Source organism: Micromonospora sp. NPDC049048, from assembly GCF_043197615.1.
Lineage (GTDB): Bacteria > Actinomycetota > Actinomycetes > Mycobacteriales > Micromonosporaceae > Micromonospora.
On record NZ_JBICTM010000002.1, the window covers coordinates 1,039,462 to 1,097,132 of the forward strand.

Annotated in this window: 50 protein-coding genes, 1 tRNA gene and 1 pseudogene (1 of these 52 running past the window's edge); 29 read left to right on the top strand and 23 right to left on the bottom strand. The window is 68.3% G+C overall.

All coding sequences use genetic code 11. From position 1 onward, the window contains the following. The 5 genes from ACGFIG_RS10345 to ACGFIG_RS10365 all read right to left on the bottom strand — a co-directional run. Positions 1-427: acyl carrier protein (locus ACGFIG_RS10345; protein ID WP_393001212.1), on the bottom strand; the 427-nt coding region annotated here is incomplete at its 3' end. 571 nt (positions 428-998) lie between these two features. Beyond that, positions 999-2,183: a polyketide synthase gene (locus ACGFIG_RS10350; protein WP_393001214.1), complete on the bottom strand. Its 1,185-nt coding sequence runs from the start codon at positions 2,181-2,183 to the stop codon at positions 999-1,001. Positions 2,184-2,243: 60 nt separating this feature from the next. Continuing rightward, complete coding sequence (locus ACGFIG_RS10355) at positions 2,244-3,803, bottom strand: amino acid adenylation domain-containing protein (protein ID WP_393001216.1); 1,560 nt, start codon at positions 3,801-3,803, stop codon at positions 2,244-2,246. Between the two features lie 399 nt (positions 3,804-4,202). Further along, on the bottom strand, positions 4,203-4,499 hold the full coding sequence (locus ACGFIG_RS10360; protein ID WP_393001218.1) for a hypothetical protein: 297 nt from the start codon (positions 4,497-4,499) through the stop codon (positions 4,203-4,205). An 813-nt stretch (positions 4,500-5,312) separates the two neighbouring features. Beyond that, entirely contained in the window at positions 5,313-5,576 is a 264-nt protein-coding gene (locus ACGFIG_RS10365) for a hypothetical protein (RefSeq protein ID WP_393001220.1), read from the bottom strand. Positions 5,577-5,811: 235 nt separating this feature from the next. On the opposite strand from ACGFIG_RS10365, the gene ACGFIG_RS10370 reads away from it, so the two are divergent. Continuing rightward, a complete protein-coding gene (locus ACGFIG_RS10370) occupies positions 5,812-6,315 on the top strand; it encodes a very short patch repair endonuclease (protein ID WP_393001222.1) in 504 nt (167 codons plus the stop codon). Here the strand turns inward: ACGFIG_RS10370 and dcm are convergent. Further along, complete coding sequence (dcm, locus tag ACGFIG_RS10375; protein ID WP_393001223.1) at positions 6,286-8,142, bottom strand: DNA (cytosine-5-)-methyltransferase; 1,857 nt, start codon at positions 8,140-8,142, stop codon at positions 6,286-6,288. The genes ACGFIG_RS10370 and dcm overlap by 30 nt on opposite strands. A 339-nt stretch (positions 8,143-8,481) precedes the next feature. Between dcm and ACGFIG_RS10380 the strand changes: the two genes are divergently transcribed. The 9 genes from ACGFIG_RS10380 to ACGFIG_RS10420 all read left to right on the top strand — a co-directional run bounded on the left by ACGFIG_RS10380 (position 8,482) and on the right by ACGFIG_RS10420 (position 22,383). Beyond that, entirely contained in the window at positions 8,482-9,936 is a 1,455-nt protein-coding gene (locus ACGFIG_RS10380; protein WP_393001225.1) for an ATP-binding protein, read from the top strand. Continuing rightward, a complete protein-coding gene (locus ACGFIG_RS10385) occupies positions 9,926-12,751 on the top strand; it encodes a Z1 domain-containing protein (protein ID WP_393001227.1) in 2,826 nt (941 codons plus the stop codon). The genes ACGFIG_RS10380 and ACGFIG_RS10385 overlap by 11 nt, the downstream gene beginning before the upstream one ends. After that, the gene (locus ACGFIG_RS10390; protein ID WP_393001229.1) at positions 12,748-13,749 is read left to right on the top strand and encodes a PD-(D/E)XK motif protein; all 1,002 of its coding nucleotides are present in this window, start codon (positions 12,748-12,750) and stop codon (positions 13,747-13,749) included. The genes ACGFIG_RS10385 and ACGFIG_RS10390 overlap by 4 nt, the downstream gene beginning before the upstream one ends. Continuing rightward, positions 13,746-15,509, top strand: coding sequence for an AIPR family protein (locus tag ACGFIG_RS10395; RefSeq protein ID WP_393001231.1), 1,764 nt, complete (start codon positions 13,746-13,748; stop codon positions 15,507-15,509). Before ACGFIG_RS10390 ends, ACGFIG_RS10395 begins: the two co-directional genes overlap by 4 nt. Before the next feature lie 76 nt (positions 15,510-15,585). Further along, positions 15,586-17,778, top strand: coding sequence for an ATP-binding protein (locus ACGFIG_RS10400; RefSeq protein WP_393001233.1), 2,193 nt, complete (start codon positions 15,586-15,588; stop codon positions 17,776-17,778). Further along, the gene (locus ACGFIG_RS10405; RefSeq protein ID WP_393001235.1) at positions 17,775-19,025 is read left to right on the top strand and encodes a hypothetical protein; all 1,251 of its coding nucleotides are present in this window, start codon (positions 17,775-17,777) and stop codon (positions 19,023-19,025) included. The genes ACGFIG_RS10400 and ACGFIG_RS10405 overlap by 4 nt, the downstream gene beginning before the upstream one ends. Positions 19,026-19,319: 294 nt before the next feature. Continuing rightward, positions 19,320-20,021, top strand: a complete 702-nt coding sequence (locus ACGFIG_RS10410; protein ID WP_393001237.1) for a hypothetical protein — start codon at positions 19,320-19,322, stop codon at positions 20,019-20,021. Continuing rightward, complete coding sequence (locus tag ACGFIG_RS10415; RefSeq protein ID WP_393001239.1) at positions 20,018-21,136, top strand: XRE family transcriptional regulator; 1,119 nt, start codon at positions 20,018-20,020, stop codon at positions 21,134-21,136. Before ACGFIG_RS10410 ends, ACGFIG_RS10415 begins: the two co-directional genes overlap by 4 nt. A 635-nt stretch (positions 21,137-21,771) precedes the next feature. Next, on the top strand, positions 21,772-22,383 hold the full coding sequence (locus ACGFIG_RS10420; RefSeq protein ID WP_393001241.1) for a hypothetical protein: 612 nt from the start codon (positions 21,772-21,774) through the stop codon (positions 22,381-22,383). Between the two features lie 59 nt (positions 22,384-22,442). On the opposite strand, the gene ACGFIG_RS10425 is transcribed toward ACGFIG_RS10420, so the two are convergent. The 3 genes from ACGFIG_RS10425 to ACGFIG_RS10435 all read right to left on the bottom strand — a co-directional run bounded on the left by ACGFIG_RS10425 (position 22,443) and on the right by ACGFIG_RS10435 (position 24,392). Beyond that, entirely contained in the window at positions 22,443-23,498 is a 1,056-nt protein-coding gene (locus ACGFIG_RS10425; protein WP_393001243.1) for a GlsB/YeaQ/YmgE family stress response membrane protein, read from the bottom strand. Next, on the bottom strand, positions 23,495-23,920 hold the full coding sequence (locus tag ACGFIG_RS10430) for a PadR family transcriptional regulator (RefSeq protein WP_393001245.1): 426 nt from the start codon (positions 23,918-23,920) through the stop codon (positions 23,495-23,497). Before ACGFIG_RS10430 ends, ACGFIG_RS10425 begins: the two co-directional genes overlap by 4 nt. 124 nt (positions 23,921-24,044) lie before the next feature. After that, positions 24,045-24,392: a hypothetical protein gene (locus ACGFIG_RS10435; RefSeq protein WP_393001247.1), complete on the bottom strand. Its 348-nt coding sequence runs from the start codon at positions 24,390-24,392 to the stop codon at positions 24,045-24,047. A 544-nt stretch (positions 24,393-24,936) separates the two neighbouring features. Here ACGFIG_RS10435 and ACGFIG_RS10440 point away from each other — a divergent pair. The 3 genes from ACGFIG_RS10440 to ACGFIG_RS10450 all read left to right on the top strand — a co-directional run bounded on the left by ACGFIG_RS10440 (position 24,937) and on the right by ACGFIG_RS10450 (position 30,008). Further along, complete coding sequence (locus ACGFIG_RS10440; RefSeq protein WP_393001249.1) at positions 24,937-25,485, top strand: hypothetical protein; 549 nt, start codon at positions 24,937-24,939, stop codon at positions 25,483-25,485. 2,643 nt (positions 25,486-28,128) lie between these two features. Next, a complete protein-coding gene (locus ACGFIG_RS10445) occupies positions 28,129-28,473 on the top strand; it encodes a helix-turn-helix domain-containing protein (RefSeq protein WP_393001251.1) in 345 nt (114 codons plus the stop codon). Between the two features lie 53 nt (positions 28,474-28,526). Continuing rightward, a complete protein-coding gene (locus tag ACGFIG_RS10450) occupies positions 28,527-30,008 on the top strand; it encodes a tyrosine-type recombinase/integrase (RefSeq protein WP_393001253.1) in 1,482 nt (493 codons plus the stop codon). Between the two features lie 328 nt (positions 30,009-30,336). Here the strand turns inward: ACGFIG_RS10450 and ACGFIG_RS10455 are convergent. The 12 genes from ACGFIG_RS10455 to ACGFIG_RS10510 form a co-directional block, all read right to left on the bottom strand. Continuing rightward, a tRNA-Lys gene (locus tag ACGFIG_RS10455) sits at positions 30,337-30,411 on the bottom strand. Positions 30,412-30,896: 485 nt separating this feature from the next. Beyond that, the gene (locus tag ACGFIG_RS10460; RefSeq protein ID WP_393001255.1) at positions 30,897-31,691 is read right to left on the bottom strand and encodes a methyltransferase domain-containing protein; all 795 of its coding nucleotides are present in this window, start codon (positions 31,689-31,691) and stop codon (positions 30,897-30,899) included. Beyond that, positions 31,688-32,470, bottom strand: coding sequence for a hypothetical protein (locus tag ACGFIG_RS10465; RefSeq protein ID WP_393001257.1), 783 nt, complete (start codon positions 32,468-32,470; stop codon positions 31,688-31,690). The genes ACGFIG_RS10460 and ACGFIG_RS10465 overlap by 4 nt, the downstream gene beginning before the upstream one ends. Before the next feature lie 242 nt (positions 32,471-32,712). After that, positions 32,713-33,456 (bottom strand): ABC transporter ATP-binding protein, encoded by a 744-nt coding sequence (locus ACGFIG_RS10470; RefSeq protein ID WP_393001259.1) that lies wholly within the window; start codon positions 33,454-33,456, stop codon positions 32,713-32,715. Then, complete coding sequence (locus tag ACGFIG_RS10475) at positions 33,440-34,237, bottom strand: ABC transporter ATP-binding protein (RefSeq protein ID WP_393001261.1); 798 nt, start codon at positions 34,235-34,237, stop codon at positions 33,440-33,442. The genes ACGFIG_RS10470 and ACGFIG_RS10475 overlap by 17 nt, the downstream gene beginning before the upstream one ends. Further along, on the bottom strand, positions 34,234-35,196 hold the full coding sequence (locus tag ACGFIG_RS10480; protein WP_393001263.1) for a branched-chain amino acid ABC transporter permease: 963 nt from the start codon (positions 35,194-35,196) through the stop codon (positions 34,234-34,236). The genes ACGFIG_RS10475 and ACGFIG_RS10480 overlap by 4 nt, the downstream gene beginning before the upstream one ends. 101 nt (positions 35,197-35,297) lie before the next feature. Further along, complete coding sequence (locus ACGFIG_RS10485; protein ID WP_393001265.1) at positions 35,298-36,161, bottom strand: branched-chain amino acid ABC transporter permease; 864 nt, start codon at positions 36,159-36,161, stop codon at positions 35,298-35,300. Positions 36,162-36,197: 36 nt separating this feature from the next. After that, entirely contained in the window at positions 36,198-37,406 is a 1,209-nt protein-coding gene (locus ACGFIG_RS10490) for an ABC transporter substrate-binding protein (RefSeq protein WP_393001267.1), read from the bottom strand. Between the two features lie 45 nt (positions 37,407-37,451). Further along, complete coding sequence (locus ACGFIG_RS10495; protein WP_393001269.1) at positions 37,452-38,048, bottom strand: ATP/GTP-binding protein; 597 nt, start codon at positions 38,046-38,048, stop codon at positions 37,452-37,454. Continuing rightward, a complete protein-coding gene (locus ACGFIG_RS10500; protein ID WP_393001271.1) occupies positions 38,045-38,455 on the bottom strand; it encodes a roadblock/LC7 domain-containing protein in 411 nt (136 codons plus the stop codon). The genes ACGFIG_RS10495 and ACGFIG_RS10500 overlap by 4 nt, the downstream gene beginning before the upstream one ends. Beyond that, a complete protein-coding gene (locus tag ACGFIG_RS10505) occupies positions 38,448-40,940 on the bottom strand; it encodes a nitrate- and nitrite sensing domain-containing protein (protein ID WP_393001273.1) in 2,493 nt (830 codons plus the stop codon). Before ACGFIG_RS10505 ends, ACGFIG_RS10500 begins: the two co-directional genes overlap by 8 nt. Before the next feature lie 238 nt (positions 40,941-41,178). Further along, positions 41,179-41,634, bottom strand: a complete 456-nt coding sequence (locus ACGFIG_RS10510) for a helix-turn-helix domain-containing protein (protein WP_393001275.1) — start codon at positions 41,632-41,634, stop codon at positions 41,179-41,181. A gap of 211 nt (positions 41,635-41,845) precedes the next feature. Here ACGFIG_RS10510 and ACGFIG_RS10515 point away from each other — a divergent pair, with 211 nt between their 5' ends. From ACGFIG_RS10515 to ACGFIG_RS10525, 3 genes are all read left to right on the top strand, one after another. Further along, positions 41,846-42,526, top strand: a complete 681-nt coding sequence (locus ACGFIG_RS10515) for a DUF5919 domain-containing protein (protein WP_393001277.1) — start codon at positions 41,846-41,848, stop codon at positions 42,524-42,526. Between the two features lie 3 nt (positions 42,527-42,529). Further along, entirely contained in the window at positions 42,530-43,000 is a 471-nt protein-coding gene (locus ACGFIG_RS10520) for an NUDIX hydrolase (protein ID WP_393001279.1), read from the top strand. A gap of 90 nt (positions 43,001-43,090) precedes the next feature. Beyond that, on the top strand, positions 43,091-43,657 hold the full coding sequence (locus ACGFIG_RS10525; RefSeq protein ID WP_393001281.1) for an HD domain-containing protein: 567 nt from the start codon (positions 43,091-43,093) through the stop codon (positions 43,655-43,657). Between the two features lie 109 nt (positions 43,658-43,766). Here the strand turns inward: ACGFIG_RS10525 and ACGFIG_RS10530 are convergent, their stop codons facing one another. Both ACGFIG_RS10530 and ACGFIG_RS10535 read right to left on the bottom strand, forming a co-directional pair. Beyond that, complete coding sequence (locus tag ACGFIG_RS10530; protein ID WP_393001283.1) at positions 43,767-44,651, bottom strand: phosphotransferase family protein; 885 nt, start codon at positions 44,649-44,651, stop codon at positions 43,767-43,769. A 7-nt stretch (positions 44,652-44,658) separates the two neighbouring features. Further along, positions 44,659-46,031 (bottom strand): annotated as a pseudogene (locus tag ACGFIG_RS10535) (hypothetical protein). Between the two features lie 640 nt (positions 46,032-46,671). Here ACGFIG_RS10535 and ACGFIG_RS10540 point away from each other — a divergent pair. From ACGFIG_RS10540 to ACGFIG_RS10600, 13 genes are all read left to right on the top strand, one after another. Beyond that, the gene (locus ACGFIG_RS10540) at positions 46,672-47,106 is read left to right on the top strand and encodes an NUDIX domain-containing protein (protein WP_393001285.1); all 435 of its coding nucleotides are present in this window, start codon (positions 46,672-46,674) and stop codon (positions 47,104-47,106) included. A 37-nt stretch (positions 47,107-47,143) separates the two neighbouring features. Then, on the top strand, positions 47,144-49,048 hold the full coding sequence (locus tag ACGFIG_RS10545) for a radical SAM protein (protein ID WP_393001287.1): 1,905 nt from the start codon (positions 47,144-47,146) through the stop codon (positions 49,046-49,048). Beyond that, positions 49,024-49,647, top strand: a complete 624-nt coding sequence (locus tag ACGFIG_RS10550; RefSeq protein ID WP_393001289.1) for a hypothetical protein — start codon at positions 49,024-49,026, stop codon at positions 49,645-49,647. The genes ACGFIG_RS10545 and ACGFIG_RS10550 overlap by 25 nt, the downstream gene beginning before the upstream one ends. Next, on the top strand, positions 49,644-50,372 hold the full coding sequence (locus ACGFIG_RS10555; RefSeq protein ID WP_393001291.1) for a hypothetical protein: 729 nt from the start codon (positions 49,644-49,646) through the stop codon (positions 50,370-50,372). Before ACGFIG_RS10550 ends, ACGFIG_RS10555 begins: the two co-directional genes overlap by 4 nt. 10 nt (positions 50,373-50,382) lie before the next feature. Then, positions 50,383-51,018 (top strand): hypothetical protein, encoded by a 636-nt coding sequence (locus tag ACGFIG_RS10560; RefSeq protein WP_393001293.1) that lies wholly within the window; start codon positions 50,383-50,385, stop codon positions 51,016-51,018. 11 nt (positions 51,019-51,029) lie between these two features. Beyond that, positions 51,030-51,917: a protein kinase gene (locus ACGFIG_RS10565; RefSeq protein WP_393001294.1), complete on the top strand. Its 888-nt coding sequence runs from the start codon at positions 51,030-51,032 to the stop codon at positions 51,915-51,917. A 114-nt stretch (positions 51,918-52,031) separates the two neighbouring features. Then, the gene (locus ACGFIG_RS10570; protein WP_393001296.1) at positions 52,032-52,193 is read left to right on the top strand and encodes a hypothetical protein; all 162 of its coding nucleotides are present in this window, start codon (positions 52,032-52,034) and stop codon (positions 52,191-52,193) included. 100 nt (positions 52,194-52,293) lie between these two features. Then, complete coding sequence (locus tag ACGFIG_RS10575) at positions 52,294-53,217, top strand: aKG-HExxH-type peptide beta-hydroxylase (RefSeq protein WP_393001298.1); 924 nt, start codon at positions 52,294-52,296, stop codon at positions 53,215-53,217. Beyond that, the gene (locus ACGFIG_RS10580; RefSeq protein ID WP_393001300.1) at positions 53,214-54,572 is read left to right on the top strand and encodes a serine hydrolase domain-containing protein; all 1,359 of its coding nucleotides are present in this window, start codon (positions 53,214-53,216) and stop codon (positions 54,570-54,572) included. The genes ACGFIG_RS10575 and ACGFIG_RS10580 overlap by 4 nt, the downstream gene beginning before the upstream one ends. Positions 54,573-54,820: 248 nt before the next feature. Beyond that, a complete protein-coding gene (locus ACGFIG_RS10585) occupies positions 54,821-55,348 on the top strand; it encodes a DUF6244 family protein (protein WP_393001302.1) in 528 nt (175 codons plus the stop codon). Positions 55,349-55,518: 170 nt separating this feature from the next. Beyond that, a complete protein-coding gene (locus ACGFIG_RS10590) occupies positions 55,519-55,941 on the top strand; it encodes a hypothetical protein (protein WP_393001423.1) in 423 nt (140 codons plus the stop codon). Between the two features lie 15 nt (positions 55,942-55,956). Beyond that, the gene (locus ACGFIG_RS10595; RefSeq protein WP_393001304.1) at positions 55,957-56,409 is read left to right on the top strand and encodes a SitI3 family protein; all 453 of its coding nucleotides are present in this window, start codon (positions 55,957-55,959) and stop codon (positions 56,407-56,409) included. A 221-nt stretch (positions 56,410-56,630) separates the two neighbouring features. Beyond that, positions 56,631-57,671, top strand: the 5' portion of a protein-coding gene (locus tag ACGFIG_RS10600) for a hypothetical protein (RefSeq protein WP_393001306.1). Its footprint extends 75 nt past the window's final position; the window shows 1,041 of its 1,116 coding nt (coding positions 1-1,041); the start codon lies at positions 56,631-56,633; its stop codon lies off the right edge, out of view.

The following is a 57,671-nucleotide window of genomic DNA, read 5'->3' on the forward strand; positions in this document are numbered from 1 at the left end:
CCACCAACACCAACGAATCCGCACCCAGATCCAACAACGGCACCGAACGATCAACCGACCCCGGATCCAACTCCAGCAACTGCTCGACAAGACCAGCCACCGCACCCTCGACGTCACCGGCCCCGCAAACAGGCGCCGCCGACAACCCACCACTCACCACAACCGGCTCCGGCGCCACCACGACACCATCACCCCGCGCCACCGACTCCGAAACCCAACGCCCGACAGCACGAACCGTCACCACGTCCTCAAGCAACTGCTGAACCGAAACATCAACCCCGAACCGCGACTTCACCTCACGCGACAACTCCACCAACACCAACGAATCCGCACCCAGATCCAACAACGGCACCGAACGATCAACCGACCCCGGATCCAACTCCAGCAACTGCTCGACAAGACCAGCTACGGCATCCTCAGTCCGCAATCGAACCCCTCCAGTCGCCTACACACGAAAGCGCTAGCCGCCGAAGGCACCTAATGGGCCGCCTCACGCAGAGATTGTTGAGTCACCCGGTGCACCCTCGCAGCGAAACGCGCTCACGGTAGCACCCGCCTCCACACCACGGAACACTTCGCCCGCTGATATCAGGGAACCCTCAGCAACCGTCACGTCCTGTGTGTATCGGGCGATGGACAAGACGTCCAGCTATGTCCGCACAAGGCGCTGAAGATGCGATAGCGGTTATCGCCCGGGTAACTCAGCCAAAAGCGCTGGTCACCGGGCGAATGACCGGCGGCGTACGTTGGCGCTCCCACCCCAATCGACCCCTGTTACCACCTGCACTTCTTGACCGCGACAAGCGTGATCTGATAGACGGCCACCGGCAGCCGCGAGATGCGGTGGCTTTTTCATCCACCCCACTTGCGCCACGCGCACCGTCGCTCGACAACCGCGCGCAGCCGGCCGCTCCGGCACTTTATCGCGATACACATCCGCAGGCCGCATGGTAAGTGCCAGGACGAGAAAGACGCCGCCCCGAATCCTGTGCCGGGACTCACCTTGGCCGGGAGACGATTGCGTGAGCATTGGTCCCGGAAAGGCCGAACGCGCTGACGCCCACGTTGTCGATCCTGTCCGGATGATCGAAGTCGCCGAGTGTCGGCCGAATGTTGTGCTCGGCCCAGGGAATCAGCTCACTGGGTTGGCCCGTGCCCGTCCTGCCGGGTAGATGCTGCCTCTCGAGAATCTCGATAGCGACCATCAGGGAGAGCAGCCCTGATGCCGACTCAAGATGACCGAATCGAGGCTTGTTGGATCCGATGAGCAGAGGAGATTTGCGGTCAGCGGTGCGATAGGCCGCCGCGAGTGCGGCAACCTCGATGGGATCGCCGAGCGGGGTGCCCGTTCCGTGCGCTTCGACATAGTCGATTGCGGTGGCGTCGAGTCCGCTCATCCGCAGTGCGCGCTCGACCACGTCGCGCTGCGCCTTGACATTGGGGACGGTGAGGCCTGCGGTGCGGCCGTCGTGGTTGACCGCGCAATGCACCCGCCCGAGCGAACGCGCCCCGAAACCCTCGGGCGCGAGAACCACCGCCACGACACCCTCACCGATGGTGAATCCGTCAGCTCTCGCGTCGAACGCCCGGCAACTGTCGGACTCCGAGAGCGCCCCGGTCACCGCCCGGATCATCTTCCCGAAGTCGCTCCGCACCAGGTGGCTCGCGATGACGAGCGCGAGATCGGCGTCGCCGCTCACCAGCGCCATGATCCCGTGCCGGAGGGCGACGAGCCCGGAGGAGCACGTCGTGTCGACCTGCCAGCTGGGGCCATGGAGGTCGAACGTGTAGGAGACGCGGCCCGCAGCCGCCCCACGGACATTGCCGATACCGAGATACGACCGGTTCTTGTCGGCGATCTGGTCCACGTCGAGCGTGTGCACGAAGTCCGATTCGCTCATCCCGACGAACACGCCGGTCTGGCTGCCCGCGAGGTCCTTCGGGTGGATACCGGCGTCCTCCAGGGCGCGCTCGGCGCAGTCCAGGACCAGCAGGTGCTGCGGATCGATGACCCGGGCCTGACGTGGAGCGATCCGGAACCGCATGGAGTCGGTCCGGAGTTCGTCGTCAGAGAAGGTCGTGGCCCGGTCACCGTGCTCTTCGTCTCCGAACAGTGCCGCGGCGAAATCCGTCCGGCTGCGCACGCCCCCGGGAAGAAACATCGACGCTCCGACGACGTCCACGTTCATGCTTGCCCTCTCTCCAGCACCCCGAACCGACCAGGAATCCGACGCGGAGGCGTTCTAGTTCTCGCCGCGCCTGATCGGGATCGCGGAACCGGCCCGGTCGCCCGTGAGCGCGAGTTTGGTCGCGTCCAGCTTTCCGCTCAGCGTCAGAGGAATGTGTTCGAGCACGGTGATGACGCGCGGTATCGCCGACACAGGCAGCTCTTGCCGAAGGCGGCTCCGCAGCGACTTCGTGTCGGGTGGGCTGGCCGGATCTGCCGGGACGACGAACGCGCTGAGACCCGTGCCGCTGTCGTGGACGACCACGGCGTTACGCACGTCCGGCCATCGCCGCAGCGCGGCCTCGACCTCGCCGAGTTCGATCCGCTGACCGTTGATCTTGACCTGGCGATCGTTCCGCCCGAGAAACTCGATGTCGCCACTGGCGAGCCGGCGAACCGTGTCGCCGGTTCGATACGCGACCACGGGTCGCGTGCCGTTTTCGGACGACCGGAGCCACGAGGGAAGCGGCACGAAGCGCGCACGGGTAGCTTCCCGTGCCCCCAGATAACCCAGGGCCACGCATTCTCCCCAGACCAGGAGTTCCCCTGTTTCACCCGGGCGCACCGCGCGGAGATTCTCGTCCACGATCTCGACCGACACCCCGTCGATCGGTCTTCCGAGCGGCACGTGAGCACTCGAACGATGCTCCGGTCGGCGTGAATCGACAGGGTAGGTCAGCACTCCGATCGTCGTTTCGGACGGGCCGTAGTGATTCAGAACCGCACAGGTGCGGTTCTGCGCCACCTGGTCGACGAGGTTCCAGCTCAGCGGCTCTCCACCGAAGATCATGAGCTTGCGGGGGAGAACATGGCGGGCACCGTGGTCAAGATGCGCCGACATGTGTGACGCCGTCGACTTGAGCACGTCGACCGAGTGCGTACGCATGTAGCTTCCGAATGCCAGGGGGTCCATCATGGTGGTCTTGGCCACGAGATGCACGGTGTCGCCCGAGACCAACGCGGGAAAGATCGCGGTGTGACCGAGGTCGGTCGCGAAACTGGTCACGCTGGCGCACGACAGCGGAGCGCCTGCCGGTCTGACCTGATCCAGCACCGAGGCCAGGAACCGCGAATAGTTGTCGAGGGCGCGGTGGGGAACGGCCACCGCCTTGGGCGCACCTGTCGTCCCTGAGGTGAAGACGATGTAGGCGACCTCATCGACGCCGGGTGAGGCCAACTCAGGGCCGTGGTCCGCGCCCTCGGCGGTCGAGATGTGCAACGTCGGTACGCCTTCGGCGTACGCCGCATCCGCTCCCTGCTCGGCGACGAGCCACGTCGCGAGGGAAGCGCGGGTCTGTGCGCGACGACGTTCAGGTGCCTCCTCGACGTCGAGGATCGCGAACGGCGACCCGAGCCACATCGCCGCGAGCGCCGTGACGATCTGAGGAGAGCCACGACGGAGCGCGATGGCGGTGATGTCACCATCGAGCACCCCACAACGCCGCATCTCTCCCGCTGCGGACGCCACGCGCCGGACGAGCGCGCTGTAGGTCAGCGTCGTATCCCCCGCCACCAGCGCGGCACGCTGGGGATACAGCTGAGCATTCCGCACCAGCGACCGCATGATCCAACTCATCGCCATGAACCTACCGGTGAATCGGGCGCTCCTGTCAAGGAAGACAGTGGTCGTCGGGCAAGTGCCGGAGGCGGCACCGACAGTTCCGGATTTCCCTGTTTGACCCCGATTAGCGGCAGCGGCAGTACAGCCGTTCGACGAACTGAACCATGCCACCAGATCGGCCTTCGGGCAGGACGTCGAATCAGCAACGAACGGCGGCATCAGGAACGAGGCCGCTGCTCGGCGGGCAGCTCGGCTTCGGTAAATCTGAAGTCCGCACTACAGATGGTGAAGCGATCCGGGCCGCAATTGCGCGCCAATCGGGGCAGGGCGAGTGCGCCCGTCAGGGGCGGGGCGAGTGTGCGCCGTCGGGGGTGGGACGAGTGTGCGCCGTCAGGGGTGGGACGAGGGCGCCTGTCAGGGGCGGGGCGAGTGGCGGGCCCAGTTCTTCTGCCCGCCCCGGCGGCGGCCCTGCGTGGCGGCCAGGCAGCGCGGGCAGATCCGGCCGACCGGATCCGCCTCGGTGAGGACGTCCGTCGAGGCGTACTCGAACCGCACGTGGGGGAAGCGGCGCAGCCGGGTCCGGCTGAGCGGGAGCCCGCAGACGGTCTGGTTCTGCCCGGGCAGCCAGGCGTGCACCTCTCCAGCCGGCTCCCGCACGCCGTCCGGGCCCGTCTCCTCGCTGGAGGCCGCCACGGCCGGGCTGCTGCTCATCCTCATCCACCCACGGTTCCCCACACCGCCCCACGCATGCCCACTGCTCCGAAGGCGCAGCAGCGCCCCTGCTGCCTCCCCTGCCTCCCCTGCCTTCCGCTCTCCGCTCTGTCGATCAAGGAGTTTTGGTGGGCGGAATCGTCCCGTTCACCACTTCTACCGGGCACCACAACCGCATGATCCACGCATGCACGCCCACGTGCACGTCATCCCGGCGGGACCGTTCGCCCTCGCGCGCTCCCGCGCCGGCGGGTGGGTCGGACCTTCTTCCGTACGCCCGGAGGTGCCCGCCCCTGACGCGCAGGCGCCCTCGGCGGCGCTGCTGGCCGATCCGGACCTGGCGGTATCGAGGGCGGCAGGAAAGCCGAAAGTCGCAAGCGGCCGACTTCCGGTAACCTGAGCGCGCGGGCCGCTAGCTCAATGGCAGAGCTGTGGACTTTTAATCCATAGGTGCGGCCGCATTCCATCGGCGCCTATCGAGACCATAGGTGGATTTACCTGCGGCGTTTCGCCCGCTGTCGTGAGGCCGAGGTTCAATGTGGACCCGAGTCGCTCGTGGGGTGCTCGTCTGTTCAGAATGCGGTCGGTGACGAGCGCCTGCCGAGGCGGACCGGGCGGGAGACAGCCGGGGATGCGGGTTCTGGTGATCCAGGCTGTCCCGCTACAGAATGCTGGGCAGAGAGTGGCGGTGAGCAGCGACCGGATCTGGGCAGCCCGGCGGCGGGAGGACCCGGTCAGTGCGGTGATTGAGGACGACGCCGTCCGGCGCGCGGCGACCTCAGCGAGGTTGCCGATCGGGGCGCGGCTGTTCGGCTAGGCGGTGGCCTCGGCGGCGGGTGGCGGCAGGTCCACGTCTCGGTCGACGGCATTCCGCAGGCCCGATTCGCACGAATAGTCGGAAGGCAGGAACGCCTTTCTGATCATCAGAGGCCTATGAAAACCACAGAGGGTAGCCCCAGCAAACCCGAACGTTACGTAGCGGATGTCCGTGGCGTGCGTTGCGAACATGCCGTGAGATGATTGGCCGTGATTCCGCGCTACGACGTGAACCCTGTCATCGATGTCGATCTCCGTCATCCGAGAGTTCCTTCCGCCTACGGGGCGATACACGGATTTCCCGCCGTGCGGAATTACGAACCGCTCGTCGGCGTGACCTGGATGAGGCGCAAAACTGCCTCGATGCCGAGGTGCGTTGGTTGGAACGGGCGTCGCAGGCACGAGACGCGGAGGTGCTCGCCGCACCGGAGCAAAGGGGACGCGTTCTCCTGGCGGGACGATGAGCTCAACTAGGTCAATTTGCCGGGTTCCCGAGATGGGTGTCGAGGAGGGCGGCCGCCGGGGTGGTATCCCCGTGCGCGCCGACAGCGCTGGCTCGGTATGGGTGTCGACCGAGCGAGGGTCCCACCTGAGAGGCCGTCGTGTCCGGGACACGAAGCCCGAGGTCATGCTGCGGTCGGCGCTACATGCACTGGGACTCCGGTTCCGACTCAATAGGATCCTGGCAGGGCGATACAGACCCGACCTGACTTTTCCGGGACCCCGAGTCGCGGTGTTCGTTGACGGGTGCTTCTGGCACGGCTGTCCGCGGCATGGGGCAAGCCGATTTCGCGGTCCCAACGCGGCGCTGTGGGAGGCGAAGATCGCCGCCAACAAGGATCGTGACGTGCGCGCTAACGCTGCTCTTGCCGAAACCGGCTGGCGGGTGGTCCGGGTATGGGAGTGTGAGGTGAAGGCTGACGTGCAGCAGGCTGCCTGTCGGGTCGACGCCTTGGTACGCCGTGCAGGATCAGCGCCTGATGGCGCTCCTGCAGACTGATCGGAGCGGGCAGATCTGGCAACGGTCGGCCTGAGGGGCTTTGGGGCCACACAGTGTGGCACCGAGGAGACGGATCGCCGCGGCACGTCTTGGTGCCTTGTCACCTGCACCGACGATTCGCGCGAGGTCGAGGCGGCCGGCGGTCATCCGGTTCGTGCGGTCGGATGTGCTGTCCATAACGCGGGCAGCGACACGCAGGGAGCCCTGCCCGACGGGTAGGAGGTCGGGCTGTCCTGACAGTAGGAGAAACAGGCGGAGCTCGGCTGGCTTGAGAGCGACGGCCTCGACCAATCTGCTCTGGTCCGTCTCGTCTGGATGGCCGTTCTTGACGGCCATGCGGAGGCGCGGGATTGCGGACCGAGCAGTTTGCGGCGGCAGACGATGCTCGATGCGCTCAAGCATGGCCGGTGACAGCGTGGTCGCGCGTCGGATTGGCTCCATCGCGTGTCCGAGGCCGGGAGCTCCTGCCAGCACCGCTGCGACGAGCGCGACGATGGGCGTCACGTCAGCGGAAGGAATGAGGTACCAGTTGTCGGTGCGTTCCTGCCGAGTCGCCCACTGGGCCAGCGTCTTGTGCAGGATGCCCCAGTTGATCGGTGTGCTGTTCCCGGTGGTATCGGTGTTGGGCAGCAGGGCCTGCGCGGCCGCCTTACCGAGCATGGGTGGTACTGCATTGCCGATCTGGCGAAACGCATCGCTGCGGGTGCCCGCAAAACGGAACTGGTCCGGGAAGGTCTGGATTCGCGCGGCTTCACGTACGGTGATCGTTCGGTGTTCCTCAGGGTGGATGTACCAGTACCCGTCCTTGGCGATGTGGGCGGTGATCGACCGGCTCGACTCCTCCCACCCCAGCCTCTTGTACTTGTCGTCGAAGGTCTCCGCCTTGTAACGCCGCTTGTCCTCCGGAATCTCGGAGTAAAGCGTCTTGTGATCCATCATCTGGAACACTTCGAAGTCGTCTTGTCGGACCGGTCGGGTCATATGGTCGTGGATGAGGCCCTCTTGAGCATCTTGCCGCATGCTCTGGGCAAAGGGTGTGAGCTCCTTCGTCGGCCGGTACGGCATCACTCGTCCGCCGGTGTTGAAGGATCCCAGTCGTGGCAGGTCCCAGATCGCGTCCTCGACGGTCGGCCGGTGCTTGAGCGGCTCCGGCCACGTGAATTCCCCGTCTCTGCGAGCGAGAAGAATCAGTCGCTGCCGGTGCTGCGGTACGCCGTACTGCCACGCGTCGACGAGGCGCACCTGGGTCCGGTACTTCATTTGCTCGAGGCGGTGCACGATCTGTCGTACAACGTAGAGGTCATCGCCTAGCGCCATGTCGGGCACGTTCTCCATCAGCACCGTGCGTGGCTTGACGCGTTCGACGATGTTGACGAATGCCCGCCATAACTCACGTCGGTGGTCCTCGGGGTCGCGGGCGCCGGCGTCCACGAGGCTGCGGATCTTACTTCGGCCTGCTCGGCTGAAAGGTTGGCAGGGCGGCCCGCCAGCGATCAGGTCAACCTTGACCTGCTTCAACAGGTTGACCAGTCTGTCGCGGTCACGCCTGCGCCCGAGATCGAGGTCGAGGGCGAGTCCGGAAAAGTTGGCCTTGTGGGTTCGCAGAGCGCAGGGGTCGTGGTCGACGGCGGCGGCGACATCCCAGCCTGCCTCACTGATTCCGTGGCTCAGTCCGCCTGCACCGGAGAACAGGTCTACCGCGAGGAGTCGACCCTGCGCGACCCGGGCGTTGCACCAGTCGACGAAGGTCGCCTCGGTGCAGGAGTCAGCGCGCTCTGGAAGCTTGAGGTCATCGCTACGCTCCAGCTTGACCGCGTAGGTGACCACGCCAGCTCCTCCCGTGTTCTGCCACCAGCGGCTGACCTGACGACTCGCGGGTCCCATGGAGTCGCACCTGATACACCTGTACGACCTGCGGTGCGTCAGTGAAACCTACCCCGAATGATCGCTTATGGAAAGTCCCGGTACACGCGGGGGCGGTCGTGTCGTGGGCGGGACCACAACAGATCACAACGGGGGTGCCAACTCCTGAGAGTGGCGCGTTGTGGTCGCCGCGCGTCGTCGATCGTTACGCGCCCTGCGGGATCACTTTCGTCGTTGGCCCGTCGTAGGCTGACTGGATCGACAGGGAGGGGCACAGCGCCGATGGCTGGGTCTGGGGAGGGTTTGGTCGCTCCACCCTTTGCCTCGGCGCTCGTCGAGTCGCTGCGCGGGATGGGATACGGCCTGCCGACCGCCGTGGCCGACCTCGTCGACAACAGCGTCAGCGCCCGAGCCCGTCACGTCCGGGTGGAATTCAGCAGCGACCCCGGATCCGGCTGGGTCGCCGTCGTGGACGACGGCCGAGGGATGCCCGAGTCCGTGCTGCACGATGCCATGAGACTCGGCACGGCCGGCCCACTGGCCGCTAGGGCGACAGGCGACCTGGGCCGCTTCGGGTTGGGCCTGAAGACGGCCTCCTTCTCCCAGGCGCGCCGGTTGACGGTGGTGAGCCGGGCAGGGACCGACCTGGCCTGCCGCACCTGGGATCTGGACCTCGTGGGTCGTCTCGACGAGTGGCGGTTGTTGGACCAGCTCGATGGCCAAGCGGTCCGGCTGGCCGAAGACCTAGGGCTCACCGGGTCCGGCACCCTGGTGTTGTGGCGCGACCTCGACCGCGTTGGCGAGGGTCCCGCCCTCGTAGAGGCGATGGGTGCCGTCGCTGATCATCTAGGTGCTGTCTTTGGGCGTTACCTCGCGGCTGGGCGGCTTCGACTCACCGTGGCGGGGCACGAGGTGCCTCCATGGGATCCGTTCCTCCTACACCATGCCGCCGCGCAGGATCTCGGCTCGGAGGTCCTGACTCTGGGCGGCCATGCAACGACGGTGACGCCCTACGTCCTTCCACACCCGGCACGACTGACGGAGAGCGAGTACCGCCGAGCGGCGGGACTGCGGGGCTGGCACTCGCAACAGGGTTTCTACGTCTACCGCGGCAACCGTCTGCTGACCCAAGGCGGGTGGCTCGGCCTTCGTGGTCTGACCAAGCATCCCCAGACCAGACTGGCCCGGTTGGCGGTCGACGTCGATTCCGATGCCGACCACCTCTGGCAGGTTGATGTGCGTAAGGCGAGCGTTCGGTCACCATCGCCGCTGCGTGCACGGCTCACGGAGCTCGCCACCTACGCCCGTGACCGGTCTGAGCTGGTCTTCCGACACCGAGGAGCACCGGTGTCCGCCCCTGGCCGGAAGCTGCGGGCGCTGTCGTTCGTGTGGCAGCAGCACAGCCACCACGGCAAGTTGGGCTACCGAATCAACAGGGAACACCCGGTCGTTGCTGCCGCGCTCCAGTCGTCCTCCGGTCGTACGGTTGAGGCAGTGCTGCGCCTGGTGGAGCAGACGGTACCCGTCGGATTGATCGCCGCCGAGGCGACAAGCAGCCCGGACAGGACGCCACAGGCGTCGCTCGACGGGGTGGACCCGAAGGAGGTGAGAGCCCTGCTGTCCTCGATGGTGGCGGGACTGCCCACCGACCCCACGATCCGAGCCTCGGCAATCAGGGCGTTGTCCGGCTCGGAGCCGTTCAACCGGTTCCCGGAGGTGCTGGACGAGGTCCTTGAAGGAGAACGCGGTGCAGATTGACGCCAACGAGCTGGCGCTCAACATGGCCGAGAAGATCGTCCTCGATCTACCCCGTGCCGAGCGTACGGCGGAGAAGCTCCGGGAGGCAGCCAACGTCGCCGCCTCCGCGGTGCAGACCTTGGGCCAAGTCGACCTTCAAGCGCTGGTGCGCGAGCTGGAGTCCCGGTTCGTCGTCTGGGTGCCACGTGAGATCACCGTCAGCGACCCCAGCCAGCACGAACCCTGGTACGCGCTGCACCGCGAAAAAATCACCTTCGACTACTGGCGACGGTATGAGGCGTGGCTGGGGCGCAGGTGGAGGCGTCCGCAGGCGGTGGAGGCGCTCGACGAGTCCACCGACGGCATCCTCGACCTGTTGGAGAACCCGGCCCGGCCGGGTCCCTGGGACGTGCGCGGGATGGTCTACGGACAGGTTCAGTCGGGCAAGACCGCCAGTTACACCGGGATCACCTGCAAGGCGGTGGATGCCGGCTACCAGGTTGTCATCGTGCTGACGGGCGTCCACGAGAGTCTGCGCAGTCAGACCCAGGCCCGCCTGGATAGGGAGTTCCTGGGCTTCAACAGCACGGTCCGGCGACAGTCTGACGACGGACCCGGACTGGGACAGATCGGGGTGGGCGCCCTAGGCATGAAGCTGCCCCCAACGTGTATCTCACTGACCAGCACCGAACAGGACTTCACCACCCGCGTCTACGAGAGCAGCGCCATCGACCTGCGGCGCGTGCGCCTGCTCGTCGTGGCGAAGAAGAACAGGGGCGTTCTGGAGAACCTGATCGGCTGGTTGTCGAACTTCTGTGACGGTGAGCGCGACGGCAAGAAGGTCATCACCGACGCACCGCTGCTGCTCATCGACGATGAAGCCGACAACGCCTCCGTGGATACGAAGAAGGCCGGCAAGCCCGGACTCAACGACCCCTCCCACAAGCCGACCACCATCAACAAGACGATCCGCGACCTTTTGGAGTTGTTCGACAAGCGGGTTTACGTCGGCTACACCGCCACCCCCTTCGCCAACATCTTCATCCCCCACGACACCGACCACCCCGAGCATGGCAAGGATCTCTTCCCCCACAGCTTCGTAGTCGCACTCCGGCCCCCGTCGAACTACTGTGGTCCGGAAACCGTGTTCGGCCTCGAAGACCCCGGGGCAGGCGAGGTTCACCAACCCCTCCCCGTCGTCAGGATCGTCAAGGACCACCAACATTGGATGCCGGATACGCCGACGGTGCACCACGCCGGATATCGGCCGCCCGATCTGATGCCGGCCACGCTCGTGCAGGCCATCGACGCGTTCCTGCTGGCGACGGCCACCCGCAAAGTGCGTGCGGCTCGTCCGGGCGGCCGCGACGACCACAACACCATGCTCGTCCACGTAACCCGCTACACCGACACCCAGGGAGCGGTGGTCGCGCAGATCCGTCACCACCTGACAGCAATGCGCGATGGCTGGGGCGACCGCGGAGAGGCAGGCCGCCTGCTGCGTCAGCGACTTGAACGGCTGTGGCAGAAGGACTTCGAGCCGACCTACGCCGATCTCGCCGCCCGGCCGGATGTCGCCGAGTCCGTCGGGGAGCCCGTGACCTTCGAGGAAGTCCTCGGCAAAGTTCCTGCCGTTTTGACCGCAGCCGTCGACGGCGTAAAAGCGATCAACGGCACCGCGACGGACATCCTCGACTACAGGTCGTCTACTCCGGCGACTGTCGTCGCCGTCGGCGGGGACAAGCTGTCACGGGGGCTCACACTCGAGGGACTGACCGTCTCGTACTACCTGCGTGCCTCCCGCACGTACGACACGCTCCTGCAGATGGGGCGGTGGTTCGGCTACCGCCCCGGCTACCTCGATGTCACCCGCCTGTACACGACGCAGGAACTCGTCGACTACTACGTACACATCACCCGGGCAAACCGCGACCTGATGGACGTTGTCTCCTCGGTCCGGGACCAAGGACGCACCCCCAAGGACGTGGGGCTACGGGTGTTGGAGGGTTACGGACGTCTCCAGGTGACCGCAGCTGCGAAGATGCGCTCGTCGAAGCCCATCTCCTTCAGCTTCTCCGGCGTGCGCGCCGAAACCCTGAGCATGCGCACCGACAACACCGCCATGGAAACCAACATGGCCCAAGCCCGCGAGCTGGTCGCCGCCATCCGGTTCTGTCCCGAGATACCCCGGGAGGGGTACAAGCGTGGCGAACGGGGCCTGTTCCACCACCACGTGCCCACCGAGGTCGTGACGCGGTTCCTCAAGGGCTTCGCCCCCTCCGCCCGCAACGAACAGGCCGCGCCGGAGAATCTGGTCAAGTACATCGAGGCCCAGGTACGCAAGGGTGAGCTGGTGCGTTGGACGGTTGCCGTCAGCGGTGGCTCCCTCAAGAACACCGCCGACTTCGGCGATGTCAGGCTGCCGCGCGTGCTGCGCAAGCCGATCGGTGAGTTCGGCATCGGCGACCTCTACCAGGTCGGTGTGCTGGTCAGTCCTGCCGACGAGGCCATCGGCCTCACCGACGCCCAGTACGAAGATGCCATGCGAGCCACCGAGGCGGAGTTCCGTGTCCGCGCCGACGCCCGTGTCCCCAAGCGTCCCAGCGGTCGGTCTCTGCGCCGTCGCCGCGACCCCGCCGAGGGGCTGCTGCTCGTCTACCCGGTGCACCCGGGCGCACAGACGACCCTCAAGGTGCCGGTCATCGGATTCGCCGCCGCCTTCCCCGCCTCCGACAACGCCGAGCACCTCAGGTACCGGGCAAACCAGATCTTCGTACAGAAGCTCGCCAGCAGCCTCAGGGCCGACGAGGACGACACGGACGAGGACGACGCGTGACCCGCAACCCCTCGCCAGACGAGATCGCCGACCTATACCGGGACATGGAGAGCGGTCCGTCAACCATGGCCGTCACCGCCCGACGCCGCCTGTGTCCCGATCTGACGCCGCTGGATATCAACCTGGAGGTTCGCTTCCCCGAGCGGTTGCGAGCCATCACTGTCCGGACCGCGGCAGGGCGCCACGATGGAGAGTTGCTGGTGGCCGCCGGTGTGCGGTGCCACAGCCGACGCGACACCATCGAGGTGACGGCGGAGCCGAACGTCGACGGACACATGTTCTGCACTCTGGTCGCCGACCTCGTCTACCACCTGATCGCGAACCCCACCCGGCCGACCGCAGCGCTCGTGGCGCGGATCCGTGCCTGGCAACGGATGCTCGCTGCCGGTCTGGCTACTGGGATGTCACCGGAGGCTCGTCTCGGGCTCGTCGGGGAACTCCTCGTCCTCCATGACCTCGTGGCCCCCGCCTGCCCCGACATCGCCGTTCAGGCGTGGATTGGCCCCACCCGGGCACCGCGTGATTTCTCGGTCGACGACACGGCGGTCGAGGTCAAGACGGTCAGCCACAGAGAACCCGACCGATGCCAGATCAGTAACGAGCGTCAACTCGACACCGACGATCTCGGCAGTCTCTACCTGGCCCACCAGAGCATCAGGGTCTCCGCCCAGCACGGAGCCTCTCTCCCCGAGCTCGTAGACGCCGCGCGGGCGGACCCCGCCCTGAGCGGCCAACAGGTACTGCTCGAGGAGCGACTCCTGCACGCGGGCTGGCTCGACATACACCGACGGCAGTACGAGCAGGAGCGGTACAGCCTCGCCATCCGACGCTGCTACCTGGTCACCGACGGATTCCCACGCATCACCCCCACCAGCCTGCCGATCGGAATCACCGGGGTTTCCTACGGCCTCGATCTCGCGGCCTGTCAGCCCCATTTCGTTGGGGAACACCTCGTCCGCCACGCCCTCACCGATGCATGGAAACGGATTCAGCCATGAGTGACGACCTGGCCAGCTTCGTCGAGCTACTCGACGCCGAGGTCAGTCAACGTCTCACCGGCGAGACCGGCGGCACCACGGGCGACGCCTTCGTCCGGGTGGTGGCAGAACGACTCATCGACGACGGCGCCCTCGAAGACCTCGACGTCTGTTACTCGCGCAAGCCTTGGCGGACCAGCCGACTGGAGGTTTCCGGCTACGACATTAGCCACGAGGGCACTTGTCTCGACATCGTCACGCGTCACTACGGTGCTGCCGGCGCCAACGTCCCCCGACGTACCGTCGACCAACTGCTCAGGCACGCCGCAAACTTCGCCGCCGCCTGCCGAGACGGACTCCACCGCAGCCTGGAGGAGTCCAGCCCGGAATTCGACATGGCCCAGCGCATCCATGAGCGCTGGGCCGACCTGCACCAGATCAGGATCTTCCTCCTGACGGACGGCCGAACCACCATCGAACGCCTCGACGACGTAGAGGTCGCCGGCCTACCCGCCAGTCGCAGCCTCTGGGACATCACCCGTCTGCACCGGCTGGCCACCTCGGGCCGACGGCAGGAGGAAATCGTCATCGACCTCGAGGCGATGGGCCAGACTCTTCCCGTGCTGCAGGCCCCCGAGCAGGCGGACGGCTACGCCTGTCTGTTGGCGGTACTTCCCGGTCAGCTGCTCGCTGACCTCTACAAGGAGCACCACGGCAGGCTCCTGCAGCGCAACGTACGGGCGTACCTGCAGGCCCGTGGCAGCGTCAATCGGGAGATCCACGCCACCATCCGGAAAGCACCCGGCCGGTTCCTGGCCTACAACAACGGCATCTCCGCCACGGCAACACACGTCGACCTGACCCGACGCCGCGACGGCACCCTCGAACTTACCCGGATCCGGGACCTCCAGATCGTTAACGGCGGTCAGACGACCGCCTCACTGCAACACGCCGCGCTGCGGGGGGACGACCTCAGCGACGTTCACGTCATGGCCAAGATCACGGTGGTGCCCTCGACGATGCTCGACGAACTCGTGCCGATGATCTCTCGGTACGCGAACTCGCAGAACGCGATCCGTCCCGCCGACTTCGAGGCAAACGGTCGCTTCCACGTCGGCCTTGAGCGGCTTTCGCGCAGCATCTGGGCACCCGCGCCTGCCGGATCGATGCGGCAGAGCCGCTGGTACTACGAACGCGCGCGCGGCCAGTACCAGGTCGACCGGTCACGGTCGCAGACCAAGGCGCAACGCACGCAGTTCGACCTGCAAAACCCGGCCAGGCAGCGATTCGGAAAGACCGACGCAGCGAAGTACGAGATGACTCACCTCGGCAAGCCCCACGTGGTCAGCCTAGGCGCCGAGAAGTGCTTCCAGGCGTGGACCATTGACTGCGAGCTGCACGACCGGGCCGTGCCGGACGCCCGGTACTTCCAGCACTTAGTCGCCAAGGGAGTCCTCTTCACCGGGGTGCGGGCACAGATCCTCGCGATGAAGCTCGGGGGCTACCCCGGGCAGACCGCCGCATACGTATTGGCACTGATCCTCGACCGGCTCGACCTTCGCCTCGACCTCGACGCTGTCTGGCGTTCACAGGCCGTCCCCCCGCCCGTCACGGCAGCTGTCCCTGAGGTCACCCGGCTCGTCCGGTCGGTAATCATCGATCCGCCGGGCTCGGCCAACGTCACCGAGTGGTGCAAGAAGGAGGATTGCTGGAAGACCGTACAGGCGCTCCCTTGGGAACCTACTCCGGCCCTGCGTGCACTTATCTCGACGGAACTGTGATGGACAACAGAGAAAAAACGCCGCCGAGAGTGCCCAGTACTCGGCGAACCATTCCGACACCTGTAGGAGCCCTGACGTGACAAGCCCAATGACGTCCGCGCTGCGGCCGAGGGCACGCCTACTGCGCGCACTCGGCGCGGACCTTATCAGCAGCGAATCCGTAGCGCTGATCGAGCTGGTCAAGAACGCCTACGACGCCGACGCACAGAATGTCATTGTCCGATTCGTCCCCCCTCTGACGGAGGGCGAGGGCGCGATCGAGGTCATCGACGACGGACACGGCATGACCGCCGAAACCATCGCCAAGACATGGATCGAGATCGCGACGTCCAACCGCACCCGCGGCGGAAGCAGCCGAAGGTTCGGGCGAACTTTCCTCGGAGAGAAAGGGATTGGACGGTTCGCAGCCGCGAAGATAGCCAACGCGATGACGCTTGTCAGCCGGCGCCAGGGCTCCCTCGAGGTGGTCCTTGATATCGATTGGGAGGCGTTCTCCGACGAGGACGCCTATCTCGACGAGATACCCATCGGCTGGCGGGTGGGGGACAGCGACTACCTCTCACTCACCGGCAGAGCAAACCTCGCTCGCCAAGCCAACGCCCTGCCCGTCGCCGAACACGGCACCATGCTGTGCCTGCGTGGGCTGAGCCGGGGGTGGACCAAAAAGGACGTCGCCGGCATCCGGCGGGACCTCTCGCGGCTGATCACGCCCAGACGCCCTCAACAAAGCGACGACGACGTCTTCAACATCTTCATCGACGCGCCTGAAGACCTTGTCGAGCTGGCCGGCCCCGTGGTACCGAATCCAGCCTTCGCCACCCCTCCTTACCACCTCATGGCAGAGATCACCGCCAAGGGAAGGGCAATCGTTACCACCGTCGTGCACGGCAAGCGTGAGGAGACGGCCCTCGATCTGCCGCTGCCGGAGGACCGAGACGGACTGCCCTGCGGCCCCTTCGCCATGAACGTGAGCGTCTGGGACCGTGACGTCGAGGGAATCAGATCGCTCGGCCTGAACGTCACCGCCAAGGACTTCAGGGGTGACCTGGACGCGGTAGCGGGCGTCCTGCTCTACCGTGACGGCTTTAGGGTTCTTCCCTACGGTGAGACAGGAAACGACTGGCTCGAGCTGGACCGCCGTCGTCTGAACACGCCGCAGCTGCGCGTCTCGAACAACCAGGTCATCGGCGAAGTCACGGTCTCCGCCACACAGAACCCGGAACTACGGGACCAGACCAATCGCGAGGGCCTCGTCGACAACGCGGCCTACCAGGCGCTCGTGAGTGCCATCAAGCTTGTGCTCAACGAGCTTGAGTGGCGCCGCGAGCAGCACCGTTCCGCAGAACGCAATCCCAAGCCACCCAACTCCACACCCCAGGACGCACCAGCTGACCGCGGCGGACGCCGCTCAGTCAGAAGGCCGCTGTTCAGCGAGTTCGAGGTCAGCGATATTGCCGACGAGGTACGGAGGCGACTGCCGACCGACGATCCTCTGATCACCATCGTGGAGGAACGCGAACGCCTTATCGCCGATGGTGTGCGCCGCGTCCGTGAGACGCTCTCCCGATACAGCCGCCTCGCGGTGCTCGGCCGCCTCGTCGACGACATCATTCACGACGGCCAACACCCGACCGGCCGAATCGTGTCCGTCGCCGACCTCGCCGAGCAGACGATCGGCCACAGGTCCCTACCCTGCCCCGAAAAGCTGACGATCCTGCGAGGCCGTCTGAGTGAGATCCGTGCGCAGACCGACGCTTTGACCAGCCTCTTTCGCCGCATCCAGCCTTTCGGTGGACGTCGACGTGGCAGACCCGCTGTGACAGTTCTCGAGCACGTCGTGAAGGACGCTGTGGAGGTTCTCGCCGGCCGTGCTTCCCAGAACAACGTGGACGTCAGGCTCGACCTTCCGGGGCGCACCGAGGTGAAGCTCGACCCGTCCGAGGTGCAGCAGGTGGTCGTGAACCTCGTCGACAACGCCATCCACTGGCTGTCCACCGTCCGAGAACGTCCAAGGCAGGTGCACGTGTCGGTGCGTAGCCTCGATGACGGAGCCGCCTGCCTCACCGTCGATGACTCCGGACCTGGAGTACCCGAAGACATCCGCGACGTCATCTTCGAGCCCTACTTCACCCGTCGAGAGGACGGCACCGGCCTGGGTCTAGCCATCGCCGGCGAGATCGTCGACGACGTATATGGTGGTGAACTCACTCTCGTCGAGAGCGACCTTGGCGGCGCGGCGTTCCAAGCGGTATTCCGGAGGCGTGTGTGACCCAGACGTGGCGAGTGCTGCTCGTGGACGATGACGATGGGATCCACGCCAGCGTCACCGACTTCGCGGCGGTCGCGGAGGCGGTGGACGGCGGCACCTACAGCATCGAATGCGTCAGCGATTTCGACGAAGGGCTGCGCAGACTGGTAACCAGCCCGCCTGACATCGTCATCCTCGACGTCCGGAGCTTCCACGTTCGCGTCGAAGCAGAGGACGACCAAGCGAACGACGACGACATCGCAGGCCGCCTGGTCTACGAACGACTCAGCAAGCACCGCTTCGTACCGGTGGTCTTCTATACCGCCGGAGAACACCTGGTCAGAGATCTGCACGATCCTCCGCTACGGTTCGTGCAACGAAAGACGGACGGCTTGGTCCCACTCTTCCGGGCCCTCGACAACGTCATCGAGTCCGGCCTACCAGCTCTGCTTCGCGACCTGGACGCCCACGTCGCTACGGTGATCTGCCAGTACGTAGGGGAGTACGTCAGAGGCCACTGGCAGCAGCTCAACGCCGCGGGGGTGACCGCCCAACACCTCGGCCGTCAACTGGTAGAGCTTCTAGCCACAAGCCTACGAAGAGCGGCCACCCAGGAGACAGGAGACGACCTCGCACAGCGCTTGTCTCTGAACCAGGAGTGGCATCCCGCGCTCTACTACGTACACCCTCCCGCACGCGGACGCCTGGACACCGGCGACATCGTCCGGCTCGAAGAAGACCTCTTCGGCATCGTCATTACTCCCTCCTGCACCCTCGAGCACCAGAAGTACGACACCCTGAACATGGTCGCCGCGCAACCAGTCCACGTGTCCGGTCTGGCCGGCAACTGGCTGAGCGAAGCTGTCCGCCTCGCTGCTGCTGGCTCCGATAGGAGACCGGAGAACCACAAGCGGATGAAGAGCATCGTCGCCGGACAGGACCCCCGGTACTTCTTCCTCCCCAGTTACCTGGACGTGGTGCCGTCGATGATCGTGGACGTCGAGCGAACCCTGCCGCTGTCGAAGGACCGGGCCGGCGAACTCACAGCGATTACCTCCCTCTCGGAGAGATACAGGGCTGCCTTGCTCGCACACCGTGAGCGATACTTCCAGCGAGTCGGCCTCAGCGACCCACCGGTAGAAGCGGTCCTGGAGTCGCTCGTTCGTGCATCGGCCGAGCCGCCGGTCGCCAAGCAGCGCGGAGGTGGCGAGCCCTCTGTGGCAGATGAGATCGGCCGCCGCGCTATGTCCGGTGATGCGGGCACCTGACCCCTTGTCGATGGTGCGCGTCAGTCGTCGTCCCCGAAGCAATAAACTGACATTTCTGCGCGCGACCTGCGGGCTGGCTCGGTCACCCAGTTCCTCCTTGCCAACAGGGAGGGCGGTTCGTGGCGTCGGGCTTTGGCGCCCGCCCGATGGCTGAATGGGCCTTACCGGTGGAGGTTGGGTGTCTCCGTCCCCGGTCTACCAAGCACACGCGACCGTAAGTTGGGTCAGAGCTGCGGGCGTGTCGGCCGCTTGATTTCCGCAACATCAACTGCCGTATCGGCTAGATTTCCTAGCATGGGTCTGCTGAACGACGCGGTGGCGGTACTGGATGAGCGGGGTGTGCTGGAGCCGCTGGGTGGGTTGATTCGGCAGGTGTACCGGCGGGCTGCGGACCGGCACGAGCCGGAGCTCGGTGACGATGCGATGAGTTTCGGCACCACCGTGTGGCGCAACCTGACCAACCTGGGCAAGGCGACGTTCGACGGTGTCGACGGGGTGCGGGTGCGGCTGGAGGACAACTCCCTGGAGATTCTCTGCGTCGGGTACGTGCTGCGGCTCTACTCGTTGCAGGGCGGTATCGAGTCGATCCGGTGGGAGGGCAGCGAGGCCCGGCTGGGCGGCGCGGTGGAGAACAGCCGCGACGGCCAGTTGGCCTTCGACGACGACGAGCAGTTCCCGGAGGTCTTCGCCGGTGTGGTGCCGCCCAAGCGGCACCTGCGCGTCGCGCACACCGGGGACATCACGACCGGGGAGGCGGCGGCGTACCTCGGGCTGCCCCGGGACAACCGCGAGGGCGGGTCGCCGTGGTTCGACGTGATGCTGTGGTTCGGCGAGGCTGTGACAGTGGGTACGCCGCTGCCGGTCGTCGGCGACCTGACCGGCGTGCCGGGGCAGCGGCACGATGAGCTGCTGGTCCCCGAACTGCCGCTTGAGAGGCTGCTGCCCGGCCGCACCGGCGGCCGCACTCTCGGTGCTGCCGCCGGCCGATCGGCGTGACCGGGAGGACCCGTCCGTCGGTTCCGGCCAGCGCGGCCGTCGCGGCGTTCGAGCCGCACGCCCTTGGGTTGGCGCGCCGGTGGCGGCGGATGCGCAAGAACGAGCTGGCTCGGCAGATCGGGGTCACGGCGGCGGCGGTCAGCCAGTACGAGCTGGGGCAGGCCCGTCCGTCGACGGCGGTGCTGGCCCGGCTAGCGTTGGCGCTGACGATGCCGGTCGAGTTCTTCGCCGCTGGCTTTCCCGCTCCCGCGTCGCCGGGGCGCGCGCACTTTCGTAGCCTTCGGGCCACCAGCCAGGCGGAGCGGGACCAAGCGGAGGCGTTCGGTGAGGTCGCCTGGCGGGTGGTCGAGGTGCTGAGCCGGCAGGTGCGGCTGCCCGAGCTGCGGCTGCCCCAGCTCGACCTGGCGGAACCGGCGCGGGCCGAGGACATCCGCGCGGCCGCCGCGGCGGCGCGCCGTGAGTTCGGGCTCGATGACGGCCCGGTGCCGCACATGGTACGGCTGTTGGAGGCGCACGGGGTGATCGTGCTGTCCCTGCCGGACGCCTCGGAGCGGGTCGACGCCTTCTCGCACTGGTACGGCCAGCGGCCGTTCGTCTTCCTGAACCCGGCCAAGAACGACCGGGCTCGCTCCCGGATGGACGCCGCCCACGAGCTCGGTCACCTGCTGCTGCACCACGACGCCGAGCCCGGCAGTCAGATCCTGGAACGGGAGGCCACCGCCTTCGCCTCCGAGTTCCTCGCCCCCAGCCCGGCGTTGGCCGCGGAACTTCCGGCCCGCCTGGACTTCGACCGGCTGCACGAGTTGAAACGCCGCTGGGGCATCAGCCTGAAAGCGCTCGTGTACCGGGGCCACGACCTGGGCGTGTACCGGGACCACACCTACCGGCGGGGCATGAGCCTGCTCGCCCAGTGGGGCCACCCCGAACCGGGCGATCTCGGCCCCCGGGAGCAGCCCTTCCTGCTGGGCCGGGCCGTCGAACTCCTCGGCCAGCAGCGGGTGACGACGGAGAGCCTGGCGGCGCAGGCCGGCCTCCCGGCGCCCCTCGCCCGTACGGTGATCGACGCCGCCAGCGAACACCTCCCCGAACTGCGACTGGCTACAGAAGGCTCCTGAGGCAGCGGGAGGGAAGTCGGAGCCTGTTGGGCCTGCCGGCTGCGGGACGTCCTGAACGGGTGCCTCCCTACTCGGCCTGGGTCGGTCACTCGGGCGTCGTGAGGGTGGGAACAGCCGCCTCGGTGTGGTGGCTGTCTCCAGACCCACTGTTCGCCGCCGTGGTCGACCAGGGTGCTGCATCGATGGCGCAGCAGGTCCGCGTCCGTGCTCGGCGGTGGGCCGCCGGGGTGCGGCGGCGTCATGTCCCGGGGCGGCATCCGCGTTGTAGACGAACCGGTCCGACAACCAGTAGTCACGGCGGAACTCCGTGCGTCACTATGAAGCACGTTCTGGTGTCGCGACCTGGTCGGTCGAATTCGCGCCGTCGCCGGCTTTGCCAGCTTGTGCGAGTGCCTGTCCCTCGGCCGGCCTGGGTGGGCTGGCCGAGGGACAGCGGTCAGGCGATCAGTGGCCGTTCCAGGCCGATCAACCGGCCCTGCGCACGCCTGCTCAGCCGATCCGGTATCGACTACCGCAGTATGTCGGAGGCTGCGGAGCCTGTTGGGGGAACACGCCGCAATCACTTCGCCCGTACGGTTTGTAGGTCGTTTCTTGCCGCCGCAGTCAGGGGAGGGCCGTGGATGAGGCCGAGAAGAGTGACCTTGCTGGACATCGGGCTGGACTCATCGTTCGATGCTGCGATGACGTTCGTGCAGTCAACACTGCAGAACATCAACGCCGGATGCGAGGAGCCCGTCGTGGATATCGACTTCGTCCGGTCGCGCGATCCCGACACCGTGCTCTCCGCCTTCACCTCATCCTGCGATGTCCTGCATGTCATGGCCCATGGTGACCACAGCGTCACACCGTCGTTCACCAGCACGGACGGCAAGGTCACCATCTCCTTCGAACAGCTTGGGGAAGTCGCGGCGGGCCTTGGCAAGGGCATCTCGACCGGCGCGATCATCGCGGACGGCTGCAAGACCGGCACCGGCGCATGGCAAAAGGCGGTACGGGACTGCCTTCAAGGCGAGGTCACCTACATCGGCACCTCCTCCATCATCGGCTGGCACGAAAGCGGCGTGTTCAGTTCCGCTTTCTACGGCGCCCTGTTCCGCAACCGGGGCCGCGGCGTGAAGCCTGCCGACCAAGCTCAAGACGCCGCTACCCGAGCCATCGACGCGTACACCCTGCTGACGGACAAAAACTGTCCCTTCAAAGTCACGACGTTGAAGCCGAGCCAGCGCGCCCGCACGCTGCTCGGCTAGCAAGGTGGTGCGGACGGAGCGCTCGGGCAGGGGCAGTCCCCCATCTGGGCTTCCGGAGGTCACATCCGTGCTGTCGCGTCCGTTCGGTGTCCGCAGGTTGGGCAGGTGCTGTCGAGTGCTCGTTGGCGTACGGTGCGGTGTCGTGCGGCTTGGCCGGCGATAGCGGCTGCCAGCAGCGCCACGCCGGCGAGGACAATCGCGCCGGTCGTGGCGGCGAAGGCTGTCGGGGTGGGCGCGCCGCCGCGGCTGCCCGCGATCGCCTGGCTGAGTTGATCGGCCGCGAACAGGCCGGCGGGGGTGGCGAGTAGCAGGGTTGCCCAGAGGCCGGTGTCGTCGGCGCGCAGGGCGCGGCCGAGTCCGATGATCAGGCTCAGTGCGAGCATCAGCCCACCGGCCATAGCCAGGGTTTCCGGGGTGGAGCGGTATGAGGTGAACCAGTTCCCGCCGCGCTCCCCGGCGGCGAACGCCACGGACACGAGTATGCCGAAGCCTGCTGCGAGCAGCGGCAGACTACGTCCAACCCCGCTGGGGTGGGTGGGTAGCGCGAGGGTGGCCAGGCCGAGCGCGATGGCGGGGAGCAGGACGAACAGCGGCGGCCGGGGCTGCCCGGTGAGGGCGGCCACGGGTGGCAGGGCGATGGTCAGCAGGAGACCGCCGGCTGCGGCGAGGCGGGCCCAGGGCCCGGGCAGCGTCGTGGCGGCGACGCCGACGAGGAGCCAGCCGAGCCAGGCGACGGCGCCGAGGGTTTGGAACGGTCCGACCGGGTCGAGGCCGGTGACATGGGAATCGTTGAGTTCGACCTGGAGGAGCAGGAATACCGCGAAGGCGATCAGGGTGTTCAGTGCGGCGGTCGCGGCGAGCGGGAGGGCGTCGGCCAGCCCGAGGGCGCCGTATCCGCGCAGTCGCTCGCGGAAACCTGCGCCGAGCAGGTCGAGGGCGTCGTGCGGGGAGGGCCAGCGCCGTTTCGGGTCGGCCAGGTCGAGGTACGTTGCGACGATCTCCCCTCCCCGCTCGGCCTGGTAGCGACGGGGGTAGGCGCGAAGTAGCCGCCGGTAGCGGCGTTCCAACGGCGATCCGGTTTCGGCCGGTCCCGGGATCGGGTTGGGCGGGTTCATGCCGGACCTCCGGTCGGGCGAAGCACGGGCCGGACCGCCGGCCCCGGACGGCCGGTCGGGCCGTGGGTCGTGGTGCCGGCGGCGGGGAGGGTGCCTGTCGGGCGGGCCTTCAGGCGTTGGGTGGCGGCCTCGACGTTGCGGCGTAACCGTTCGGTCTCGGCGGCGAGCACCGACCTGCCCGCGCCGGTGAGCCGGTAGTAGCGGCGTAGTCGTCCCTCGACGACCTCCTCCCGGTCCGGCTCGACCAGCCCCTCGTCGGTGAGCCGGTCGAGTGCGCCGTAGAGGGTGCCGGGCCGCAGCGCCAGCCGCCCGCCGGACAGCGCGGCAACGTCGCTGATGACGCCGTAGCCATGCAGGGGCTCCCGCGCGAGAGCGGTGAGGATCAGGAAGGTGGGCTCCTGTATCGGCCTGGGTGTAGCCATAGCCTCAATGTATCGGCGACCGAGCTATACCGGCGGCAAAGCGGTGAGAATGTCGTGTGCAGCGGCGCGTCGGCCCGCGCCACCGCGGATCGGCACTCGATCGTTGACCGTTCGTCGCCTCGGTCTATGCGGCTGCGGCCGGCAGAGAGGCAGGGCCGGGGAGCCTGCCGCCGGAGCGGGGCGCCGGTAGCCGCGCGGGTGAGGTGGTGAACCAGCCGCGAAACACCGACGACGCGGGTGCGGCCACGGCGGCGTGCCCATGCGCTCGCGGGGTCGGGGCCGGGGTAGCGGCTGGCCGCGCGGGGCGGGCCAGGCCCATGGCCCGGCGGGCGGTGCGGGCGGCATCGCACATGCCGCGCTGGCCGGCGCACTGCAGGTTGCGGCAGTCGCCGCGGTTGTCGGGCTGGTGCGCGCCGATGACATCGAGGGCGAGCCGCCACAGCAGCGGGTCGGTCACATCGTCGGGGGTCACGGCAAGCAGGCTGAGGCGTTCACGAGGCATGGCGGAAGCCCTTTCGTCGATGGGTCATGTCGTCCGGCACGGAGAGGCGGACGGACAACGGACACGATCGACGCTCGCCTTTGACGGAAGGTCAAGTCGTCTCGCCTGAGCGGCTACCCCGGGCTGGCGGCGTAGAGGTACGCGTAGCAGAGAATCCGCCGGTCGTTGATGTAGGGAGGGAGCGTGGCTGCGGTTCGGGCAGTCCCTGGATCGCCGGAGGCGAGGTTCGGTGGCGCTTGCCGCCGGAACGCCGCGCGGGCTGGTACGGCAAAAGGAGCTTGTCAGGCTGGCAACGCCCCGCGACGATGCGGTCGCTCCCGCCGTCGGTGGCGCTTGTGGGTGCCACCGGCCGATCTGACGTCGGCCTGTCGCCGGCGCCGCCGAGCCTGGCCGGTCGCGCGCCCACCGATCAGCCAGCCCGGCCCCCGGAAGAGGCCACGGCCGAAGTCGGTGCCGGTGACGTTTCGTAGTGTTCAGGCGGTGGTGGCGACGGTTGTCGGTGGGAGGGTGAGCGGTGGCGCGTACCTGGCTGTCCGTGCGGGTCGAGTTGGTCTCCGGTCGCGGCATCGACCTCTGGCCTCGGCCGGGCAGGGTCTTCGCGGCGAGCCGGTCGCATACCTTCGCCCAGCTCGCTGACGCGATCGACCTGGCGTTCGCCCGCTGGGACTTGGCCCACATGCACATGTTCACGCTGGCCGACCAAACCCAGATCACGCCGCTTGAGCTGTGGGACGGTGAGGCACCTGAGGGCAGCATCGACAGCGACCGGACCAAACTAAGTCGCCTGGGTGGCGGCGAGCAGTTCGCGTACGTGTTCGACTTCGGTGACGACTGGGCGCACCTGTGCACGGTCGCCGAGTCCCGCATCGACCCGCTGGAGACGCTCGGCGGTCTGCCCAGCGAGCCGATGCCGTACTTCGGGTGGGGTGACCTGCCCGATCAGTACGGACGGCGTTGGGACGGCGACGACGGCGAGGCGCCGCCGCCGAAACCGCCGCGGCGACCGTTTGCTGAGCTTCCGCCGCTGCTGCCGTGGTGGGGGCCCCGCCAACGCGGACAGTAGCGGTCCCGAAGTCGTCGGACGGCACGCACCGTGGCGGGGTTCACCTGTCCGCGCGGGCGATGCCGGGCGACGGGGCTTTTGATCAACGGGATGAACGGCGGGAAGAGGTAAAGGGCAGCCTGTTTGCCGGCCAGGCTCTGATCGTCTGCACCCGGCCCGGGGCGCCCGGCGATAGGCGGTTGTCCAGGTCCGAGTGAGGAGCGTGAGGCCGGCCTGTCCGCGCTGCGGACGGGCGCTCGGGCACGTGATCGGCGACGGGCAGGACCCCCGATGGCGCGCCGGGCCGTTCGAAGTGCCCGGGGCAGCTTCGGGCGTCAGTGGTGCGGGCAACCTCCGTGACGTTGCTGTCCGCGCCGGTCGGCGTTGGACTGCATTCCTGCGGGTGGTTCATCCGTGACTTCGTCATCCAGACCAACATCGACGGCGTCCGCGTTCGGCACGTGGCGGGCCATCGCACCGTCGTGGGTGGATGCATTGGTCACCTCATCGTGGCTGGGAGGATCACCAAGTTCCTGATGAGGACTCCGGGTCCGGCCGTGGCAGCGTGGTGGCGGGGGCGGCAACCGGCCGACCGGCCGCGAGGCGGGTGGGCGAGGCGACGCGGGCGACGCCGAGCTGCGGGCGGGCGGGGATTTGTTGCTGATCATCTGTGTGTGGGTGGTCTTCGACAGTCGCTCTGGTGCGACGGAAAGTCAACGGCTTGCGCTGGTCACCTTCACGGCGGCGTCTGGCGGACGTCGCCGTCATGGCGGTCGCACCCGCCCCCGGTTGGGATCGGGCCGGGTCCGCTGGGACGTTCAGCCTGATCATTGGCCGCCAAGAGGGACCATCTTGTGTCCGCCGTCGTGGAACGTCAGCAGCCTCCCTGGGGGAGTAGCGGAAGGAGACTCCCTGCTGTGCAGGGAGTCTGGAACTGTCACCGCCGGTGACGCGGGACGGTCACCGGCAGCGTGCTGCGCTAACAGCCGCATCCGGCGCTGGACGAGCGTGCGATGGTCGTGAGCGGTGGTGAAGGCGCGGTGAAACCCCAGGGGAAGACGTCACGGAAGACCCAAAACGAGCGGGCGGCGCGCCTCATCGAGGCGGCCACAGCCCCGGGCCGCAGCCACCGGCGAACAACGCACCCCGCCCCTACTGCTCCCATGTGTAAACCGTCATTTGTGTGCTCTGGCGAACGCCTGCGGAACTCACAACCACTCACAGCGCTTCGTTCGCACCGGGCGGGCCAGCGGCCAGGCGGAACCTCGGTCGGCGTTCTGAGCAAAGCTACGGGGACGAGTGGCCCACGCACCCGGGTGAACGACGGGAATCTGGGGAACGTCCAGGACGCCGGCGCTCACAGCGGCTCACACCGGCTCACAGGCGCTCACAGTCGGCTTGGTCGGGTGGCGACGAGGCCGGCATGCCTCGGAGGTGGCAGCAGCGCCCGCGGGGCCCACGCCGGATCTCGATCATGGTGACTCTGCCGCGCTCGCCGGGGCACGGTGTCGGCGTTTGCCCTTACGTCGGACGCCTTTCCGCGGCGGCAGGACACGCCCGCCCCGAGGCGCAACCGGACGCGTGTGTCACGCCACCCGCGATGTCAGCGAGGCTTCTCGATGGACACGGCGCGACCGCACGCGGACGCTGGCCATGGCCGAGATGCCGCGAGGGACGGCGGCACCGGCCGCGTATCCGGACAGGCGCGTGACAACAACCACTGTCCATTCGTCGACGTCAATTGATACCGAAGTGCGCCGACGTGACTTCAAGGTGGCCACGCCACCCGCGTCTGCGACGCCGCCCGCCAGCGGCCACGGCGCTGGCCAGCACGCTCCGACCGGCGTCCGGACGCTGGCCGCGTCATCGATGTAAGTCGTTGACAGAATGTCCGACAGGGGCACTGAGCAGGGCTGGGACACTCTTGCGGGCACGTGCCACGGGCACCCGGTGCCGTGGGCTGGCCACATCTACGCCTTCGCGCCGACGCTGGCCATACCAGCGCGACACCAACCGCGGCCACGCGGACAGCCACGTCAGCGGCCCAGCCCATGGCCGCGTCCACCGTGGCGCCGACGTGTCCGACGGCCACGGTGTCCCTCCACCAAGCCGAGTGCCATCAGCAGGCTGTCGCTGTCATGGACGGACTGACATGTCCGCGCCACGGTGACATTTCCGTGGCCACGGTGTCGGACGGCGTGAACCGTGACACCCACCCCTGTCATCGCCTGAGGTCGCAGCGGCCGGCATCGGCTCCGGCGGTCAGCGACTGGGCGCGGGCGTGTACCCCGGCGACGCGGCCGATAGGCAGCCCTGTGAGTCGCTGTGAGCGGCTGTGAGTGGGACAGGCGTTCGCCAGAGCACACAAACGCGGGTTTTAAGGATGTCAGCGCACGGCATGCGGCGGCACGGGGCCGACATCCAGATCAGCGAGCACCGCCTGCACCACCACGACCCTCTCCACCCGCCGGCCTGTACCACTCCGGCCCGACCCGGACCGATCCGGTCGCGGGCGATCTGTCGGCACCGGTCACCCGTGTGGCGCGCCGATGCCCCGACCGGCGTCCGCTGCGGTGCCGGATTGGCCTGCCGCGTCACCGCCCACTCCCATCCCGGCGAATGTTCCCTCTTGCCTGTCTCGATCACCGGAAGGACCGCTTCGCGATGACCACCCCTCACCACCACTCCAGCCACGTACCTCCTGCCCGCCCGTCTGGGGACGGCTCAGACGACACATGGACCGCGGAGCGGATCCGCGCCCTGGGTCCGGTCACCGACCTGACCACCGCAGCGCGGATCTTCGGGCTGTCCCGGTCGGTCGCCTACGACCTGGCCAAGCGCGGCCAGTTCCCGGTCGCGGTGCTGCGGTTCGGCAGCCGCTACCGGGTGCCGGTCGCGGCCATCCTCCACGCCCTGCACCTACCGCCCGGCGACGACCCCGGGCCCTCGACCGAACCACCCGACGGCGACTTGATTCCGGGCGTAAGGCACGCGTGGATCACCCCGTAACGAATCCACAGCCACCGGCTGCCGCACATCCCGAACGAAGGGAACACCTGATCATGGCGGAAGGATCCGTCTTCAAACGCTGCTCCTGCCGCGACAGCGACGGCCGCAAACTCGGCAACCGCTGCCCCCAGCTACGCCGTTCGGGCGGGGCGTGGAGTCCCACCCACGGCCGGTGGGCCTACCAGCTCGAACTACCCACCCACCCCGGCCGACCGCGGCGGCAACTGCGCCGCAGCACCTTCGACACCCGCGACGCCGCCACCACCGACCGCGACCACGCCAAAGCCCTACTGGCCCTCGCCGGTGACGACGCGGCTGTCGCGGCAGAGATCGCCGACATGCTCCTCGCCGTCACCTCCGGCGCCCCGCTACCGGACCGCGACACCATCGCCCGGCGGGTCCGGGCCGGGCTGCCCGCCACCGTCACGACGACCGTCGGCGAGTACCTGCACTCGTGGCTGGCGTCCCGACGCAACCTGCGCAGTATCCAACCCAACACCCTGCTGGCCTACGAGTCGCACATCCGCACCCACCTGGTCCCGCACCTCGGCGCCATCCCCCTGGTGAAACTGCGGGTGGAGCACATCGAGGCGATGTTCACCGCCATCGCCGACCGCAACACCGCCATCGAGATCGCCCGACAAAGCGACAAGCCCTGGATCCGCGCCACAGTCCGCGGCCAGCGCACCACCAGCCCGGCTAGCATGCACCGCATTCGCGCCACCCTGCGTAAGGCACTCAACGACGCCATCCGCCGCGGCAACAACCGGCTCATCGACTTCAACCCCGCAGCCCACATCGAACTGCCCTCCGGGGCACGCCCCAAAGCCCGGGTGTGGACCGCCAACGCCGTCCAGCGCTGGCGCGACACCGGTGAGCGGCCCAGCCCCGTCATGGTGTGGACCCCGCAGCAGGCCGGCGCGTTCCTCGACCACGCCGAGGAGCACGACATCGCCCTCTACCCGCTGTTCACGCTGATCCTGCACCGGGGTCTGCGCCGCGGTGAGGCCGTCGGACTCACCGACACCGCCGTCGACCTCGACAACTCCCTGATCAGCGTCACCCAACAGATCGCCACCCACGGCTACACGCCCGTGATCAAGAAGGTCAAGTCCGAGTCCGGCAACCGGATCATGGCCCTGGCCAGCGTCACCCATACTGTCCTGCGCGCCCACCACACCCGCCGTGCCCAGTGGAAACTCGCCTGCGGCGCCGCATGGCCCGACACCGGCCTGTTCTTCGTCCAACCCGACGGGCGGCCCTGGCACCCAAACACCGTCACCGACCGATTCGAAGCCCTCGTCCGCGACGCCGGACTACCCCCGATCCGGCTGCACGACCTCCGGCACTGCGCCGCCACCTACCTCAAAGCCGCCGGCGCCGACCTCAAAGACATCCAGGAACTGCTCGGCCACTCATCCATCGCCATGACCGACGTCTACACCTCCGTGATCGCCGAACTCGACGTCGAACGCGCCAAAGCCGAAGCCGCCGCCAAACTCCTCCCCCGCAGAAGCCGTCGCCCAGCCGCGTAGGCGTACCACTGGCAGAGTCGGGCAGCCGGCTGCGGCAGCCGCCCCCGGCCTACCGCAGCCACCGCCTCCCGCCCCGCCGCCATCGCAGACAGCCTCCATTAGCGGGCCTGCCCGGTTACACGACCTCCCACGCCCAAGGTCGATGAGATGTCGACGCAGCCGACCGATGATGATCAGGAAGTCGGTAATCGTAGGCCGCTGGCGGGGCGTCGATGCCGCCAGCCGCTGGCCCCACGGATATCGCCGCCGATAAGCGCCCGGCTCGTCGTGTCAGGCAACCAGAGGACGGCGGAACGCCGGACAATACGCGCTGGTTGTGTTGGAGATGTGGTGGGCCGCCTGGGACTCGAACCCAGAACCTAAGGATTAAAAGTCCTCAGCTCTGCCATTGAGCTAACGGCCCGCAGCGCCACCAGGCTACCCGATCGTCCGGGCACGAGTTGATGTCCGCCCAGGCGCTGATCCGCCGGAACGGCCCTGTCCGCTGCGACGCAGGCTATCGCCCAATCACCTGGGCGCGCTACCGCAACCCCCGCGGAGACGCCCTTTCTAGCGTCTGAAGCTGCCCTGCCTGTTCTTTGCCGGCCGCCGTGCCCGGATGGTGATCGTCGGAGCGGTCAGAGAGACTTCTACGCCATGATCAGCAGGTGCGCGCGGTCCCGCTTTCGAACGATCTCGGCGGCCTATCCGACTCAGCGTGGGGGCGGGTGGAAGCAGGTGCGAGCGGGAGACGAGCCGAGTGGTGCCCCATCCCCTGCGGCCCGTCTGGCCGTTCGGCTGCCGAACGGCGTAGCAGCCGAACGGCGCCGCGACTGCCACGTCCGTGCGGGCAGGCGGCTGACAAGGCCGGTAAGGTGCCAGCCGCCCGGTCACCTGGTCCGCTAGTCGTTAGTGAGGTTTGCGGGCGGTGGTGGAGGCGTACTCGTAGCCGCGTACGACCACGGTTGGGTCGGTCATCAGCTCGCCGAAGCGGTCGAGGTCGGCGGTGGTGAGGTCGGTCTTGAGGAGGTGTTCGCGCAGTTGTCGGACGTTGTCGGCGTACAGGCGGCAGCCTGGGCTGCCGCCGTTGCAGGTCTGGGCTTCCCAGCGGGTGTGGACCTGCTCGAGGCCCGCGTCGAGCAGGAGTGCTGGTGTCTTCTTGCCCCAGTGCAGGTCGACGCCGCGCTCGGCGAGGGTGTCGAGGACGCCGTGTACGACCCGCACGATCAGATCGGCGTCGCTCGTGGTGGGGGCGTGCGGGACGGTGGTGCGGGCGTAGACGATGTCGCCGAGAACGAGCCGGCCGCCAGGGCGCAGTGCGGTGATCATCTGTCCGAGCAGGCGTTCGCGGTTGGGCAGGTGCTCCAGAACGCAGCGGGCGGTGATGACGTCCACGGTCCCCGGTGGGGTGGGCAGGGAGTCGGTGCGCAGGTCGCGTTGGTAGACGTCGAGGACGGCGGTGGGCGCGAGGAGGGTGGTGTCGAGGTCGACAGCGGTGACCTTGCCGGTGCGACCGACGAGTTCGCACAGGTGTGCGGCGATGGAGCCGGCTCCGGCGCCGACGTCCATTGCGTGCTGTCCCGCGCTGATGCCGAGTCGGGCCAGCTCGGCGAGCGTGATCGGGTCGAGCATCTCCTGCAGGGGGTGCAGTTGGGTGGGGGTGTTGCGGAACTGGTAGCGCTGCGGCGTGGTGGTTCTCGTCATCGGGGTGCTCCTTGCGTCGTCGTTGTGTGGCAGGGCGGGATGGACGTGGGTAGCTGGTGCTGTTGGGGTCGCGGGTAGAGGCGCCGTGCGGTTGCGGGGTGCGGCGGGGGTGGGTGGGCTGGTTCCCACCAGCGGCCGCTGGTGTGGCTGTGGGTGAGGTAGAGGATGTAGACCTGCGGCTGCCAGCCGGATCGCGTCCGGATGGCGGACTCGTAGGCGAGTACCTCTGCGGTCTGTGGGTGCAGCACGAGCAGGTCGCGCCGCTTGTCGCCCGTGGTGGTGATGCCGATGCCTCGGCGGCCGGCCTCGTCGGACACGTGTGGGTGGTAGAGCAGCCCGTCGAGGCTGGCCAGCACGGTGAGAGTGGCGGCGCGGGCGTCGCGGCGCGGGCTGTACCAGGTGAGCAGGTACGCCAGGTGTCGGAGGACCTCGCGGGCGTTCGTAGGTGGTGTGCCGGTGAGGCCGAGTTCGGAGCGGAGCAGGTTGGTGTGGGTGAAGGGTCGGCTGAAGCTGAGCTCTGGCGGCAGGTAACCGGGCCACCACCAGTCTGTCGCTGCGGCGGCGAGGCCGGGTGGGTGGGTGGTGGCGCGGTGGGCGCCGGATCCGTCGTCGGCGCGCCACCGCACCACGTCGCGTACCGCGATGCCGTCTGCGGGCTGGGTGTCGCGCTGGTGGTGGTGGACGAGGTCGTAGTGGCCCGGGACGTGGTCGCAGGGGCTGAAGGTCAGGCGCGCCGCCAGCCGGCGCAGGGCAGTGCCCGCCGGCTGCGGATAGGACACGCGGGTGGCTGGTGTCTGCCGCATGGTGGTGGCCGGGGCGGGCAGGTGGGGCCGAGGTGATGCCGTCAGCGCGCACCGTCCCGTGCTGGTGGCAGCGACCGGCCGGGTAAGGGCGCCGACCGGCGTGGCAGTGGTGGCGGCAAGGAGGACGGCTGCGGTCGCGCAGCGCGCCATCGCGTTGCCGTGACGTGCGATCGAAGTCGGCGTCGTGGCCGGTGTCACCGTCGTGGCGTCGGCGCGGTTCACCGTACGGTGTCCGTCGGGTTTGCCCACCTGGGTGAGGTCAGGGCGAGGTGGTCGCGCAACGTCTGGTGCGCCTCGCTGCCGGTTGCCGCGATTGGGCTGGTGAGATGTCCGGCGGTGAGCACCTGGACGGTGGCGTCGAGGGCTGCCGCGGTGCGGGCGTGCGGGAGGGCGACCAGGACGCGGACGCCGTGGCTGGGAAGTTCCCGCAGTACCTGGATGATGTGTGCGGCCACGGTGGGGGCGAGTCCTTCAGTGGGCTCGTCGCACAGCAGCAGGCGGGGTGCGGTGCGCAGGGCGCGGGCGATGGTGAGCATCTGCTGTTCCCCGCCGGAGAGTTGGTCGCCGCGATGGCCCAGCCGCGCCGCGAGTGCGGGGAACAGGTCCAGCAGGTCGCTGGCGCTCCAGGCAAGACCGGGTTCACGGCGTTTCGGCGGTTGGGTGACGGTGAGGTGCTCGGCGACGGTCAGGGAGTGCCACAGGCGGCGACCCTGCGGGGCGAGGGCGACGCCGGCACGGGCGGCCCGGATGGGGCTCCAGCCCGTGACGTCGTAGCTGTCGAGAAACACCCATCCGGTGGTGGGGCGTAGGTGTCCGGCGAGAGTGTGCAGCAGGGTGGTCTTCCCGGCGCCGTTGGAGCCGATGACGGCGTGCACCGCGGCAGGGTAAAGATCCAGGTCGACGTTATGCAGGACAGGTGTGTCACGGTGGTAGCCGGCCGTGAGGTCACTGACCGTCAGCATCGTCACCTCCGCTGCCGAGGTAGAGGGCGGCGACGGCCGGATCGGCGCGCACCGTGTCGGCGGGGCCGTCGGTGTGGCGGCGGCCGTGGTGCAGCACCGTGATCCAGTCCGCGAGGGCGGCCACGACGTCCATGTGGTGCTCGACGAGCACGACTGCCATCCACCCGGGCAGGCCGCCGAGGATGTCGAGGAGGTGGCTGGTTTCGGTGTCGGTGAGGCCGGCGGCGGGTTCGTCGAGCAGCAGCACCCGGGGCTGCCCGGCGAGCGCGACGGCAAGGTCGAGCATGCGGCGGTGCCCGTGCGACAGCGTGACGGCCACCTGTCCGGCGTAATCGGCGAGGCCGACAAGGTCGAGGACCTCGCCTGGCGTTCGGTCGGAATGGTGACGGTGGTGCCAGCCGCCCATCCGCACGCAGTCGAGGACCGTGAGGTCGGGGTAGGCGGTGGGGTGTTGGAAGGTACGTCCGATGCCCGTGCGGGCCCGCCAGGCGGCGCCGCGGCGGGTGATGACCTGCCCGTTGTAGGTGATGGTGCCGGTCTGGGTGCGGGTGGTGCCCGCGAGCAGGTTCAGCAGGGTGGACTTGCCGGCGCCGTTGGGGCCGATGACGGCGTGCCGGTCTCCGGGGGCGACCGTGAACGCGTCCAGGTCGAGGACGGTTAGCCGGCCGTAGGTGTGACGCAGTCCGGTGGCGACCAGGCCGTTGCCGTGGGCGCGGTCGATGTCGCTCGGTAGGCGCTGCGAGGGCACCCCGTCGGGGTCGATGCGGTGGACGGTCTTCACGGCGTGCTCCTGACAGTGGATCGGCCCGCCTCGTCTGCCGGGGCCGGGTGGCCCGTGCCGTGGGCAGAGCGAGGGTGGAGGCGGGGGGCGAGGCGGTTGGGTAGGGCGGTGAGGCCGCCGGGCAGCAGGTACACCGCGGTGATGAAGAGGGCGCCGAGCAGCAGGGGCGCGTGGCCGGGCAGCGGGGCGGCGACTACGTCTCGCACCGTGAGGACCGCGATCGCGCCGGTGGCGGCGCTGGGCAGTGACATGGCGCCGCCGATGACCACGGCGAGCAGTGCGAGGGCGGCGGTGGTGAAGCCGACGTCGGCTGGGGTGATCCACCGGTGGGTGTGGATCAGCAGCGCTCCGCCGATGCCGGCCACCGCGCCTGCGCCGGCGTGTACCGCCCACAGGTAGGTGGTGACTCGGTGTCCGCTGGCTGTGGCGCGGGCTTCGTTGCCGCGTACGGCCGCCAGCAGCGTCCGTCGGTCACCGCCGAGCAGCGCTATCGCGGCGGCTGTTGCGGCGATCGCGACGGCGGCGGCGTAGAGCAGTACCGTGCGGTCGGCCAGCAGTGGCGGCAGGCCGGGCAGCAGGCGGGGGGCGGGGATGCCGGCGAGCCCGTCGGTGCCGCCGCTGACCGTCCGCCACTGGGCTGCGGTGATCGTGGTCAGTTCCGCGGCGGCGAGGCTGAGCATGAGGAACACCGTGGCGCGGTGGCGGACCAGCACCGCCCCGATCACTGCGGCGGTCAGGGCTCCCGCGCCGGCCGCTGCCAGCAGGTGCAGCGGGGCGAGGTCGCTGCCGGCGAGGGCGAGGCGGGCGGTGGTGTAGGCGCCGGCCGCGTACGGGGCGACCTGGCCGAGGGTGGGCAGGCCCGCGTGGCCGGTGACCGCCGCGACGCTGACCGCCAACACCGCCAGGGGCAGCATCCGAGCTGCGGTGGCGTGCAGGTACGGATCCGGTGACAACGCCACAACGCCCACCGCCGTGACAGCCAGACCAGGTGTCACCCACGGCCGTCCGCGTCGCACCAGCGCCTGTACCACCGTCGGCGACGAGCCGCGTCCTTGACCGCTCATGCCGAGGCCCGTCCGGCAAGGCTGGTCCGGCGGGCCAGCAGCACCACGGCCATGGCGGTGATCAGCAGGTACGGGGCAACCGTGGGGAAGGATGTCACGCCGACGGTTTGCACGAGCCCGACGGCGAGGGCGGCGGCGAGCGCGCCGGGCACGGAGCCGAGACCACCGCAGACCACGATGATCAGGGACAGCAGCAGGGTGGTGTCGGCGGTGTGCGGGCCGACGCCGAGGATCGGGGTGGTCAACGCCCCGGCGAGACCGGCGAGAGCCCCGGCGGCCACCAAGACCGCCGCGTCCACCAGGCGGGGGTTCACACCGATGCCGGCGACCATGGCCCGGTCGTCGACCGTGGCCCGGACGAGTCGCCCGGCGCGGGTACGGTGCAGTAGCACGTACCCCGCCGCGACGACCACGACGGCGATACCGAGCACGGCGAGCCGGTCGACCGGATACCGGTGCCCGGCAACCCGCACGGTCGTCTCCAGCACCCCGGGCAGGCGGGGTCGCAGGGTGTCGTGACCGTAGGCGGCGGTGAGCAGGTCCGCGCCGACGAGCGCGACACCGAAGGTGAGCAGCGCCTGGTCGAGATGCGCACGGCCGCGCAGGCCGGCGGTCGCGGCGGCGAGCACCCCACCACCGGCGGCCCCGACGAGGGTGGCGTAGCCGGCGGCGAGGGCGAGGCTGGCCCAGGTGCCCGAGCTGGTGGCAGCGGCGACGTAGCCGCCGGCGGCGATCAGGGTGCCGTGCGCGAGGTTGAGCACACCCCCGGCGCCGAACGCGACGGTCAAGCCCGCGGCGGCAATCGCCAGGAGCAGCCCGTAGGCGACCCCGTCGACGGCGGGTATCAGGTAGGCGTCCACGCGTACCGCGCCCCCTTCTCGTTGTGGATGTCTCGGTCAGGGCAGGGTGGTGAGGTCCTGCAGCAGGACGTTGGACAGCACCGGGCCGTCAGGCTTGACCTCGCGCAGGTACCAGCGCTGCACCGGCCGGTGCTCGGTGGGCTCGAACTGCCAGTCCCCGCGAGGCGACACGACCCGCCCGACCTGCCCGATCGCGGCGTTGAGCTTCTCCCCGCTCACCTGCCCGTCGACGGCGGACAGCGCCCGGTCGAGGACGGCGGCGGCGTCGTAGGAGGCCATCGCGAACGTCGTCGGCTGGCCCGGGTGTCCGGCGGCGGACCAGGCCGCGACGAACTCCTGGTTGGCCTGGTTGCCGAGGGTGGGGCTGTAGTTGAGGACGTTACGGATCCCGGTCGCGGCAGGACCCTGAGCGGCGAGGACGGACCCTTCGGTGAGGAAGCCGGCGGCGTAGAGGGGAACGTCGCGCAGGTCGGACTGGGCGTACTGCTTGACGAACGCGACTGCGGCGGCGCCGGCGTAGAAGGTGTAGACGGCTTTCGGTTTCGACTCGGCGGCCTGGTTCAGGTACGGCAGGAAGTTCTCCGTCGCTGGGAATGGGGTGAACAGCGTCTTGCCGTCCGGGTTGGCGAGTCTCCCGCCCAGGCGGGTGAAGGTTTCGGTGAAGCCGCGTAGTTCGTCCCAGCCGCCCTGGTAGTCCGGGCCGATCGCGTACACCGTCCCGTCGCCGACCTGCGCCTTGATGTAGGAGGCGATGGCGATGCCCGGCTCGTCGGAGTTGTACGAGGTGTGCCACGTGTAGCTGAGGTCGCGGGCCTTGCCGCCCACCGGCGCGAACGCCGGCCTCGCGTTCGACCCGAGCAGAGGAACCTTCCGCTCGGTGGTCAGGGTCTGCACCTTGTCGACGGTCGCGCCACCGACCAGGCCGGTCAGGGCGACGACCCGGTCGCGTTCGAGGAGCTTCTGCGCGGCGGGAACGGCCGTGGCGGGACCGTCGCCCTCATCGCCGACGATCAGGTCGATCTTCCGGCCGCCGAGGTTGCCGTCGTGCGTGTCGAGGTAGAGCTGGAAGCCGCGTCGCATGTCCTCGCCGACGGTGGCGTAGGTGCCCGACAGCGACACCAGCAGACCGACACGGACCGTGCCGGAGTCGGTGGCGGTGCTGCTGCACGCGGCACCCGCCAGCAGGACACCGGCCATGGTCAGGGCGGCGAGTGCGCGTCGCGGGCGTGGGCGGGGAACAGACATGAAAATGCGCTCCTTCGTGCGGGGTGACAGGTGGGTTCCGTGGGGTCAGGACTGCGTGGCCATCGAGCGGGGCGTGGCGCGGGTGAGAACGTGCTCGACGAGGGCGATCAGCAGCCGGCGGACGCTGTCGCGGTCGCGGGCGTCGATGCCGACGATCGGCACGTCCGCAGTCAGGGCGAGGGCTTCACGAATGGCGGAAACGGGATAGGAACGGGCGCCGGGGAACTGGTTGACCGCGACGACGTAGGGCAGCCGGACGTGGTCGACGTAGTCGAGGTGCCGAAACGAGTCCTGCAGCCGGCGGGTGTCGACGAGGACCACCGAGCCGGCGGCGCCACGGACGATGGCGTCCCACATGAACCAGAAGCGGTGCTGCCCCGGGGTGCCGTAGACGTAGAGAGTCACACCGTCGACCTCGAGACGACCGAAGTCCATCGCCACCGTGGTGGTGGTCTTGGCCGGGGTAAAGGAAGTGTCGTCGGCGTTGCCGGGCGACATGGCGGCCTCGGTGGTCAGCGGCGCGATGTCGGACACCGCCCCGACGAGGGTGGTCTTCCCGACGCCGAACGGCCCGGTCAGCACGATCTTCAAGTTCGGCGGCGCGCCCGCAGGCGGGCGGGCCGCGATGGCGCGTGTGCTCATCGCCGGCCGGCTCCCATCACGGCGAGGGCACCCGCGAAAGCAGGAGTGAGTTGGTCACCGACCTGGTCGGCGAAACGACCGAGCTCTTCGGTGACGAACGCGAGGTCGGCATCGCGGGTGGCCAGGGTGAGCAGCGACGCGCCGGTGCTCACCGCAACCAGGATCAGGAACCCGTGAGCCAGCTCAGTCAGGTTGCCCCGCACCCCGCCCGCGGACAGGTCGCGGGCGGCACCGTTGAGCAGGCTGTTCATTCCGGCCGCCACCGCGGCGAGGCGTTCGGCGGCTTCCCGGTTGAGCCCATCGGTCCAAGCCAGCAGCAGCCCATCGGCTGACACCGCCACGGCTTGGCTGATCCCCGGTACGCGGGCGACGAGGTTGTTGTTCAGCAGGTAACTCAGATCACTCATGACTGGCCCTTCGACTGGGAAAGCGGCGGTCGAGGCCGCGCTGGTAGGCCCCCGCCGTACTGGCCAGGCCACCCATCGAGCGGACCGGCGCGTCGGCAGCGGGCGGGGGCGGGGGTGTGAATGTGGCCTTGGGCTGTCGCTTTGGCAGGCCGTTGGCCGTGGTGGTGTCCTGTCCGGGCAGCCCGCGCGCAGGAGTGGAGGGCATGTGCACCGTGGCTCCCTCGACGAACCACGCTGGTGGCGGCAGGTGTCGGGCTGTCTCGTCGTAGGCCGGCGTCGGCTCCGACTCAGTCGCCCGCCGCGGCACCGGGATCACCGGCAGCGCCTGAGTAGGGCCATCGGTCGTGCTCGGGGCGGGCGGCCGGCGTCGGGCGGGCAGTGCGGTCGAAGCGCCGCGCCGGGCTGGCACCGTCGTGGGCGCGGGCAGGGTAAGGGTGGACGCCGGCGTGCCGCCGGGAGCACGCCGGCCGGCGATAGGGCCGGTGGGCAGCGCGGCCGGCTCGGGAATGCTGATCAGGAGCTTGTCAGCGGGGATCTCGATTTCCGCGACCGTGCCGTGCGGCTGTCCCGGCAGCAGTCGCACGCGCAGCCCATGCGCTGCGGCTAGCAGCGCGACGGTGGCCAGGCCTTGGCGCCGGATGTGCTCCACCTCGATCATCGGCGCGGGCTCGGCCAGCTCGGCGTTGAGCCTGGCCAGCAGGTCCGGCTTGATGCCGGGGCCGGTGTCGGTGACCTGGATGATCGCCCGGTTGCCCAGCAGGTGCCCGGTGACCAGGGCGTCGCCCGGGCTGTAGCGGGTCGCGTTGTCCAGCAGCGACGCCAACAGGTGCACCAGGTCGTCGATCATCGGTGGTGGCACCAGAACCCGCTCGTCGATTATCCCGAGCAGCACCCGCCGGTACTCCTGGATCCGGCCCTGCGCCGCCTGCGCCACCGTCACCAGTTCCGCCGGCTGCGGATGCACCGTCCCCAACGACCGACCTGACAGCACCAACAGGCTCTGCGTGGCGTGCAGCAACTGCGCGGCGAGACTGTCCACCGCGAAGAACGTCGCCAGGGTCGCGGCGTCCTTCTCGTCCCGCTCGGCCATGTCCAACTCGCGCAGCAGCCGGTGCGTCATCCCCTGACACCGCCGCCCCACCGCCTCCACCGCACCGGCGGCCACCCGCCGCTGCCGCGCCAGATCCGTCGAGATGCGGTACGTGTTCAACGCCAGCGTGTCGAACGCGGCGGCCACCTCGTCCACCTCGTCCCGCGCCGAACCGGGTGCCAGCGCGGCAGGCGGCGGCGGAACCGACGCCGGGTCGGCAGGGTCCGCCGCGTCGACGCGACGGACCAGGTCCGGCAGGTCCCGCTCAGCGACACGGGTGACCGCGTCACGGACTCGCCGCAGCCGCCACGCCAACGCCCGACCCTGTCGCCACGCCAGCGCCGCCGCGACCATGGTCATCGCCACGGCGACCGCCGACAGCACGCCCGTGGTGACCCACTGCTGTCGGCGTTGACGCCCCGCCTCGGCGGCGATGTCCGCGTCGACGCGGGTCTGCACGTCATACAGCCGATCGCGCCGCTCATTGCTGAGCGTGGCCCACCGGGACGCGTTCACCCGCAACCGCTGACCCACTTGAGTGCGGGCAACCTCGTCGTCGAGACGCTGCGCCGCGAGGACCTGCGGCCCGGACAGCGCCTGGTCCAGCCACGACCGCCACCGCGCCGGCGACCGCTGCGATACCGCCAGCAACGCCTCGTCATACCCGGCACGGGTCGCTGCCAGCTCCCGCTGCACCGCCTGCGATACCACGGCGCCGTTGTTGGCGGCTACGGCTGCCTGTTGGATGCCCGCGTACTGCCCGGCCTGTGACAACGCCGCGGCCACCCGCAACTGGTCGGCCACCGCACCGTCCGCGCCGCCGACCTGGCCCACGGTCTCCCGTACCGCCAGCCCCTGCGCGACCACCGCCCGATACCGCACCAGCACCGCCGTCAGCGACGCTGACCGTGCCTTGACCTGCTCCCGGAACACCGGAAGCAACCGCAGCTGCTCGTCGAACGGCCCCACCAGCCGACTTACCGAATCCGAGGCATCGAGCTCACCACGGCGCTGCCGGTAGGCGTCGACCGCCCGGTCGGATGTCGCGGCCTGCTCGAGATAACCGTTGAGGCCACCCGCCGGGTCAAGGACCAGCCCGCCGGCGACCTGGCGCTCCCGGTCGAGTTCGTGCAGGACCTCACCCACTGCGGCCGACACGGCCACCAGCGACTGCAGGCGGTCGGCACCGCGCGCCTGACGGCTCGTCGATGCCACACCCCACGAGGCGAAAACCAGAGTCGCCACCAACGGGATCAGCAGCAGGAGCGCAAGCCTCCGAGCAACAGGCACAACAGTCCTTCCTGGTTCGAGAGCTTGAACGGGCGCAGCCAAGGCACCGAGGCGGGCGGGACCTTGCCACGTGAATCGGAAGCGGAGACCGTGTAGCGCCGGCATCGTTCCGGGCCGGTGTCTAACTGGGTGGTTTCCGGTTCAGGTCACACTGATGGCCCTGGCTGGTAGCCCTTTGGCAATCGGTCCAGACAGCTGGCCGTTGATGCCCTTGTGAACGTCGATGATTGCGTCGTCATCGGGCCCGAACCAGTACCACCGCGGCAGGCCACCGTGAGCCCTCACCATGGACAAGTTGGCCAGACGCAGGCCGCGGGATCGCGGCGCTTCCGGCCGAGGTGCATCAGGGCAGGTACGCGAGCCCCATGAGACCTCGCGGAATGCCCAGACTTTCGGCGATTCGTTCGAGCACGTCATATGAGGTGACTCGTTGGCGGCCCTGGATAACCGCTCGGACCTGGTTCTCGGTCGTTCCGGTCGCCGCAGCGATCGTCGCCTGGCTCCATCCGCGCGATTTGAGGAAGCGGAACAGGGAGCCGATGTCGCGCTGACGGAGCAGGTCGGCAAGCGAGCGGCCCCCGAAGTGCCCGTCGATCCACCAGTTTGGATCAGCCTGGCTGTGTGCCCGCCACCCCGGGTACCCCGCAGACTGTGACTCGAGCACAGCGGTGGTGGCGGTACGGGTGTTCATGGCCATGGTGGTCAAAGCGGTCTCTCCTGAAGGTGTGGTGTGATGCCAGCGCGTCAGCTTCTGCGGCGGGCCGCTGGGGTGACCAAGGTGCGCTTCTCCGGCGATCACCCTCGCCTCGACATCCGATCGCTGATCGTGGGGATGTGGCCACCCCCGGTCAGGGACTGTCGTGGACGTCCCGGTGGGGTATAAACGCCCCTATGCGTCCCTTGCCAGGTCTCGACCTCTGATGCCGAACGAACGTCTGCGAGGAGCTGTGTCAGCGAAAGGGCTGACCACGCAGCGGTGTGCGGAGCTCCTCGGAGTCGACCCGAAGACGGTGGAACGCTGGATCACCCGCGATCGTGTCCCGCACCGCGCACACCGCGTCGCGGCTGCAGATCTGTTGGGCGTGGACGAGACATACCTGTGGCCTTCGGTCGTGGACGATCCCAGGACGGTGTCCGCGGGGCGGGCCGAGTTGGTGGAGTTTTATCCATCCCGGTCGGCGGTGCCGCTGGAGCTGTGGAGGTCGCTGATCCAGCAGGCGCGGGAGTCGGTCGACATCCTCGTCTACGCCGGGCTGTTCCTGCCCGAGCTCCACGACATCACCCAGCTCGGTGACCGGGCCCGCCAAGGCTGCCGGATACGGGTGCTACTGGCCGATCCGAACGGCGCTGCAGTACGTCGCCGCGGAGATGAGGAGGGCTTCGGGGTTGGGCTCGCCCACCGGGTGTTGCTGAGCCTGCGCTACTACGAGCCGATCTTGACCATCCCTGGCGTGCAGGTCCGGCTGCACGACACGACGTTGTACGCGTCCATCTTCCGGGTGGACGAAGCCATGCTGGTAAACACCCACGTGTACGGATCCACTGCCGCCCACAACCCGGTGATACATCTCCGGCGCGTACCTGGCGGCCGGGTCGTCGACCACTACCTCACCAGCTTCGATCGGGTCTGGGCCCAGGCCGAGCCCGCCTCGGACATCAATGCGGCAATAGCCGCGTTCAACGGGAGATGACGGATGCCACGCCGCGACTTCTTCAACGACCCTGATGCCCCCGAAGCCAACAGCGTGGTGCCGTCGGTGGTCGCGGCAGTTCAGAACGAGCACGGCGAGTTGTTGATGATCCACCGCACCGACAACAACCTGTGGGCTCTTCCTGGCGGTGGTCACGACATCGGTGAGTCGATCGCCGACACGGTGGTGCGTGAGGTGCGTGAGGAGACGGGCATCGAGGTGGAGGTCACGGGCCTGGTCGGCACATACACCAACCCCCACCACGTGATGGCCTACGACGACGGTGAGGTGCGCCAGCAGTTCTCGCTGTGCTTCACCGCCAGACCCGTCGGTGGGAATCTGACGACCTCCAGCGAGTCACGTCAGGTCCGCTGGGTGAATCCCGCCGAACTCGACCAGTTGGACATCCACCCCTCAATGCGGCTGCGCATCGACCACGCCCTCGACAGTCGGACCGCGCCGTACATCGGCTGACGTCGGAGGGGCCTTTCCAGATCCGGGGACGTCCCAACCGTCTGGCCGAGCCGGTAGGGCGGCGGCCCGCGGTGCGGCTAAGTTCGGAGGGTGTCTGACCTGACGGCCACCGCCAAGGACCTTGCTGCTGGTCTCCTCGACTCCCCACAAATGGCCCGGCGATGGGCACACGTCCAGGGTGTCGGCCAGCGGGCCACGGAACTGACGAGCACGGTGGCGCCGGCCGACCGTGACCTGCTGGTGGCAGCCGCATGGCTACACGATGTCGGTTATGCGCCGGACCTCGTGGACACCGGTCTGCACTCCCTCGACGGCGCCCGATACCTGCGACGTAACGGCTACCCACAGCGGCTAGTCGGGCTGGTCGCCCACCACACCTGCGCCCGCGTCGAAGCGGCCGAGCGCGGTTTAGCGGACCAACTCGCGGCCTTTCCGCTCGAAGAGGGACCCCTGATGGACGCGCTCGTCACCGCCGACCTCACGGTCGGACCGCTGGGACAACGTCTCGAGGTCGCCGAGCGCATCGAGGAAATCCTCCGACGGTACTCTCCGCAGAGCCCCGTTCACCGGGCGATACAGCGAGCAGAGCCGCTTCTCATTGCGCACGTCCGCCGAACACTGGATTGGCTCGACGTCGACAAGCAACCCGCTCCATGACATTCGAAGTGAGACCGGTTGGTCCAGCCACATGACCTGTATGCCAACGTCTGGAGGTGAAACGGCCCTCCCGGCTCTGGCTGTCCGACCGTCAAGCCGGCCCGGAATGTCAGAGGATGCGCCACTGGACGAGTTCCTGGTCGCCCCGTCTGAGGGCGCTGATGCGGCGGAGCACCTCGGCCTCTGCGTCCGTGCCGGGACGGGACTTGCGGGCGTTGGTGGCGATCATCTGTAGTTCGCGGAGTTGGCACAACTCTTCGAAGCTGTGCCACGAGGTGACATCCCAGCCGTATGCGGCGGTGAAGTCAGAGAAGGCGGCAGGGCCCGGTGGGGTAAACCGGCGACAGTGCACGGCGACGGTGGCCAGGTCCCATTCCCGGGGACCGACGGCGGCACCGTCCCAGTCGGCAAGCACTGGCGTGCCGTCGAAGCGGCGCAGTGCGTTACGGCTCTGGGGATCGGACTGGATCAGGCTTGCGCCCCGGGGAAAGCTCATTCCGCTCCAGTGGGTGGCGAGCGATTCGAGACGCTTCATCAGCAGGTGACGGTCCTCCGAGGTAAGGATCGTCGAACTTTGTACCGACCGTCGGATGTTCTCCACCGGCTCCAAGGTCGGCAGGCTCACCGGAGGAACCGGCAGGGCGTGCAACTGCCGGAGCAGAGCGCCCAGTTCGGCCATGGTGACCGGAGTGTCGTTCGCCGGATCGAGCCGCTGCCAGACGGTCACAGCATGCTCGCCCACGAGCAGGGGTTGTGGCAGCCGCGAGCTGAGGCCAACAGTCGGGAAGCCCTGACCAACCAGCCACCGCACGACGGCCACCACGGCGTTCACGCGCTCTACGCCGAATTCCGCCGGAGCGATCTTGACCACCACGTCACCGACCGCGTAAACCGCGTTCGTGTGATGCCGGATCAGGACGGCGTCGGCATCGGACAGCTCCAGGCGACAACACACCTCGGCGAGCGCCGGACGTGTTCGCGCTTCGACGAACATGGGGCCCCTAGGGATCGAGCGCGGCAGTTCCGGCAGCAAGCGTACGGGCGCGCTCCCGGCAGGCTCGCACATAGTCCGTCAGCTCGGTGGTCTCGCTGCCGCGATGTCTAGCCGGAATCGCCGAGACCACGTCGCTCGCCCTCGTCAGGATGATCTCCGTGCGCTGCGTCTCGGGCAGGGTGGCGACGGCGTCGAGCGCCGACGCTGCGGCCTCTGCCGCTCGCCGGTCACCCACCAGGCACATCGATCGGTCCAGCGCGAGGAGAGCGGGATCGATCGGCACCGAAGGTGTGGGACCGTAGAGGCGCAGGGCCTCGTCCTGCACCCGGTAGGCCTCGCTCGTGTCGCCCAGCCAGGTACTCGCTCCGGAGAGGTAGAACAACAGGCGCTTCATCGGAAGCGGAAGGCCGTGTCACTGTCGTCATCGCCGACCTGGTCGAACAGCTGCCGGGCCTGAACGATCGCCCGCCGCGCCTGCTCAGCCGATCCGAGTCGGGCCAGCGCCCGTGCGCGTCCCGCCGCAGCAAGCGCCGCCGAGGGCGACGGCATCGCGGTGACCGCCAGCGCCGCCTCCGCCAGAACGACCGTCTGCCGGGGGTCACCGAAGTAGTAGGGCAGCATCGCCGCTTGGGCCCGGACCAGCACCCGAAGCCTGCTGTCCGAGCTGTCATCTGCCGCGTGGATCGCTGTCCGGTACCACAGGCGTGCCTCGCCGACGTTCCCGAGCCGCATGAGCGCGTCGGCGCACATGGTCGCCAACAAAGCCGCTGTGCCGGAGAGCCGCGCCTGGACCGCCGCTGGCTGTCTACGCCGGGACAGGACCTGCACCTCGACACACTCGGCGGCCAGCCGCGACAGCATCACCCCAGGCGGGGCTGCCGGATAGATCCGCATGTGCTCGCCGGCCGCTTCCTCGATCAGATCGAGTTGTCGCGGAGCGACGGTCGATGAGGCGAGCGCTTCGTCCAGCCCGGTACGAAGCCGGGCGAGCGCGGTGATCTCTTCATCGGACCGGCCTCCTACTGGTCGCCCGTCTGATGAAAAGTCCGCTGGACCGCCCGCCTCCCGGTCGAATGAGGGCTTTGCATCGCCCATCTCGTCCTGGCCCAAGCCCATCCAGGATCGGGGAATACCTAGTCCTACCGCGATGCGTTCGAGGACCTCGTAGGCCGTTACCTGGCGCATGCCCTTGGTGATCTCGGCGGCGCGATTCGGGGACACGCCGACCAACGCGGCGATGGTGCCGTAGGAGACCCCACGGGCATGCAGGAATCGGAACGTGGTGGCGACGTCACGGCGCTCCAGGAACTCGCGGATCGGCCGGCCCTCCCAGACACCCGACATCCACCAGGACGGATCGACCTTGGCGCCCACAATCACCTCCGGGAACAGCTACTACTAAGAATCGATATCCCACTACGTTTCATCGCTCACGACAAGCCGGCTCGGGAACTCATCGCAACGAGTGACGCCGTCACAGATGATCCTCGTTGTCGCGACGACCTTAACCCCCCATCGTGACCCCCCATCGTGGCGTCGACAGCGTCGAACGGAACCGGCAGACTGAACATCGTTCACCGATAGAAAGGAGCGGGAGGCGCTAGGCACTGCAGCACCTTCGACCCTGCTCCACCGCCGTTGGACATACTTGCGCGGCGCCCTCCCCTTCGAGTCGAAGGTGCGTCGCAGGTCTTTAGGCTGAAGGTGCCCGGGCATTCGATTTTCGCTGGATGACCGATGACGACTCTCCTGTTCGCTGCGCTATCGATGTCTGTCTCGACCGACGCATGAAGTCCTGAGACGAAGAGCAGACCATTGAGCTCGGGGATCACGGATAGACCGAAAGGCGACACCCTTTTGTGGACAAAGATTCCGATCTCGTAACGCCTGGTGGCCGGACATAGACTCAAGGCCGTTTGCTCGGCGACCGGCGGTCCGCACCCAGCACGGTGCGGTTTCTCCGACGGCCTCCGGGCCGGCCTGTACGTGTCTGATTCGAACGAATGAAGAGGGGTCTTCCATGCCGGAGCGGGTCACCAAAGACAAGGTCCTCTGCTACGTCGTACGTGATGGCAAGCTGCTGGTCTTCCGGCATACCGACTACAGCTATGAGGAGGTCGGCATCCAGGTTCCGGCCGGAAGCATCCACGCCGGCGAGACGCCGGAGGCGGCGGCGCTGCGGGAGGCCCGCGAGGAGACCGGCCTGAAAGATTTCAAGATCGTGCGGAAGCTTGGCGAGACCGAGTACGACATCAGCCCGTATCGGTTCGAACTCCAGCGCCGCCATGTTTTTCACCTGGAACTGACCGAGCCGACGTCGGAGCGGTGGATGAGCCAGGAGGACCACGACGGGGAGCAGGAGCCGACGCACTTCGAATGCTTCTGGATTCCGTTGGAGGCCGCCCACATCCTTCAGTCCGGCCAGGGCGCCCTGTTGGGACGCCTGTACGACTGACCCCGCCCGGCCACGGCGCACCCCTGGGAGGCAGCCGATGTACGGCACCACTGATCAGCACGACCCGATGGCCCATCTGTACCGCGGCCTCGACGTCGAAGACGCCGACAGCGCCGTATCGGTGATTCTCAAGCTACGGGGTGAGACCTGCGACATCGACTGCCTGTACTGCTACGAGAAACGCAAGGAGGCCCCGGGGGGAACCCGGATCGACGCCGGTCAAGTGCGTCGGCTTACCGAGCTCTTCCCGGGGCGTCCGCTCGCCGTCGAACTGCACGGCGGCGAGCCGCTGACAGCCGGACGCGACCACGTCGCCGAGGTCCTGCGCGAACTGGCGTCCCAGCCCAGCGTCGTGCGGGTATCGATGCAGACCAACGGCGTGTTGCTCGATGAGCAGTGGCTGTATCTGATCGAGGACCTGTACCCGCGCCTCCAGATCGGCATCTCCCTCGACGGGGACGAGGCGGGCAACGCCTGGCGGGTTGGCTATGACGGCCGGCCGGTGTACCCGCGCGTCGCCGCCGCGTTGCGCCTGCTGGCTGAGCGCGGCTGGAGGGTGGGCGTGATTGCTGCGGTCACTCCGACGGTGCTCGGCCGTGCCGAGGCGGTCCTGGACCACCTCGCCGGCTTCGAAGCGGTCAACGCCGTCAGCTTCGTGCCCTGCTTCGATGCCTCCGTTCAAGGCCCTACCGCTGCCCAAGGGCAGCGCCTTCCCGCGAGCCGACTCCTTCAGCGCGCTGCTCTGCGCGGCCCGCAAGGACCGGGATGGGCGACCACCCCGGACCAGTACGCCGAATTCGTGCTCGCCGCCACCGTCCGCTGGATCGGCGCTGGGTACTTCACCCGGCTGAAACTGGAACCGGCCGTCTCCACCATCCGACGGCTGCGCGGACTGGATACCGGCTTCTGCCACTTTTCCAACCTGAAGTGCGACCACATCTTCACGCTCTATCCGGACGGACGGCTCGGCAGTTGTGACGAGCTGCCCTGGCCGCAGGCCCAGCTCACCCTCTTGGACCAGGTCGCCGGACAGAACGCTATCGTCGCGGCCCAACGGCGACTGCCTCTGCTCAACCAGGGCAAGGCCCTGATGAAGCGGTGCACCACCTGCGATTACCGGTCCGCGTGCGGTGGCGGCTGCGTGGCCACCCGCTGGCGTCAGGACCAGGCTGGCGACCAGAACTCCTACTGCGACTACCGGATGCGGATGATCGACGGTATCGCCGCACTCCTCGCCCAGCCCGCACACCCGGCAGGGGCTTGGTGCCGCAGGGTGCGCCTGCGACCCCGTACGCCGAACAGCATGCGCGACGTCGGCTCTCTCGTCGCCCGCTGGGACCACCTCAACGCGAACCGTCCGGGCGCGCGGCTTCGCATCAGCTCGCACGGCAACATCAACACGGTCGGCCTGCCCGGCGTACACGAGGCCGATGACCTCGACCCGGCCCATCCCCAGTGGCGAGAGGCGATCGAGCCCGGCGTCCGCTCGCTGGTCGACGCTGTCACCCAGGGCTGGTGCCTGATCACGTACGACAGCTGTCAGGGACACTCCTATCCAGGCCTTGATCTGCTGCCCGCCGAACGCCGGGTCGGCATTCTCCCGCGTGACCGAACCGAGTACGCGCGAGCTGCAGGCGCCCTATGCCGCGCCGTTACCGCAGCGACCACCGACCTGCCCGCTGCGGTGCAGGTGGTCGTCGGACGGGCAGAACTGACGTGCGAGACCACCGGACGCACGAGCCCCGTACTCGACCTGGCGCTGCGCCCAGGCCCGGGGCACGGCTGGCCGGCGTACTTCGACGCCGTTGACGCGGCCACCCGTGCCGTCGCCGATGCGCTGCGCAGCGAGCGGCCAGCCGAGGACGGCTGCTCTTGCCCAGCGCCTCAAATCACTGCTCCGACCAGTGAGGAGGCGGCATGGACAGCGTCACGGACTCGCTGACGATTCATCAGCTGCTGGGGCGGATCGTGTACTTCCACGCCCTTTTCATCGAGCCCTTGATCCTTTCCACCACGGCGCACCGACCGGGCCCGGTGTGCTGCAACCATGGCCCGAGCTCGGGCCGCAGTACCGTCGGCGAGTCGTTGACGGACTCCGCCTGGGCGGCTCTCATCGAGGTCGCCGCCACCCTCCCGGCCCACGGTCGATCGTGCCCGATGGCCAACGGCGCGTGCTGTGCCACCTGCCGCGTTGTGGCCGCAGCAGCTGCGGTCGCGGCTAATTGGGCCCAGACCGAGTACTGCCGCTACCAGCGGACCGAGCCGGCCGAAACGCTCCTGCGCTCCTGCAGCCTCGCTGCGGCGGTCCGGCTGGGGCGCGTCTTCGCCACGCAGCAGGCTGCTTCATGTCCGGCGTTGGACCAGCTGACCGTGCTCGAGGAGCAGCCCGGTGCTGAGGAGCTGCCGTTGACGGGCGAGCTGCTGGCCCTTTGGGCCAGCCCAACCGTCAACACCCGCCACCCTGTGGCCAGTTGGCTCAACCACTGCACCGACCTGGACGACGTCCACCGCGTGCTCGAGACGAGGAGGACCGACTCGTGATCCACATCGCCGAGACCGTCGCGGTCGGCAGCGTCGAAGGGTTCCTCGGCACCGAGGATCTGGACCGGCTCGCCGCCATGATGAACGACTTCCTCACCGAGGAGACGCGCGTCCGCTTCGGCACGCAGCGGGCCACCTCCATCCATGAGATCCCCGGGCACTCCACCGAGCGAGCCATGGCCGTCTACGAGCCGGCCGGACGAATCGAGGTCCCGAGGATCCCGGACAACGCGGAGCAGCTGCTTCAGCAGGCCTTCGACCGCGCCCGCACCGCACTGTCCCGCGTCATGCCATCGATCACCACATGCCGCCCGTGGACCTACATCGAGTACGGCCCCGGCCAGCACATCACCGGCCACCTCGACGGCATCGCCCCCGACCCGCTCGCCTGGCCGCGGCAGATCGCCGGCATCAGCGTAGTGATTCACAAGGCGGAGACCGGCGGCGCGTTCTACGTCGAGAGCACCTCCAGCGACCGCCTGTGGAATGCCCACATGGACCACGACGCCCAGAGACACGGCTACGCCGGCGGCATGTGGCTGGCCCACGACGGTGCCGACCACTCGGCTGACTGGTATACGGCCATGCCCCGCACCCGGTGGAGCGTGAGCCCTGCGCCAGGCACCGCCTTGCTCTACGGCTCTCAGCTCACCCACGGCACCGAACCGGTCACCCGTGGCCGCGTCGCGAAGTTCATCAGCTGGCTGATCGCCGAGAAGAGCTAGGAGGCGAGACATGCTGCTGGCCTTGGAAGGAATCGCCGGAGCCGGAAAGAGCACGCTACGCGACCGGCTTCTCGCCACCGCCGCCCGCGATAGCGTCCACCTCAGGCACGTCGGCCAGTTCTCCTGGCTGTCACTGGAGGCCACCCGCACCATCATCGGCCTGCGGGCCGGACACCCGGCCGGAAGCGGCGGGCGGGCGGCGGCCGCGGCCCGCCGCGACCTGGAACTCCATGCCCGCCACAATCTCGCCCCCGCACTGTCCCTGGGTCCAGTCGTTGCCGATCGGCTCACCCTGTCGACTGCCTGCCTGCTTGCCCTGCTACATGACCGTCCTGTCGCCGACTACGTTCAGCAGCTCGCCGAGATCACGGCCGCGCGGGCGGAGCTGACCGTCCTGCTCACCACCGAGCCCGAGCTATGCCAGGCCCGGCTGTCGAAGCGGCCCACGAGGCGCCGCTTCGCAGAGGGGCTGTCGACCGCCGCCCGGCTCGCCGGTTTGTATGAGCTGGCCGCCAACGCATGGACCGAAGTGACCGGCCTGTCCGTGCTGCGCCACCCTTGCGCCAACGAAGCCGACCTCCACTTACTGGCCGCCGTCTGCCTGGACCGACTGCGCGAATCCGCCCCGAACACGGCGCGAGTATGAGGAGCCGGTACATGCATCTGCATCCCATGCACCCCGCCGCCTGGGTCCTTGACCAGCTTCGTGACGCCGGCTGGCACGTCCACGACCTTCTCTGCTTCACCCGCGCCAGCACCCTGGTACTCGTCAGCCGCAACGAGACGCCACCGGTGGTCCTCAAGGCCGGCTTCGGCAGCAACCACGTCCTAGCCGCACTCGACGACACCACCCGCCAAGCCGCCTACGGCTTCTACTGGTACGCAGAGATGACGGAGGCCGAAAGGGCCTTGACCCGCGAGGACTTCCGCCACGAGATCGCCGCCACCCGCGCCGTCCAGGGTGCAGAGCACGTCGTGCCGCTGCTGGAAGAGGGCAGCACCGACGGGTTCGACTGGTACACCATGCCCCACTGCGTCGGCGGCAACTTCGGGCCTCACCTCACCACCGCCCTCAACCGAGACGAGGTGGCGGCCGGGCTGAGCATCTTGGCCGACGTCGCCGAGGGCCTGCGCAGCCTGCACGAGCGCGGGCTCGTGCACCGCGATGTCTACCAGGAGAACATCCTCATCCACGACGGCTGCGGGCTGATCACTGACCTCGGTGCCGCGCGCCGCACCGACACCCCGCGCGGCCCCACCGCTCGGGGCCCAGAAGTGCACTGGCCCCCGGAGTACGCCACATCCTACGACCGCGCCACCCCAGCCGCTGACGCCTTCAGCCTCGCGGTCCTGACCTACCGCTACCTGTGCGCCGACATACCCCGCCACGGCCCCTCCCGACTGCACACCGCACCCGCACGACTCCGCACGACCATCACCGCGGCGCTCGCCCCAGCACCCGAGAACCGACCCGCCATGAGCGAGCTACGCGACGCCCTGCGCCAGGCGGCCATTCCCGCCGACCCGTCAGCTCCGCGCAGCTGATGATCCACCACCAATCGGAAGGAGACGTGGTGCCCACCGCCCGTTCGCCGCCGCCCCACTCGGTTCCAGAAGGCGTACGGCCTCTCACCCCCGATCGGAAAGGACGAGCCATTCATGGACAACGACCAGATCAGCGACTTCCTCGCCGCCGTGGACGACCTGCGCGGCGACGACGAGACCGTCCGCAGCACCCGCCACACCTCCAGCGTTTCCGCGGAGGGCTGGCCGACCACCGAGGACCTGAGCACCGCGGCGCCCGCAACCACCGACGCCTGAGCTCCGCGCAGCTCACCGACGGCAGGCCGCGGTGAGCACCCTGGTGCCGGCCCCGCACGGGGCCGGCACCAGGCCTGGCCCTGTCGGAAGGACTCCACCCGTGGACGTGCCCGCCATCCCCCTCTTGTTTGCCCCCATCCAGGCCCACCACCGCGACCGCACCCGCCGGATCCACGCCGTTCTCCAGCCCGCCGTCCAGCACAGGGCCAGCGCCCCCGACGCCCCGGGAACGGACGCCGCCAATTACTGCCTGGCCCACCATGTTCTCGAAGGTGCTGAGGCCGCTGCCCGAGCACGCGAAACTCCCACCTTCGACTGGTACAGCGCCCATCCGGACGCGAACGCCTCAGCGCTGTCGGCAGCCACCGCCGTCGGCCTGCGCATCATCCTTTCCCCCGACCTGAACCGCCTGCCCCGTTCAGCGATCTCCGAGACCCCCTACTACGTACTGGGCCCGGACACCACCGCTGCCCCGCCGGACCTGCGGGAACTGGCCGTCGCCGCATACGCCACCGGCGTGCAGAACGGTTTCGCCGACCTTCTCGCCAGCCACGCAGTCGTTGTCTGCCTGCTACGCCGGAAACAGCTCGGCGACCCCCTTGACAGCTGGACCATCACCCGGCTGCCCGGCACCGTCTACTGCGACCACGTGAACGACCCCGTTGTGCTGGCCCGCGACCTGATCCACGAGGCGGGCCACAACTGGCTCAATGACGCCCTAGGCGCCACCGCCTGCAGGATCGGCGATGAGGCGACGTTCTACTCCCCCTGGAAGAAGACGAACCGGCCTGCCTTCGGCTTCCTGCACGCCTGCTTCGCCTTTCCCCTCACCATGATCTACACCGCCCGCGTCCTGCCCGGAACCAGCGGCAACCTGTACCGGTTCCTGTCCGCCTACCTGGAGCGGCAGCGCGGGCTGCTCGCCGCCACCGTCACCGACCACGCCCGCGCGCTCGCCCTGATCACCGCCCCCGAACTGCGGGAACGCCTGCGCTCCATCCACCACGAGGCCCTCAACCTGTGAACCCCACCAACCCCCTGGCTGCCTCCACCACGACGCGCCTCGCGGACCGGCTGGAGGAACCCGGCGTCATCCTGCGCATCCGTCACGCCGATGGTCTGCTGGTACAGGCGCACACCGGATCGGCCAGCCTTGAACTCGCCGCGCCCATCGGAGAAAACACCGCCTTCAACATCGGCTCCGTCGCCAAACAAGTCACCGCATACCTGTGCATCCGCGCCGCCCGCGACCGCCTTTTCACACTGGACCGGCCCGTTGGCGCCATCCTGCCCCGCTTCCACATCCCCGACGTCACCATCGGCGACCTCATCCAGCACCGTGGCGGCATCCGGGACGTCGAATCTATGCTGTCCCTAGCCGGCCTCCGCGAACTCGACCACTACACCGCCGACGACCTGCTCCAACTCGCCTACCGCCAGCAGCACCGGGCTGTCGAGCCAGGCCGCTTCCTGTACAGCAACACCGGCTATCTCCTCCTCGCTGAAGCCCTCAGCCACGCATACAGCGCCGGACTTCACGAGATCGCCGACTGGCAGGTCTTCACCCCACTTGGTATGACCTCAGCCCGCTTCAGAACCGATCCACGCGAGGTGCTGTCCGGTGCCGCCGCCAGCTACCAGGCCGTCGCCAGCGGATGGCAGCACCGGCAATGCCCAGTCACCCTGCCCGGCCCCGGCTCCCTGTGGTGCACCGCCCCAGACCTGGACCGCTGGCTTGCCCACCTCTGGCACGAATGGCACCACTCGGCCGACGACGCGTTCCCGTTCGAACCGGACGTCAGCTACCGGCCCAGCGACCACCTGCCGTACACGTACGGCGCCGGACTGTACGCCGATCCTCGCCCCGGACGCACCGCCGTCTTCCACTACGGCCACGAACAGGGATTCTCCGCCGCCGCCCACCTCACCAGCTCAGGGCGCCGCGTCATCTGCCTGTCCAACCACGCCGGGATCACCGCCGACCACGTGACCGCCACTGCTCTCGCCGACCTCACCCACGGCCTCGGAACCGACCCCGGTGAGCTTCTGTCTCGCGTCCTGCGCAGCCGTTCCGCACCCGAAGCCACATTGCTGGAAAGCATCGATACCGAAGCGCCCCACACCGCACTCCTCGGAACCTACGTCTGCGACGAGGTGCCCGGCACCGTACGCCTGAGCCGTAGCGCGGGCTCGCTGTACCTATGGCGTCGGGGAACCCGTGACCGCCTCACCTGCAGCGGGCCCGCCACGTACACCGCGAACGGCTATACGCTCACGCTCACGACCCCTTCGGCGGACGAAAACAGGCCGCCGCCCGACGGCTTCATTCTCGACCTCGACCGCGCACCAGGACTGCAGTACCGACGATGCTCTGACTAACTAACCAACTCACCACAGGGCCACAGTCAGCCCGGGACGCGCGGCTCGCATCCGCCGGGCTCAGAGAGACCATCAGCACACACCACCGCGACCTGTTCGTACATCCTGACCGCAAATGGATTCGACAGCCGACCGCACCTCCGATGCTTGGCACACCTGCTCCCGCTGACGCGGCAGATCGGTCAGGAGCGCAACACTGTGCTTGGTTGCCGCAGCCAGCCACGTCGCCGATTGGAGAACTGTTCCACGTGTCGAACATCGAGAAGATCAACGCTGAGTTGAGTGCCCTGACAGCCGGTACCGACAGAGCCCGCGGCCTCACCGCTGCGGCCGGTAACCAGGCGCAGGAGGTCGGCGTTCGTGCCGCGGGCGCTGGCTTCGCCGCTGTGGCCGTCGGGATGGTCCGGGTCCGCGACGCGATCACGGAGATCCAGGCTGGTCTGGGCCGTCTCTCCACGTCGATCGGGGAGGCGGCGCAGGCTGCTGCGGCGGTGCCTCGGCAGGGCACGCCGCAGGAGACGGTCGCCGGGCTGGCGCCGGTGCGGAGTGCTCTGGACAGCGCCCGCGACGCAGGGACAGGAGTAATCGGTCAGGTCGGCGAGGCACAGCAGCTCGTCACCGCCGTCTTGCACGGTGGGGAGCCAGGTCCCCTGTTGCAGGCTCTGGAGGGCGCAAAGCAGGTCGTGGTGCTGATCGTGCAACGTACCGGCTCCACCCGACAGGTCGTCGAGGCGGCGACCGCCGAGGCGCGGCGGCTGGGGTCGTCGGGAAACTGACCGGGGCTGGCGGCCCCACGCCGGCCAGCCCTACCCCCGACGCTGCCGACGGCTCGACTACGACAGCACCCACCGCGGGTGACCCCGACCTCCCCGGATCGGGCCCCACCCCGTGGCGCAGGCTGCCCACCGGCGTTCCCGGCGGCTCGCCGACCGGACCACGGACCAGGATCCCGCCGCAGCAGGACGACGCGGTACGGCGCTCGCTCGAGTTGGAGAACGAGTGCGCCGACACTCTCGCCCACGACGGCTACCGCGTGCACCAGAACCCGACACGGCGGGAGATCGCCGACGCACGCCAGAGCACCGGGGACGTGGGCAAGCCTGACAAGGAGCCGGACTACCTCATCGAGGGCCACGTCTTTGACTGCTACTCACCCACCCCCGGTAAAGCGGTACGCGGGGTATGGACGGAAGTGTCGGAGAAGGTGGCCAGGCAGCAGACCCAGCGTGTGGTGTTGAACCTGCAGGACTGGCGCGGCGACATCACCGCCCTGCAGAAACAGTTCGACGACTGGCCGGTCCCGCACCTCAAGGAACTGGCAGCGGTGACCCGAAGCGGTGCGATCATTCAGATCGTCCGACGAGACTGAGAAGGCAGGCAACGCGTGGGCATCGAGTACCGACTGACCCTAGCCGGCGACATCCCGCTGGAGGACCTTGCTCCCCTCGTCGCCCCGCACGGCATCGAGGAGTCGACACTGCCCGGCTATCCCCGGCTCCTCAGCGCCGACCTCGGAGAGGAACTCGGCTACACGGTCACCATCTCCGCAGGCAGCAACGGCTACTTCGACGCCGAGGACGACGACGGCACCCCATGGGAATGGGAACCCGACACGTACGCAAACATCGTCTTCCACCTGCGCAAGAACGACCCACCCGAGGACGCGGTCCCCAACATAGTGTCGGCCGTCGCCCGTGTCCTCGACAGCAGGCAGGAAGACGCCGCACTCGTGCTCAACGGCAACTGGCTCCTGCTGACGCGGGTCGCAGGAGAACTACGCGAACACCGGCCATCGTGGTGGGGCACATACGGCGTTCGGGAGATTATCGCGTGGTAGGCCGGTCCGGCAGCGTGGGAGGCTCCGCCGTGCCGTGCCGTCGGAATCCGGGCCCTGAGATTTCGGGTGTATGGGAACGGTGTTGTGCAGCCCTCCGGACGGCTGGTTAGATTTGCCGTCTCAGACGGATGCGGTGGAACCAGTCGCATGGTCACCTGGAATGACGGCTCGACTGAACTCAGCGAGCTGGCCCGCCGCTGAATCGCCTGGGAGAAATCGCCATGACCGAAGCCCTGATTGACGCGGGCGACTCCGACGACGGTGCCGCTCGGGAGGCTGTCGAGCAGGAGCGGGCCGAGCTGCGGGAGTTCATCAAGGGGTTGAACCCGGACGACGTCAGGTCAGGCGACTGGTTCTCGAAGCTCGTCGCGCAGGCCCTGAGTTCCTACACCGACAAGGTCGACTGGCGGTACTTCCAGGAAAAGTACAAGGGCGTGCCGGCGGACGGCATCGTCGAGCAGCGGATCACAATGGCATCGCGGTACGCCGCGCTCGAAGGTGGACTCTCGGCCGGGGCGTACTCGGCGGCCGTCGCCGCCACCATCGGCAGCGCTGGTGGCGCTTCACCGCTTACTCTGCCGGCCGCTGGGGTTACCCTCATGGTCGACCTCACGTACATCACCCGGCTTCAGCTGCGCCTGGCCTACGACATCTCCGTGCTGTATCGGGTCCCGCTCGACCTGTCCGACCCGGATGACATGTGGAAGCTCATTCGCGTGGCTTTCACGATCAAGGGCGGGGAAATGGCGCGGGAGAGTGTCACCAAGTCCGTCCCGCTCGTGGTGCGTCCGTTGATCAAGAAGTTCTTCTCCGGGGGTGTCCTGACTGCGGCGAAAGGGCTTCCCGTCGTCGGGAAGTACCTCCTGCAGCGCAACGTCATCAAAGTCGGTATCCCTCTGGTCGGTATTCCCCTGACCGTCGTGCTGAACCGCTACACGACGTTGGTCGCAGGCCGGCATGCGCGAGCCGTGTTTCGTAACGAGGCGCGGGTGATCGAGCTTGCCTGGAGGCTGAGCAGCAGAAGTAAGTATCCGCAGCTGATGCTGTGGGTCGCGTGGCTCGTCATCGCAGCGGACAACAAGATCGGCGACGATGAAACGCTGCTGATGAAGCACCTGGCGCGGATCGTCCGCGAGATGCACGGAGTAGTCGATGATCAACTAGCCAATGTTGTCGACATCGACCCCGACGATGTGTGGAAGCGTCTTGAAGCCGAGCCCGGGGACCTAACTGAGCTCCTTGACGTCGCAAGCCGGGTGGCC

Coding starts and splice junctions, on each gene's coding strand:
- ACGFIG_RS10460 (WP_393001255.1), bottom strand. CDS start 31,691: ATGACGAGAACCACCACGCCGCAGCGCTACCAGTTCCGCAACACCCCC.
- ACGFIG_RS10445 (WP_393001251.1), top strand. CDS start 28,129: ATGACCACCCCTCACCACCACTCCAGCCACGTACCTCCTGCCCGCCCG.
- ACGFIG_RS10430 (WP_393001245.1), bottom strand. CDS start 23,920: ATGGCTACACCCAGGCCGATACAGGAGCCCACCTTCCTGATCCTCACC.
- ACGFIG_RS10530 (WP_393001283.1), bottom strand. CDS start 44,651: ATGTTCGTCGAAGCGCGAACACGTCCGGCGCTCGCCGAGGTGTGTTGT.
- ACGFIG_RS10370 (WP_393001222.1), top strand. CDS start 5,812: ATGGGTGTCGAGGAGGGCGGCCGCCGGGGTGGTATCCCCGTGCGCGCC.
- ACGFIG_RS10490 (WP_393001267.1), bottom strand. CDS start 37,406: ATGTCTGTTCCCCGCCCACGCCCGCGACGCGCACTCGCCGCCCTGACC.
- ACGFIG_RS10495 (WP_393001269.1), bottom strand. CDS start 38,048: ATGAGCACACGCGCCATCGCGGCCCGCCCGCCTGCGGGCGCGCCGCCG.
- ACGFIG_RS10505 (WP_393001273.1), bottom strand. CDS start 40,940: ATGCCGGCGCTACACGGTCTCCGCTTCCGATTCACGTGGCAAGGTCCC.
- ACGFIG_RS10540 (WP_393001285.1), top strand. CDS start 46,672: ATGCCGGAGCGGGTCACCAAAGACAAGGTCCTCTGCTACGTCGTACGT.
- ACGFIG_RS10395 (WP_393001231.1), top strand. CDS start 13,746: ATGAGTGACGACCTGGCCAGCTTCGTCGAGCTACTCGACGCCGAGGTC.
- ACGFIG_RS10565 (WP_393001294.1), top strand. CDS start 51,030: ATGCATCTGCATCCCATGCACCCCGCCGCCTGGGTCCTTGACCAGCTT.
- ACGFIG_RS10570 (WP_393001296.1), top strand. CDS start 52,032: ATGGACAACGACCAGATCAGCGACTTCCTCGCCGCCGTGGACGACCTG.
- ACGFIG_RS10355 (WP_393001216.1), bottom strand. CDS start 3,803: ATGAGTTGGATCATGCGGTCGCTGGTGCGGAATGCTCAGCTGTATCCC.
- ACGFIG_RS10500 (WP_393001271.1), bottom strand. CDS start 38,455: ATGAGTGATCTGAGTTACCTGCTGAACAACAACCTCGTCGCCCGCGTA.
- ACGFIG_RS10560 (WP_393001293.1), top strand. CDS start 50,383: ATGCTGCTGGCCTTGGAAGGAATCGCCGGAGCCGGAAAGAGCACGCTA.
- ACGFIG_RS10360 (WP_393001218.1), bottom strand. CDS start 4,499: ATGAGCAGCAGCCCGGCCGTGGCGGCCTCCAGCGAGGAGACGGGCCCG.
- ACGFIG_RS10410 (WP_393001237.1), top strand. CDS start 19,320: ATGGGTCTGCTGAACGACGCGGTGGCGGTACTGGATGAGCGGGGTGTG.
- ACGFIG_RS10365 (WP_393001220.1), bottom strand. CDS start 5,576: ATGACGGAGATCGACATCGATGACAGGGTTCACGTCGTAGCGCGGAAT.
- ACGFIG_RS10545 (WP_393001287.1), top strand. CDS start 47,144: ATGTACGGCACCACTGATCAGCACGACCCGATGGCCCATCTGTACCGC.
- ACGFIG_RS10470 (WP_393001259.1), bottom strand. CDS start 33,456: ATGCTGACGGTCAGTGACCTCACGGCCGGCTACCACCGTGACACACCT.
- ACGFIG_RS10450 (WP_393001253.1), top strand. CDS start 28,527: ATGGCGGAAGGATCCGTCTTCAAACGCTGCTCCTGCCGCGACAGCGAC.
- ACGFIG_RS10520 (WP_393001279.1), top strand. CDS start 42,530: ATGCCACGCCGCGACTTCTTCAACGACCCTGATGCCCCCGAAGCCAAC.
- ACGFIG_RS10425 (WP_393001243.1), bottom strand. CDS start 23,498: ATGAACCCGCCCAACCCGATCCCGGGACCGGCCGAAACCGGATCGCCG.
- ACGFIG_RS10550 (WP_393001289.1), top strand. CDS start 49,024: ATGGACAGCGTCACGGACTCGCTGACGATTCATCAGCTGCTGGGGCGG.